At 68.7% G+C, this 55,510-nt stretch carries 52 protein-coding genes and 4 tRNA genes (1 of these 56 cut by a window edge); 35 read left to right on the top strand and 21 right to left on the bottom strand.

What is annotated here, in order from left to right:
* Positions 1–381, top strand: the final stretch of a protein-coding gene (locus tag ACFLIT_RS02030) for a hypothetical protein (protein WP_479909505.1). It extends 603 nt beyond the left edge of the window; the window shows 381 of its 984 coding nt (coding positions 604–984); its start codon lies off the left edge, out of view; its stop codon occupies positions 379–381.
* A 40-nt stretch (positions 382–421) separates the two neighbouring features.
* Here the strand turns inward: ACFLIT_RS02030 and ACFLIT_RS02035 are convergent, their stop codons facing one another.
* Entirely contained in the window at positions 422–643 is a 222-nt protein-coding gene (locus ACFLIT_RS02035) for a DUF2842 domain-containing protein (RefSeq protein WP_479909506.1), read from the bottom strand.
* A 2-nt stretch (positions 644–645) separates the two neighbouring features.
* Positions 646–894 (bottom strand): GlsB/YeaQ/YmgE family stress response membrane protein, encoded by a 249-nt coding sequence (locus tag ACFLIT_RS02040; RefSeq protein ID WP_479909507.1) that lies wholly within the window; start codon positions 892–894, stop codon positions 646–648.
* 168 nt (positions 895–1,062) lie between these two features.
* Between ACFLIT_RS02040 and ACFLIT_RS02045 the strand changes: the two genes are divergently transcribed.
* From ACFLIT_RS02045 to argC, 4 genes are all read left to right on the top strand, one after another.
* On the top strand, positions 1,063–2,094 hold the full coding sequence (locus tag ACFLIT_RS02045; RefSeq protein WP_479909508.1) for a COX15/CtaA family protein: 1,032 nt from the start codon (positions 1,063–1,065) through the stop codon (positions 2,092–2,094).
* A 168-nt stretch (positions 2,095–2,262) separates the two neighbouring features.
* Positions 2,263–2,736 (top strand): 50S ribosomal protein L13, encoded by a 474-nt coding sequence (rplM, locus tag ACFLIT_RS02050; protein WP_479909509.1) that lies wholly within the window; start codon positions 2,263–2,265, stop codon positions 2,734–2,736.
* Between the two features lie 2 nt (positions 2,737–2,738).
* Positions 2,739–3,215 carry a 30S ribosomal protein S9 gene (gene rpsI, locus ACFLIT_RS02055; protein WP_479909510.1) on the top strand — a complete coding sequence of 159 codons (477 nt, stop codon included), beginning with the start codon at positions 2,739–2,741 and terminating at the stop codon, positions 3,213–3,215.
* Between the two features lie 104 nt (positions 3,216–3,319).
* A complete protein-coding gene (gene argC, locus ACFLIT_RS02060; protein ID WP_479909511.1) occupies positions 3,320–4,258 on the top strand; it encodes an N-acetyl-gamma-glutamyl-phosphate reductase in 939 nt (312 codons plus the stop codon).
* A 40-nt stretch (positions 4,259–4,298) separates the two neighbouring features.
* Here argC and ACFLIT_RS02065 read toward each other — a convergent pair whose 3' ends face one another.
* Both ACFLIT_RS02065 and phaC read right to left on the bottom strand, forming a co-directional pair.
* Positions 4,299–6,440: a TonB-dependent receptor domain-containing protein gene (locus ACFLIT_RS02065; RefSeq protein ID WP_479909512.1), complete on the bottom strand. Its 2,142-nt coding sequence runs from the start codon at positions 6,438–6,440 to the stop codon at positions 4,299–4,301.
* Positions 6,441–6,609: 169 nt separating this feature from the next.
* Positions 6,610–8,688, bottom strand: a complete 2,079-nt coding sequence (gene phaC / locus ACFLIT_RS02070) for a class I poly(R)-hydroxyalkanoic acid synthase (protein ID WP_479909513.1) — start codon at positions 8,686–8,688, stop codon at positions 6,610–6,612.
* Between the two features lie 65 nt (positions 8,689–8,753).
* Between phaC and ACFLIT_RS02075 the strand changes: the two genes are divergently transcribed.
* From ACFLIT_RS02075 to ACFLIT_RS02105, 7 genes are all read left to right on the top strand, one after another.
* On the top strand, positions 8,754–9,182 hold the full coding sequence (locus ACFLIT_RS02075; protein WP_479909514.1) for a hypothetical protein: 429 nt from the start codon (positions 8,754–8,756) through the stop codon (positions 9,180–9,182).
* Between the two features lie 113 nt (positions 9,183–9,295).
* The gene (locus ACFLIT_RS02080; protein WP_479909515.1) at positions 9,296–10,516 is read left to right on the top strand and encodes an LL-diaminopimelate aminotransferase; all 1,221 of its coding nucleotides are present in this window, start codon (positions 9,296–9,298) and stop codon (positions 10,514–10,516) included.
* Positions 10,517–10,532: 16 nt separating this feature from the next.
* Entirely contained in the window at positions 10,533–11,822 is a 1,290-nt protein-coding gene (locus tag ACFLIT_RS02085) for a homoserine dehydrogenase (RefSeq protein ID WP_479909516.1), read from the top strand.
* 38 nt (positions 11,823–11,860) lie between these two features.
* Entirely contained in the window at positions 11,861–12,811 is a 951-nt protein-coding gene (gene glpX, locus ACFLIT_RS02090) for a class II fructose-bisphosphatase (protein ID WP_479909517.1), read from the top strand.
* A gap of 2 nt (positions 12,812–12,813) precedes the next feature.
* Positions 12,814–14,628: a single-stranded-DNA-specific exonuclease RecJ gene (gene recJ / locus ACFLIT_RS02095; protein WP_479909809.1), complete on the top strand. Its 1,815-nt coding sequence runs from the start codon at positions 12,814–12,816 to the stop codon at positions 14,626–14,628.
* Positions 14,629–14,702: 74 nt separating this feature from the next.
* A tRNA-Glu gene (locus tag ACFLIT_RS02100) sits at positions 14,703–14,777 on the top strand.
* A gap of 162 nt (positions 14,778–14,939) precedes the next feature.
* Positions 14,940–15,578, top strand: a complete 639-nt coding sequence (locus ACFLIT_RS02105; RefSeq protein ID WP_479909518.1) for a cold-shock protein — start codon at positions 14,940–14,942, stop codon at positions 15,576–15,578.
* A gap of 4 nt (positions 15,579–15,582) precedes the next feature.
* On the opposite strand, the gene ACFLIT_RS02110 is transcribed toward ACFLIT_RS02105, so the two are convergent.
* Positions 15,583–16,401, bottom strand: coding sequence for a glutaminyl-peptide cyclotransferase (locus ACFLIT_RS02110; RefSeq protein WP_479909519.1), 819 nt, complete (start codon positions 16,399–16,401; stop codon positions 15,583–15,585).
* A gap of 79 nt (positions 16,402–16,480) precedes the next feature.
* On the opposite strand from ACFLIT_RS02110, the gene ACFLIT_RS02115 reads away from it, so the two are divergent.
* The 4 genes from ACFLIT_RS02115 to ACFLIT_RS02130 all read left to right on the top strand — a co-directional run bounded on the left by ACFLIT_RS02115 (position 16,481) and on the right by ACFLIT_RS02130 (position 17,626).
* The gene (locus tag ACFLIT_RS02115) at positions 16,481–17,059 is read left to right on the top strand and encodes a DUF192 domain-containing protein (protein WP_479909520.1); all 579 of its coding nucleotides are present in this window, start codon (positions 16,481–16,483) and stop codon (positions 17,057–17,059) included.
* An 80-nt stretch (positions 17,060–17,139) separates the two neighbouring features.
* Positions 17,140–17,216 (top strand) — tRNA-Pro (locus ACFLIT_RS02120).
* A gap of 29 nt (positions 17,217–17,245) precedes the next feature.
* On the top strand, positions 17,246–17,551 hold the full coding sequence (locus tag ACFLIT_RS02125) for an ETC complex I subunit (protein ID WP_479909521.1): 306 nt from the start codon (positions 17,246–17,248) through the stop codon (positions 17,549–17,551).
* Positions 17,550–17,626: transfer RNA gene (locus tag ACFLIT_RS02130), tRNA-Arg, on the top strand. Before ACFLIT_RS02125 ends, ACFLIT_RS02130 begins: the two co-directional genes overlap by 2 nt.
* 4 nt (positions 17,627–17,630) lie before the next feature.
* On the opposite strand, the gene ACFLIT_RS02135 is transcribed toward ACFLIT_RS02130, so the two are convergent.
* Together ACFLIT_RS02135 and metC are read right to left on the bottom strand one after the other, a co-directional pair.
* Positions 17,631–18,080 carry a hypothetical protein gene (locus ACFLIT_RS02135; protein ID WP_479909522.1) on the bottom strand — a complete coding sequence of 150 codons (450 nt, stop codon included), beginning with the start codon at positions 18,078–18,080 and terminating at the stop codon, positions 17,631–17,633.
* The gene (gene metC / locus ACFLIT_RS02140; RefSeq protein WP_479909523.1) at positions 18,077–19,237 is read right to left on the bottom strand and encodes a cystathionine beta-lyase; all 1,161 of its coding nucleotides are present in this window, start codon (positions 19,235–19,237) and stop codon (positions 18,077–18,079) included. Before metC ends, ACFLIT_RS02135 begins: the two co-directional genes overlap by 4 nt.
* A gap of 23 nt (positions 19,238–19,260) precedes the next feature.
* On the opposite strand from metC, the gene ACFLIT_RS02145 reads away from it, so the two are divergent.
* Positions 19,261–20,385, top strand: coding sequence for an amino acid ABC transporter substrate-binding protein (locus tag ACFLIT_RS02145; protein WP_479909524.1), 1,125 nt, complete (start codon positions 19,261–19,263; stop codon positions 20,383–20,385).
* Positions 20,386–20,388: 3 nt separating this feature from the next.
* On the opposite strand, the gene sseA is transcribed toward ACFLIT_RS02145, so the two are convergent.
* The 3 genes from sseA to ACFLIT_RS02160 form a co-directional block, all read right to left on the bottom strand.
* Entirely contained in the window at positions 20,389–21,228 is an 840-nt protein-coding gene (sseA, locus tag ACFLIT_RS02150) for a 3-mercaptopyruvate sulfurtransferase (protein ID WP_479909525.1), read from the bottom strand.
* 12 nt (positions 21,229–21,240) lie between these two features.
* Positions 21,241–22,254, bottom strand: a complete 1,014-nt coding sequence (locus ACFLIT_RS02155; protein ID WP_479909526.1) for a cysteine synthase A — start codon at positions 22,252–22,254, stop codon at positions 21,241–21,243.
* 67 nt (positions 22,255–22,321) lie between these two features.
* Positions 22,322–23,545 carry a class I SAM-dependent methyltransferase gene (locus tag ACFLIT_RS02160; protein WP_479909527.1) on the bottom strand — a complete coding sequence of 408 codons (1,224 nt, stop codon included), beginning with the start codon at positions 23,543–23,545 and terminating at the stop codon, positions 22,322–22,324.
* A 183-nt stretch (positions 23,546–23,728) separates the two neighbouring features.
* Between ACFLIT_RS02160 and kdsA the strand changes: the two genes are divergently transcribed.
* The 4 genes from kdsA to ACFLIT_RS02180 are packed head-to-tail and all read left to right on the top strand — an operon-like array spanning position 23,729 to position 28,257.
* Positions 23,729–24,595 (top strand): 3-deoxy-8-phosphooctulonate synthase, encoded by an 867-nt coding sequence (gene kdsA, locus ACFLIT_RS02165; protein ID WP_479909528.1) that lies wholly within the window; start codon positions 23,729–23,731, stop codon positions 24,593–24,595.
* Between the two features lie 23 nt (positions 24,596–24,618).
* Positions 24,619–26,103: a D-glycero-beta-D-manno-heptose 1-phosphate adenylyltransferase gene (rfaE2, locus tag ACFLIT_RS02170; protein WP_479909529.1), complete on the top strand. Its 1,485-nt coding sequence runs from the start codon at positions 24,619–24,621 to the stop codon at positions 26,101–26,103.
* Positions 26,100–27,098 carry an ADP-glyceromanno-heptose 6-epimerase gene (gene rfaD / locus ACFLIT_RS02175; RefSeq protein WP_479909530.1) on the top strand — a complete coding sequence of 333 codons (999 nt, stop codon included), beginning with the start codon at positions 26,100–26,102 and terminating at the stop codon, positions 27,096–27,098. Before rfaE2 ends, rfaD begins: the two co-directional genes overlap by 4 nt.
* 1 nt (position 27,099) lies before the next feature.
* Complete coding sequence (locus tag ACFLIT_RS02180) at positions 27,100–28,257, top strand: DUF3089 domain-containing protein (RefSeq protein ID WP_479909531.1); 1,158 nt, start codon at positions 27,100–27,102, stop codon at positions 28,255–28,257.
* Here ACFLIT_RS02180 and recG read toward each other — a convergent pair.
* A complete protein-coding gene (recG, locus tag ACFLIT_RS02185) occupies positions 28,254–30,332 on the bottom strand; it encodes an ATP-dependent DNA helicase RecG (protein WP_479909532.1) in 2,079 nt (692 codons plus the stop codon). The genes ACFLIT_RS02180 and recG overlap by 4 nt on opposite strands.
* Positions 30,333–30,390: 58 nt before the next feature.
* Here recG and ACFLIT_RS02190 point away from each other — a divergent pair, with 58 nt between their 5' ends.
* Positions 30,391–30,675, top strand: coding sequence for an FAD assembly factor SdhE (locus ACFLIT_RS02190; protein WP_479909533.1), 285 nt, complete (start codon positions 30,391–30,393; stop codon positions 30,673–30,675).
* Positions 30,665–34,174 carry a transcription-repair coupling factor gene (mfd, locus tag ACFLIT_RS02195; RefSeq protein WP_479909534.1) on the top strand — a complete coding sequence of 1,170 codons (3,510 nt, stop codon included), beginning with the start codon at positions 30,665–30,667 and terminating at the stop codon, positions 34,172–34,174. The genes ACFLIT_RS02190 and mfd overlap by 11 nt, the downstream gene beginning before the upstream one ends.
* Here mfd and ACFLIT_RS02200 read toward each other — a convergent pair.
* Complete coding sequence (locus ACFLIT_RS02200) at positions 34,171–34,695, bottom strand: CcdC protein domain-containing protein (protein WP_479909535.1); 525 nt, start codon at positions 34,693–34,695, stop codon at positions 34,171–34,173. The genes mfd and ACFLIT_RS02200 overlap by 4 nt on opposite strands.
* A complete protein-coding gene (locus ACFLIT_RS02205) occupies positions 34,695–36,020 on the bottom strand; it encodes a diguanylate cyclase domain-containing protein (RefSeq protein ID WP_479909536.1) in 1,326 nt (441 codons plus the stop codon). Before ACFLIT_RS02205 ends, ACFLIT_RS02200 begins: the two co-directional genes overlap by 1 nt.
* Before the next feature lie 306 nt (positions 36,021–36,326).
* On the opposite strand from ACFLIT_RS02205, the gene ACFLIT_RS02210 reads away from it, so the two are divergent.
* On the top strand, positions 36,327–37,247 hold the full coding sequence (locus ACFLIT_RS02210; protein WP_479909537.1) for a YihY/virulence factor BrkB family protein: 921 nt from the start codon (positions 36,327–36,329) through the stop codon (positions 37,245–37,247).
* A 79-nt stretch (positions 37,248–37,326) separates the two neighbouring features.
* Here ACFLIT_RS02210 and ACFLIT_RS02215 read toward each other — a convergent pair whose 3' ends face one another.
* The 4 genes from ACFLIT_RS02215 to ACFLIT_RS02230 all read right to left on the bottom strand — a co-directional run bounded on the left by ACFLIT_RS02215 (position 37,327) and on the right by ACFLIT_RS02230 (position 42,099).
* Entirely contained in the window at positions 37,327–37,572 is a 246-nt protein-coding gene (locus ACFLIT_RS02215) for a sulfurtransferase TusA family protein (protein WP_479909538.1), read from the bottom strand.
* On the bottom strand, positions 37,569–38,831 hold the full coding sequence (locus tag ACFLIT_RS02220; protein WP_479909539.1) for a glycoside hydrolase family 130 protein: 1,263 nt from the start codon (positions 38,829–38,831) through the stop codon (positions 37,569–37,571). Before ACFLIT_RS02220 ends, ACFLIT_RS02215 begins: the two co-directional genes overlap by 4 nt.
* Positions 38,832–38,862: 31 nt before the next feature.
* On the bottom strand, positions 38,863–41,085 hold the full coding sequence (locus ACFLIT_RS02225) for a glycosyltransferase family 4 protein (protein WP_479909540.1): 2,223 nt from the start codon (positions 41,083–41,085) through the stop codon (positions 38,863–38,865).
* A gap of 237 nt (positions 41,086–41,322) precedes the next feature.
* Positions 41,323–42,099: a pseudouridine synthase gene (locus ACFLIT_RS02230; protein WP_479909541.1), complete on the bottom strand. Its 777-nt coding sequence runs from the start codon at positions 42,097–42,099 to the stop codon at positions 41,323–41,325.
* A 188-nt stretch (positions 42,100–42,287) separates the two neighbouring features.
* On the opposite strand from ACFLIT_RS02230, the gene ACFLIT_RS02235 reads away from it, so the two are divergent.
* Positions 42,288–44,624: a TonB-dependent receptor gene (locus ACFLIT_RS02235; protein ID WP_479909542.1), complete on the top strand. Its 2,337-nt coding sequence runs from the start codon at positions 42,288–42,290 to the stop codon at positions 44,622–44,624.
* Between the two features lie 85 nt (positions 44,625–44,709).
* Positions 44,710–46,185 carry a tetratricopeptide repeat protein gene (locus tag ACFLIT_RS02240; RefSeq protein WP_479909543.1) on the top strand — a complete coding sequence of 492 codons (1,476 nt, stop codon included), beginning with the start codon at positions 44,710–44,712 and terminating at the stop codon, positions 46,183–46,185.
* Between the two features lie 47 nt (positions 46,186–46,232).
* Here the strand turns inward: ACFLIT_RS02240 and ACFLIT_RS02245 are convergent, their stop codons facing one another.
* Positions 46,233–46,547, bottom strand: a complete 315-nt coding sequence (locus ACFLIT_RS02245) for a hypothetical protein (protein WP_479909544.1) — start codon at positions 46,545–46,547, stop codon at positions 46,233–46,235.
* Between the two features lie 147 nt (positions 46,548–46,694).
* On the opposite strand from ACFLIT_RS02245, the gene ACFLIT_RS02250 reads away from it, so the two are divergent.
* A complete protein-coding gene (locus tag ACFLIT_RS02250) occupies positions 46,695–46,970 on the top strand; it encodes a hypothetical protein (protein ID WP_479909545.1) in 276 nt (91 codons plus the stop codon).
* A gap of 114 nt (positions 46,971–47,084) precedes the next feature.
* On the opposite strand, the gene ACFLIT_RS02255 is transcribed toward ACFLIT_RS02250, so the two are convergent.
* A complete protein-coding gene (locus ACFLIT_RS02255; protein ID WP_479909546.1) occupies positions 47,085–48,221 on the bottom strand; it encodes a helix-turn-helix transcriptional regulator in 1,137 nt (378 codons plus the stop codon).
* A gap of 185 nt (positions 48,222–48,406) precedes the next feature.
* Between ACFLIT_RS02255 and ACFLIT_RS02260 the strand changes: the two genes are divergently transcribed.
* The 3 genes from ACFLIT_RS02260 (at position 48,407) to ACFLIT_RS02270 (ending at position 50,280) form a co-directional block, all read left to right on the top strand.
* Positions 48,407–48,925: a hypothetical protein gene (locus ACFLIT_RS02260; RefSeq protein ID WP_479909547.1), complete on the top strand. Its 519-nt coding sequence runs from the start codon at positions 48,407–48,409 to the stop codon at positions 48,923–48,925.
* Between the two features lie 105 nt (positions 48,926–49,030).
* Positions 49,031–49,438 carry a hypothetical protein gene (locus ACFLIT_RS02265; protein WP_479909548.1) on the top strand — a complete coding sequence of 136 codons (408 nt, stop codon included), beginning with the start codon at positions 49,031–49,033 and terminating at the stop codon, positions 49,436–49,438.
* Positions 49,439–49,458: 20 nt separating this feature from the next.
* Positions 49,459–50,280, top strand: coding sequence for a hypothetical protein (locus ACFLIT_RS02270; protein ID WP_479909549.1), 822 nt, complete (start codon positions 49,459–49,461; stop codon positions 50,278–50,280).
* Positions 50,281–50,353: 73 nt separating this feature from the next.
* Here the strand turns inward: ACFLIT_RS02270 and ACFLIT_RS02275 are convergent.
* Positions 50,354–50,443: transfer RNA gene (locus ACFLIT_RS02275), tRNA-Ser, on the bottom strand.
* A gap of 119 nt (positions 50,444–50,562) precedes the next feature.
* Here ACFLIT_RS02275 and ACFLIT_RS02280 point away from each other — a divergent pair.
* Genes ACFLIT_RS02280 through ACFLIT_RS02300 form a run of 5 tightly spaced genes read left to right on the top strand, consistent with a single transcriptional unit; the run spans position 50,563 to position 54,766 of the window.
* Entirely contained in the window at positions 50,563–51,486 is a 924-nt protein-coding gene (locus tag ACFLIT_RS02280; protein WP_479909550.1) for a septal ring lytic transglycosylase RlpA family protein, read from the top strand.
* 42 nt (positions 51,487–51,528) lie between these two features.
* Positions 51,529–52,164 (top strand): dTMP kinase, encoded by a 636-nt coding sequence (gene tmk / locus ACFLIT_RS02285; protein WP_479909551.1) that lies wholly within the window; start codon positions 51,529–51,531, stop codon positions 52,162–52,164.
* Complete coding sequence (locus tag ACFLIT_RS02290) at positions 52,164–53,171, top strand: DNA polymerase III subunit delta' (RefSeq protein ID WP_479909552.1); 1,008 nt, start codon at positions 52,164–52,166, stop codon at positions 53,169–53,171. The genes tmk and ACFLIT_RS02290 overlap by 1 nt, the downstream gene beginning before the upstream one ends.
* A gap of 9 nt (positions 53,172–53,180) precedes the next feature.
* Positions 53,181–53,960, top strand: a complete 780-nt coding sequence (locus ACFLIT_RS02295) for a TatD family hydrolase (protein ID WP_479909553.1) — start codon at positions 53,181–53,183, stop codon at positions 53,958–53,960.
* The gene (locus tag ACFLIT_RS02300; protein ID WP_479909554.1) at positions 53,957–54,766 is read left to right on the top strand and encodes an MBL fold metallo-hydrolase; all 810 of its coding nucleotides are present in this window, start codon (positions 53,957–53,959) and stop codon (positions 54,764–54,766) included. Before ACFLIT_RS02295 ends, ACFLIT_RS02300 begins: the two co-directional genes overlap by 4 nt.
* Positions 54,767–54,830: 64 nt before the next feature.
* Here the strand turns inward: ACFLIT_RS02300 and ACFLIT_RS02305 are convergent, their stop codons facing one another.
* The gene (locus tag ACFLIT_RS02305; RefSeq protein WP_479909555.1) at positions 54,831–55,412 is read right to left on the bottom strand and encodes a Pr6Pr family membrane protein; all 582 of its coding nucleotides are present in this window, start codon (positions 55,410–55,412) and stop codon (positions 54,831–54,833) included.
* Positions 55,413–55,510: the final 98 nt, after the last annotated feature.

The following is a 55,510-nucleotide window of genomic DNA, read 5'->3' on the forward strand; positions in this document are numbered from 1 at the left end:
CCGGTCACCACCGGCCTGGAGTTCATCTCGCCGGCCAACTTCATCGCCTTCCCGAATTTCTGGGGCTCGCCGCCGCGCGAGGCGGTGCTCGGCGCACGCCAGGGCGCGCTGTCGGAATCGGGCATCGGGGCGCGCGGCGGGCGTGAGCGCGCCAAGCAGGCCGACTATCAGATGATGGCCCAGAGCATCACCAAGTTCATGATCGATGTCGCGGACGCGGAAAACGTGCGCTTCACGACGATCGTGCCGTGCCTGCAGAGCCGCGAAGTCAACGAGCTGCGCGCCCAGTTGTCGGCGAACCGGATTCCCTGGCGCACCGACAATTGCGCGGCCTATCCGAGATCGTCCGGTCGCGGCGTCACCTACGCCACAGGACGCTAACGCGTAGGGCCGCCGAAGGGCGGCCCTTTTCGCTGGACGATCAGCGCAGCCGCTTGCGGTATTCGAACTTGCCGTTCTCCATCCAGGACAGCAGCGGCACGAGAGGCACGCCCCAGCCGACGCCGGCGATTACGAAGAACACGAACCGCACGAACCGGCTGTCGGGCAGGCGGTCGGCGATCATCAGCGCCACGCCGATGTAGAACGTGAGGAACACCAGCACGGCGAGGCCGCCGAGAAGCTGACGGGCGTTACGAGACATGATCAGCGCCGACGCAGAAGACTGAGGATGGAAAGCAGCAGGATCGCCCCCACGGTCGAGACGACGAGGCTGCCGACGAAGCCGCCCCAGCGCAGGCCGATCGCATGGGCGAGGAAGGCGCCGATGAACGAGCCTACGACGCCGACGATCAGGTTGGTGAACAACCCGTGCCGACGGTTCAACACCCGCTCCGCGATCCAGCCGGCCAGAATGCCGATGATGATCGCCGCGAAGATTCCGACCCCGTCCATTCGGCGCTCCGAGTTCCGACCAAGGAAAATGCGCCGCCGTGCGCCGCCGTTCCGCCTTCGCAATCGTTCATGGCGGATATGGCCGAGGTTGTCACTCGCGCGCCTGAAGGTTAGGCCTTGCCCCTTCGCTTGCCCCATTTGAGCCGCGATTGGTCGCGACATCCCCTCATGACTTCGTTTCTGCGTTCTGACCGTTCGCGCGCCGTCGCCATCTGGCTGCTGATCACGGCCGTGCTTGTCCTCGCCATGGTGATTGTCGGCGGCGCCACGCGCCTCACCGATTCCGGTCTGTCGATTACCCAGTGGAAGCCGGTCACCGGCGCGATCCCGCCGCTCGGCGACGCCGCCTGGGCCGCCGAGTTCGAGCGCTACAAGCAGATTCCGCAGTATCGCGAACTCAACGCGAACATGACGATCGAGGCCTTCAAGTCGATCTACTGGTGGGAATGGAGCCATCGCCTGCTCGGCCGCCTGATCGGCCTGGTCTTCGCCGTGCCCCTGGTGGTCTTCGCCATCCGCCGCGAGATTCCACGCCGCCTCGTCTGGCGTTGCGTCATGCTGCTCGTTCTCGGCGGCCTGCAGGGCCTCGTCGGCTGGTGGATGGTCGCCAGCGGCCTGTCGGAACGCGTTTCGGTAGCGCCCGAACGCCTGACCGCCCACCTCGGCCTCGCCCTGGCGCTGTTCGTGATGCTGATCTGGACGGCGCTGGACGCCTGGTCGGGCCAGCCGCGCATGGCGGAGCAGAGCAGGTGGCCTCGTGTCGGGCTCTTCTTCCTGATCGGCGTCTTCGTTCAGAGCCTGCTGGGCGCCCTGGTGGCGGGCAACGACGCCGGTCTTGTCTACAACGACTGGCCGCTGATGAACGGCGCCCTATTCCCGGCCGACTACGCGGGCGAGGGCTTGTGGGGCACCATCGCGCACAGCGTCGGGGCCGTGCAGCTGCATCACCGCCTGGGCGCCTACGCCCTGTTCGTGGCCGCCATCGCCCTGGCGATCGGGGCGTCGCGTGATCGGGGCCTAGCCAGCGAAACCCGCGTGATCGCCTTCGCCCTGGCGGCCGCCGTTCTGGCGCAGGCCGCCCTCGGAGTGGCCACCCTGATGGCGGTCGCGCCGCTGTGGCTCAGCATCCTGCACCAGCTCGGCGCGGCCCTGCTGCTGGCCCTGGCGACAGCCTTCGCCTGGCGCGCCCGTCGGATTTAGCGAACTTTCTTGCGGTATTAAAATACCGTATTGAAAAACATCAATGATTTCCAAGGCATGGGCCGGATAGGGCGACGATATCACCCTTGACCGGCGCCGGGGCAGGCTGTACATCGCCCGCCTCACGCCGAGGCCCGCGCCTCGGCCGCTTTTTACGGATCTGACCCCATGATGAAGACCACGGCTTCGCTGAAGCCCGCCGAGGTCGAGAAGAAGTGGATCGTGATCGACGCGAAGGACGCCGTCGTCGGCCGTCTCGCGACGTTCATCGCCATGCGTCTTCGCGGCAAGCACCGTCCCGACTACACCCCGCACGTCGACTGCGGCGACTTCGTCGTCGTCGTCAACGCCGACAAGGTGAAGTTCACCGGCCGCAAGCTCGAACAGAAGATCTACTACCGCCACACCGGTCACCCGGGTGGCGTGAAGTCGATCACTGCCGGCAAGCAGCTGGAAGGGCGTTTCCCCGAGCGCGTGCTCGAGAAGGCCGTCGAGCGCATGCTGCCGAAGGAGAGCCCGCTGGCTCGCAAGCAATTGACCCACCTGCGCATCTATAACGCCGGTGAGCACCCCCACGAGGCCCAGGCCCCGGAAACCATCGCGTTCGCCTCGCTGAACGCCAAGAACACCCGGAGCGCCTGAGCATGAGCGACACGCAAGGCTTCGAGGCTCTGCAAAGCCTCTCGTCGAACCCGGCGCCGGACGCCGCTTCGGCCGAACCCAAGATCGACAAGTTCGGCCGCGCCTATGCGACCGGCAAGCGTAAGAACGCCATCGCCAAGGTGTGGATCAAGCCGGGCAAGGGCGTGATCACCATCAACGGCCGCGACCAGGAAGTGTACTTCGCTCGCCCGGTGCTGCGCATGATGATCGCCCAGCCCTTCCAGGTGACCAACCGCGAAGGCCAGTTCGACGTCATCGTCTCGGTCGAAGGCTCGGGCCTGTCGGGCCAGGCCGGCGCCGTGCGTCACGGCATCTCCAAGGCTCTGACCTATTACGAGCCCGGCCTGCGCACGCAGCTGAAGCCGCACGGCTTCCTGACGCGCGACAGCCGTATCGTCGAGCGTAAGAAGTACGGTAAGGCCAAGGCCCGTCGTAGCTTCCAGTTCTCGAAGCGCTAAGCGCGAGACTTTCGCGTTTGGAAGAGGCGCTTCGGGCAACCGGAGCGCCTTTTTCTTTGTCTCTCGCCGAAGCGCGCCCTGCGCGTCTTTTTTTGGAGGATCCGATGGCCCCCAAGGTTTTCATCGATGGCGAGGCGGGCACCACGGGCCTGCAGATCCGCGAGCGGCTGGAAGGCCGCCGCGACCTCGAGCTGATCTCCATCGACCCGGCCCTGCGCAAGGACGCCGGCGAACGGGCGCGCCTGCTCAACGCCGCCGACGCCGTCATCCTCTGCCTGCCGGACGCCGCCTCCATGGAGGCCGTCTCCCTGATCGAGAACCCCGAGACCCGGGTCATCGACGCCTCGACCGCCTATCGCACGGCCGAGGGATGGGACTACGGCTTCGCCGAAATGACCAAGGGCCAGCGCGAGGCGATCGCCGGCTCCAAGCGGGTGTCGAACCCCGGCTGCTATCCGACCGGCGCGGTCGGCCTGCTGCGGCCGCTGGTCGAGGCCGGCATCGTGCCGTCCGAACTGCCGGTGTCGATCAACGCCGTCTCGGGCTACTCCGGCGGCGGCAAGGCGATGATCGCCGAGTTCGAGGAGGGCGGCACGACCGACAACTTCCGCCTCTACGGCCTCGGCCTGGAGCACAAGCACGTGCCGGAAATCCGCCGTCACGCCGGCCTGCTGACCCGCCCGATCTTCTCGCCGTCGGTCGGCCGCTACGCCCAGGGCATGCTGGTCGAAATCCCTCTGCACCTGTCGACGCTCGACACCCAGCCGACGCTGGGCGACCTGCAGGCCGCGCTGGCGGCCCACTATGAGGGCGAGCGCTTCGTCGAGGTGGCGTCGCGGGACGAGGCCGCGAGCCTGAAGGGGCTCGACCCCGAAGGCCTGAACGGCACCAATCGCCTGAAGCTCTTCGTCTTCGGCTCGGAGGACAACGGCCAGGCCCGCCTGGTGGCCCTGCTCGACAATCTCGGCAAGGGCGCCTCGGGCGCGGCGGTGCAGAACCTCAACATCATGCTGGGGCTCGATGAGGACGCCGGCCTGAACTGAAGGCGGCGGCTGGCGCTGAGGCGCCAGCCGCCCCGTCATCCTAGAAGTCGACCGTCATCTGCACCCAGAGCCGGCGCGGCTCCTGCGGGTTCACATAGGCCGAGGTGTAGGTCGTCACGCCGTTCTGCTGGTAGGGCAGGTACTCGGTGAAGTCCTTGTCGAAGATATTGTAGAGCACGGCATTCAGCTTCACGCGCGGATTGATCGTATAGCCCGCGCCGAGGTGGAACTGCTCGTAGCCCTTGAAGTCGCCGAGGGCGTTCTGCGCCGCGCCCACGCCACGGAAACGCCCCGAGCGCACGTCGGCGCGCAGCCAGGCATTGAAGCGGTCTGTCACGTTCCAACGCAGGTTGGCGTTCAGCATGTGGCGCGGCGTGTTGACCAGCGGCCGACCAGCTTCGGTCCCGCTCTTCTGCTCGCTCTCGGTGAAGGTGTAGTTGCCGCTGAGGGTGATCCCGTCATGCAGCCGCAGACGAGCCGCCAGTTCGACGCCACGGCTCACGGCTTCGTCGACGTTGACCGTCTGGCCGAAGTTCTCGGCGCGCGGGAACTCGCCGAGGTTCAGGCACCCCGGCCGGTCGCGCTGCACCGACCAGGTGCAGTTGGGGATCGGCGCGCCCGACGCGATCTTGTCCTCGAACTCATTGTTGAAGGCGGTGATATTGGCGCTGAACGCCCCGCCCGCGTCGTAGTAGAGGCCCGCTTCGGTCGTGGTGCTGGTCTCGGGCTTAAGGCCCGGCGTGCCGATCAGCGGAATGGTGCCCTGGCCCCCGAAGCCGACGATGCCGGAGGCGATCTGGTCGAGGCGCGGGGTCTTGAAGCCCCGGCTGACGCCGCCCTTCAGGGTGAAGGCGTCGCTGAAGCTCCATACGCCGTAGACGCGCGGCGACAGCTTGCCGCCGAAGGTCTCGTGGTCGTCGTAGCGCGCGCCCAGGGTCAGGGCGAAGGAGTCGACGGGGCGCCATTCGGTTTCGGCGAACGCGGCCAACTGCACGAACTCGTACTTGTCGACGGCCACGCCATCGATCATCTCGGCCTTCCAGTACTGACCGCCTACCGTGGTCGTGAAGTCGCCAAGCGGGACCACCGCCCGGCTATCCAGGATGGTGTTGGTCGCTTCCAGGTCGCGGGCCGCGCCGGGGGTCTTGCCGGGCGTTCCCGGCGGGATGGTGCGCCCCAGGGTCTCGGTGGTGTTGCGGGTCAGGGTGGTGTCGACGTTGGCGAAGCCGGCGCGCCAACTGTGGGCCAGAACATAGTTCTCGCGGTTGAACTTCATCTCCGGGCCATAGCCGCCCTGAACCGTGCCGGTGCCCAGTTGGGAGTCGGAGTTGTCGTACCGCTGACGATTGATCTCGACCTCGGCCCAGAGGTCATGGTCGGCATGCGGCGTGTAGGTCAGCCGCCCGCCCAAGGTATAGATTTCCGACTCGACGGGGCTCGGGCCGCGCTTGCTGATCTCCACCTCGTTGCCGGCGGCGTCGCTGTAGGAGAGGTTGGAGGCCTCCCGCTTGGTCAGGGCTCCGCGGAGGGTCAGGCCCAGACGATCTTCGACCAGCGGCCCCTGGGCGTAGAGGTTGGCGGCGTGCAGGGCGCCGAAGGCGTCGTTGGTCTGCAGGGTGGTTTCGACGGTCGCCGTGCCGGCCCACTCGGTTCCCACCTTGCGGGTGATGATGTTGACCACCCCGCCCATGGCGTCCGACCCGTAGAGCGTCGACATCGGCCCGCGAACGATCTCGATGCGGTCGATGGCGGAGTAGGGCGGCAGGAAGCTGGTCGAGGTCTCGCCAAAGCCGTTGGGCGTCACATTGCCCGGTGCGTTCTGGCGGCGGCCGTCGACGAGCACCAGTGTGTAGTCGCTGGGCATGCCCCGGATCGAGATGTTGAGGCCGCCCGTCTTGCCCTGGGCCTGGCCGACGTCGACGCCTTCCACGTCCGACAGGGCCTCGGCCAGGCTGCCGAACCGCTTTTCCTCCAGTTGCTCGCGGCCGATCACGCTGATGCTGGCGGGGGCGTCGACGACCTTCTGCTCCCGGCCGGCGGCGGTGACCACCACCTCCGTCAGCTCGGTGGCGACCGCCGCGGCGTTGCTGGCGGCCACGGCCTGGGCCTGGGCGGAACCGGCGGCGAGAGCGAGCGAGACCAGGCTGGCCCCGGCGAGAAGACGATGAGGGAAGGTAGACAAGATGAACGCCCCAATCAGAATGCGAATGAATTGCAAAACTGAGGGGCGGGTAGGAGCGGTCACATGGGCGCGTCAATCGTCGCCGGCGCAGACCGGACGCGGGGCAATCATTTGTCGTGGAGGGTAGGCGACGCCGCAACGAAGCGGCGCCGTTGGGAAGCGAACGGCGTTAGCTCTTGACCTTCACATAGCCGCCCGGCGCGTTCTCCCGGGGCTTCAGCCGCCCTTTGGCCGGATCTCGCGCAGGGACCTGCTTGCCGGATTTCGCGGCCAGCCATTCCTTCCAGTGCGGCCACCAGGACCCCGGATGCTCGACGGCGCCGGACTGCCAGCCCTCCACCGAGCCTGGGAGGTGCTCGTTGGTCCAGTACTGGTACTTCTGGGCCGCCGGCGCATTGATCACGCCCGCGATATGCCCCGAGCCGGCCATGATGAAATTCACCGGCCCGCCGAACAGCCGCGCGCCGCGATAGACGCTGCGGTAGGGCGCGATGTGATCTTCTTTCGAGGACTGGGCGTAGATCGGCGTCTTGACCTTCGAGAGGTCGAGCTTCACCCCGTCCAGTTCCAGCTCGCCCTTCGCCAGGGCGTTCAGCCGGTAGAAGTTGCGCAGATAGAAGAGATGCAGCGCCTTCGGCATCCGCGTCTGGTCGCTGTTCCAGAACAGGAGATCGAAGGGGCGGGGCTCCTTGCCCATCAGGTAGTTGCTGACGAAGAACGACCAGATCAGGTCGTTCGACCGCAGCATGTTGAAGGTGTCGGCCATCGATTGGCTGGGCAGGAAGCCGCCCGCCTGATCCATCCGCGTCTCGAGATCGGCCAGCCACTCGTCGTTGGTGAACAGCAGAAGGTCGCCGGCCTCGGAGAAGTCCTGCTGGGCGGCGAAGAAGGTCGCGGAGGCGACGCGCTTGTCGCCCTTGGCCGCCATGTGCGCGAGGCTGCACGACAGCAGGGTGCCGGCGATGCAGTAGCCGACCGTGTTCACGGTCTTGGTCCCGCACTGGAGCATCGCCTGCTCGGTGGCGGCGTAGACGCCCTCGATCATGTAGTCTTCGAAGGTCTTGCCGGCGAGCCGGGCGTCGGGGTTCACCCACGAGGCGACGAACACCGTGAAGCCCTGGCCCGTCAGCCAGCGGATCAGCGAGTTCTCCGGCCGCAGATCCATGATGTAGTATTTGTTGATCCACGGCGGGAAGATCACCAGCGGGATCTCGTAGACCGTTTCGGTGGTCGGCTCGAACTGCAGCAACTGCAGCAGGTCGTTCTGGAACACCACCTTGCCCGGAGCGGTGGCGACGTTCTCGCCCACCTTGAACTTGGCCAGATCCGTCTGGCTGATCGCCAGTTGGCCGCCGCCGCGCTCAAGGTCGGCGGCGAAGTTCTCCATGCCGCGCACCAGGCTCTCGCCGTTGGTTTCCATCGCCTCGCGCAGGGCGGCCGGGTTCGAGAGCAGGAAGTTCGACGGCGAGAAAGCGTCGGTGAGCATCTTCATGAACATCTCGACCCGCCGCTTCGACAGCTGATCGACCTGGTCGACGTCGGCGACGAGTTCGTTCAGCCAATTGGCGGTCAGCAGGTAGGACTGCTTCATCACGTCGAAGACGGCGTGCTTGGACCATTCGGCGTCGGCGAAGCGTCGGTCGCCGCGGGCCGGCTCGACCACCGGCGGGGCGTCCTCGCCCTGCAGACGGCGGCTGGCCGACTGCCAGAGGTCGAGATAGCGGCTGAACAGCTCGGCCTGGGCGCGCATCACCCGGTCCGGCTGGCCGGCGAGGCGACCCATCACCTCGGTGAGAGCCGGGCCGACATGGAAGGGATCGGGGCTCAGGGCGGCCGGGCGGTCGGCCTGGCGCAGGGCGGCCTCGGCGATGGCGCCCTGGGCGGTCACCGCGGCGCGGGCGAGGTTGGCCGACAGGGTCTCGAACGCCGCGCGCTGCTCGGGCGAGATGAAGGCGTCGATATGCGGGATCGCCGAGGCGAAGGCCGGCGATTCGCGGTGCGGCGGCTGGGGCGGGGAGGGCGCCTCGACCTTCGGAGTCGCGGCCTCGACCTTCGGCGCCGCGGGCGGCGTCTTGACGGCCTTGGGGTTGGCGCGGGGCTTGGCGAGCTTCGCCGGTTCGGCCGCCGGCGGTTGCGCTTTGGATTTCTTGGTTTTCGCCTTGTCGGGCTTGTCCGCCTTGACGACCTTCACCTTGGCGGCGGCGCTCTTACCGGCGGCGCGCGGCTTGGCGACAGGCTTGTCCGTCATGCGTCTATCCCTTTGCGTGGCGCCGCTCTTTCGTCGGACGCGATCATCGCATAAGACCAAGGGAAATGAACGACGGCATGCGAAAATTCGGGCTTCTGGCGGCGGTGTGCGGCATCGCCTTGCCGCTGTGCGCCTGCCTGAGCGACCCGACCACGGGCGCCACGCCGATTTCGCAGGCCATGGCCGCCGCCGTGGCGGTTCCGGCGCCGGAGCCGAGCTTCGAAAACATTCCCCAGGCGCCGACCGATGTGCGCAAGCCGGAAGCCTGGCGGACCGCCGTGGGCGAGGAAGAGCGGATTCGCGAGCAGATTCTTCGCGACAGCGCGCCGGAGACCTTCGCCCTGAAGGGCGACACCGAGGCCTTCGCCGAGCGCAATCGCAATGAAGCCCTGCGCAATGCCCCCGCGGCTCCGACCGCCGCCGACCGCGCGGCCACCGAGGCCTACGCCGCCCGCGCACGCCAGCAGGCTAGCCCGCCTTCGTCGACCCGCTAGACGGGCCTGGCGGAGGCAAAACTCACCTGCAGCCGCTTGGCTACGCCCCCCGCCGGGGCTATCCATGCCTCCGTCCGCTCTTTCGGCGCTATGAGCGCCAGGTCCTTGATCTCATGACCCCCGATTTCCACCGCATTCGGCGTCTGCCGCCCTACGTCTTTGAAGAAGTGAACCGCATCAAGGCGCGCCTGCGCGCCCAGGGTACGGACATTATCGACTTCGGCATGGGCAATCCCGACATGCCGACCCCCAAGCACATCGTCGACAAGCTGATCGAAACGGCCCGCGACCCGAAGTCCGGCCGCTATTCGGCCTCCAAGGGCATCATCGGCCTGCGCCGCGCCATGGCCGGCTACTACGACCGCCGCTTCGGCGTGAAGCTGAACCCCGACACCGAGGTGATCGCCACCCTCGGCTCCAAGGAAGGCTTCGCCAACCTGGCCCAGGCCCTCACCGCGCCGGGCGACACGGTGATCTGCCCGAACCCGGCCTATCCGATCCACGCCTACGGTTTCATCATGGCCGGCGGGGTGCTGCGTCACGTGCCGGCCCTGTCGCCCGAGGAGTATCTGTCGGGCATCTCCAAGGCGATGAAGCACTCGGCGCCGCCGCCGTCCGTGCTGATCGTCAGCTACCCCTCGAACCCGCAGGCCCAGTGGGTCGACCTCGACTTCTATAAGGAGGTCATCTCCCTGGCGAAGAAGCACGAGCTGCTCGTGCTGTCCGACATCGCCTATTCGGAGATCTACTTCGACAACAATCCGCCGCCGTCGATCCTGCAGGTCGAGGGCGCCAAGGACATCGCCGTCGAGGTCAACAGCCTGTCGAAGACCTACGCCATGGCCGGCTGGCGCGTCGGCATGGTGGTGGGCAACGCCCGCATCTGCGCGGCCCTGGCCCGCGTGAAATCCTACCTCGACTATGGCGCCTTCACGCCCATCCAGGTGGCGGCGGCCGCGGCCCTCAACGGCCCGCAGGACTGCGTCGACGAGATCCGCGCCATCTATAAAGGCCGCCGCGACACCCTGGTGTCGTCGATGGCCCGCGCCGGCTGGACCATTCCGCCGCCGCCGGCCTCGATGTTCGCCTGGGCCCCGATTCCCGAGCCGTTCCGCGAGGCGGGCTCGATGCTGTTCTCCAAGCTGCTGATCGAGGAGGCCGGCGTCGCCGTCGCCCCCGGCGTCGGCTTCGGCGAGTACGGCGAGGGCTATGTCCGCATCGGCCTCGTGGAGAACGAACACCGCATCCGTCAGGCCGCGCGCAACGTGAAGAAGTTCCTGGCCAACGCGGACGAGATCCTGGGCCGGGCGCACAACGCCCTCGCGGCTCAATAGAGTTCTGGAAGAGATTATGGCTCAGAAAACCTGGCGCGTCGGCGTCGCGGGGCTCGGCACCGTCGGCGGCGGCCTCCTGCAGTTCCTGGCCGAGCGGCCGGACTTCGCCCCGGCCGAAGGGCGCGTGGAAGTGGTGGCGGTCTCGGCGCGCTCGCGCTCGCGGCCGCGCACCGTCGATATCTCGAACCTCGCCTGGTACGACGATCCCGTCGCCCTGGCTTCGGCGCCGGACGTCGACATCTTCGTCGAGCTGATCGGCGGCTCGGACGGCCCGGCCAAGGCCGCGGTCGAAACCGCCCTGCGGCTCGGCAAGCCGGTGGTCACCGCCAACAAGGCCCTGCTCGCCGAGCACGGCGCCGAACTGGCGGCCATCGCCGAGAGCAGCGGGGCGATGCTGCTCTATGAAGCCGCCGTCATGGGCGGCGCCCCGGCCGTGAAGATGCTGCGCGAGGCCATGGTCGGCGACGAGGTGGCCAGCGTCTCGGGCATCCTCAACGGCACCTGCAACTACATCCTCACCGAGATGGAGGCCGGCGGCCGCGCCTTCGCCGACGTGCTGAGCGAGGCCCAACGCCTGGGCTACGCCGAGGCCGACCCGACCATGGACGTCGGCGGCTTCGACGCCGCCCACAAGGTGACCCTGCTGGCCGCCCTGGCCTTCGGTTGCGCGCCCAGCTACGCCGCCGCCCACGTGCAGGGCATCGACCAGATCGAACTGCTCGACATCAAGCTCGCCAAGGAGCTCGGCTATCGCATCAAGCTGGTCGCCCAGGCCTCGCGCGGGCCGGACGGCGTGCTGGTCCGCGTAGGCCCCGTGCTGGCGCCGCTCGACCATCCGCTGGCCCAGGCCAACGGCGCGCTCAACGCCCTGTTCATCGAGGGAACGCGCATCGGCCGCATCTTCCTGCAGGGGCCGGGCGCCGGCGCGGGTCCGACCGCCGCCGCCGTCGCCGCCGACATCGCCGACGTCATGGCTGGAGGCGTGCGTCCGGTATTCCAGGCGCCGGCCGAGACCCTGCGACCGTTCGCGGCCCTCGATCCCAGCCGCAGCGTCGGCAAGGCCTACATCCGCCTGCTGGTGAAGGACGAGCCCGGCGTCATCGCCGTGATCGCCGAAACCCTGGCCGAGTGCGGAGTGTCGATCGACAGCTTCCTGCAGAAACCGGCGCCGGACGCGGGCGGCGTGCCGATTGTGCTCACCACCCATGCGACGCCGGAATCGGTCGTCACCGACGCCATAAACCGGATGGAAAAATTGCCGGCTGTGCTAGAGCGTCCTCGCCTGCTGCGCATAGCGCGCATCTGAGACTCGCTCGAAGGTCGAGCGAACGCCGGAGAAGCCTGATGACCACCCCTTCGCTCGATCGCGCCCTGGTCCTCGACGCGGTGCGCGTCACCGAAGCGGCGGCGATCGCCTCCTGGAAGATGGTCGGACGCGGCGACGAGAAGGCGGCCGACCAGGCCGCCGTCGACGCCATGCGCAACGCGCTGAACGAGCTCAACATCGACGGCGAGATCGTCATCGGCGAGGGCGAGCGCGACGAAGCCCCGATGCTCTACATCGGTGAGAAGGTCGGCCAGGGCGGCCCGGCGATCGACATCGCCCTCGACCCGCTGGAAGGCACCACGCTGACCGCCAAGGCCATGGCCAACGCCTGCGCCGTGATGGCCTGGGCGCCCAAGGGCAGCCTGCTCAACGCCCCCGACACCTACATGGACAAGATCGCCTGCGGCCCCGGCCTGCCGGCGGGCGTCATCGATCTCGACAAGTCGCCGGCCGACAACGTGAGGGCCATCGCCAAGGCCAAAGGCGTCGACGCCTCCGAGATCACGGTCTGCGTGCTCGACCGTCCGCGTCACGCCGAGATCATCGCCTCGATCCGCTCGGTCGGCGCGCGCGTCTATCTGATCACCGACGGCGACGTGGCCGGCGTGATCAACACCGCCGATCCCGAAACCGGCGTCGATCTCTACATCGGCTCCGGCGGCGCGCCCGAGGGCGTGCTGGCCTGCGCGGCCCTGAAGTGCGTCGGCGGCCAGTTCCAGGGCCGCCTGGTGTTCCGCAACAACGACGAGCGCGCCCGCGCCGCCCGCTGGGGCATCACCGAGCTCGACAAGAAGTACACCCTCGACGAGATCGTCCGGGCCGACGCCATCTTCGCCGCCACCGGCGTGACCAGCGGCGCCCTGCTGGACGGCGTGGTCTACAAGGACGGCCACGTCCACACCCACACCCTGGTGATGAACTCGTCGACCCGCACGGTCCGCGACGTGCGGATGAAGCGGAAGATTTGACGATGCCCGAGGGCTCGGGCCCCGCGCCCGCGGCCTTTCTGGATGTCGAGCGCTCGCTGACCGGCCGGGCCTGGCGCCGCCGGGCGGCCGATGAATCCGCGGCGCGCGATCACCAGCTCCGACTCGGCCTCTCTGAACCCCTGGCCTGGGCCTTGGCGGCGCGCGGCGTCGATGGGGCGCGGGCCGACGACTTCCTGTCGCCGACGCTCAAAGCGCTGTTTCCCGATCCCTCCAGCTTCATGGACATGGATCGCGCCGCCAGCCTGCTGGTCGACGCGGTGGAGCAGGGCAGGCCCACCGCCGTTTTCGCCGACTACGACGTCGACGGCGCCTCCAGCGCCGCCCAGCTTGTCCGCTGGTTCCGCACCATGGGGCGCGAGCTTGCGATCTACGTCCCCGACCGTATCGCCGAGGGCTATGGACCCAGTCCGGCCGCGTTCCGCCGCCTGAAGGACCAGGGCGCGGAACTGGTGGTCACCGTCGACTGCGGGGCCGCCGCGCACGACGCCATCGCCGCCGCCGGCGAGATCGGCCTCGAGGTCGTGGTCATCGACCACCACCTGATGCGCGAGGGCGCGGCCCCGGCCGCCGCCGCCGTGGTCAACCCGAACCGGCCCGGCTGCGGGTCGGGGCAGGGGGTTCTGGCCGCCGCCGGGGTCACCTTTGTGCTGCTGGCCGCCCTCAATCGCGAGGCGCGCCGACGGGGCCTGTTCGCCGACCGGGCCGAGCCGGACCTGCGCCAATGGCTCGATCTCGCCGCCATGGGCGCCATCTGCGACGTGACCCAGCTGGTGGGCTTCAACCGCGCCCTGGCCTCGCTCGGGCTCAAGACCATGTCGAGCTGGCGCAACCCGGGCCTGGCGGCCCTGCTGGAGGCCTCAGGCGGGGAGCAGAAGCCCGCCAGCAGCTTCCATGCCGGCTTCATCCTCGGCCCGCGCATCAACGCCGGCGGCCGCATCGGCCGCGCCGACCTCGGGGCGCGCCTGCTGTCCACCGACGATCCGGCGGAAGCCCGCGCCCTGGCCGCCGAGCTCCACGCCCTGAACGCCGAGCGCAAGGCGGTCGAGGCCGCCGTCGTCGACGCCGCCGTCGCCTCGCTCGAGCGCGAGAGCAACTTCGATCCCGAATCGCCGGTGATCGTCGTGGCGGGCGACGACTGGCACCCCGGCGTCATCGGCATCGTCGCCGGACGCCTGCGCGAGCGCTATCGCAAGCCCGCCCTGGTCATCGGCGTCGACCGGGCCGCCGACGTCGGGCGGGGGTCGGGCCGCTCACAGCCCGGAATCAATCTCGGTCGCGCCGTGCAGGCCGCTTTCGACGAGGGCCTGCTGATGGCCGGCGGCGGCCACGCCATGGCCGCCGGCCTGACGATTCGCCCATCGGCCATCCCCGAGCTTCGCGCCTTCCTCACCGAGCGCCTGGCCGGCGAGAGCGAGGCGGCCGGGCCGGAGATGGTCGAGATCGACGCCCTGGTGCAGCCGGGCGGCTGCGACCGCGCCCTTTGGACCGACTTCCAGCGCCTGGCCCCGTTCGGCCCCGGCAATCCGGAGCCGCTGTTCGCCATCTCCGACGTGCGGGTCGAACGCCCGATGGCCATGAACGGCGGCCATGTTCGCGTCACCCTGGCCGGACCGACCGGGCGGGGCCTCAAGGCCGTGGCCTGGCGGGCGGGGGACAGCGAGCTTGGAAAGCGCCTGCTGGCGGGCGGCGGCGGCCTGCATGTGGTCGGGCGCCTGCGGCCGGACGACTGGCAGGGGCGCGAGGGCGTGGAGCTGGAAATCGAGGACGCCGCCGACCCGCGGATGCGTCCCGTCTAGAAACTTCTTTTCCTTACGAACGGCCGCTTGCGCGCCCGGACGAAGGTGGATATATCGCCGTCTCCCGCGCACGCGGTCCCTTCGTCTATCGGTTAGGACGTCAGATTTTCAATCTGAAGAGAGGGGTTCGACTCCCCTAGGGACTGCCAGCGCGGGCTTCCCCACATCGCCTAAACGGTGCGCAGGTGTGTCGCCCGCATAACAGAATTTCGCTTTTATAGCGAATCGCCTGTTGACGACTATTGAGTTGCGAGAACACTGTAACCCGAAACTCGTCCATTTAAGGACTAAGGGCGGGATACAGGGGCGGCATGAGTTACGATTACGAAGACGGCGGTCATGATCCGCAGGTCCGCATCAGCGGCCGCGTGAAGTGGTTCGACGCCGGTAAGGGCTACGGCTTCATCGTGCCCGACGATCCCTCCCAGACCAGTATGAAAGACGTGTTGCTGCACGTCACCTCGCTTCGGAACTGCGGCCGCGAGTCAGCCCTCGAAGGTTCGATCATCGTCTGCGACGTCGTGCGTCGTCAGAAGGGCTGGCAGGTTTCCGAGGTGGTGAACCTCGACGAGTCGTCCGCCACGCCGGTCAGCGATCGCCCGCGCCGCGCCTATGACGACGGCGGCCGCGGCGGCTTCTCGCGCGACGGCTACGGCGGTCAGCGCCGCGAGGGCTACGGCTCCGGCCGTGAAGGCGGCTTCGGGGCCCGTCCGCCCCGCCGCCCGGTCGAACCCAACGGTCCGCCCGAGCGCTGCAAGGTGAAGTGGTTCAACCGCACCAAGGGCTACGGTTTCGTGGTGCGCGACAACGAGCCCGGCGACATCTTCGTGCATATCGAGACCCTGCGCCGCAGCGGCCTTGAGGACCTGCAGCCCGGCGAAGACGTCATCGTCCGCTTCGCCGAGGGCCCCAAGGGTCTGGTCGTCGCCGAAATCTCCAACAACGGCTGAGCCGTCAGGGGATTTCGACCAGCTCGATCTGGTAGATCTTGCTCCACTGCTTGCCGGTGACGAGCAGGCGGTCGGCCTGGGCGTCGTAGGCGATGCCGTTCAGCACGTCCTCTGAGCCGTTGCGGTCCTGATCCAGCGGCAGGCCGCGCAGGCTGATACGCCCGACCACCTGGCCGGTCTTCGGATCGATGCGCACGATCACGTCGGTCTGCCAGATGTTGGCGAAGATCTCGCCCTTCACCCACTCGACCTCGTTGATCTCCCGCACCGGCTGCCCACGGAAGGTCACCTTGATCCGCCCGGTCTCCTTCAGGGTGTCGGGATCGAGGAAGCGGATCTGGTCAGTGCCGTCGCTCATGATCAGGCGACGGTCATCCTTGGTCAGGGCCCAGCCTTCGCCGGGATATTTGAAGCTGCCCCGGGGCTGGAAATCAGTCGCGTCGTAGATGAAGCCGATCTGGTGTTGCCAAGTCAGCTGCACCACCTTGCCCTTCCAGGTGACGATGCCTTCGCCGAAGTAGGGGGCCGCGAGCTCGCGCTGCAGCAGCACCTTGCCCGTCTCCAGCTCGCTCTTGCGCATGGAGGAGCGGCCGACCAGGCCGGTGCTCTCGTAGAGCGCGCCGTCTTCGTAAAGCAGCCCCTCGGTGAAGGCCGAGGGATCGTGGGGAAAGCTGCGGACGATCCGCGCCGTATAGAGACGGTCAGGGACGGTCGCGGAGGCGCTTGCCTCAGGAGGAGGCGGCGTCGGCGCCTGGGCGAGCGCCGGCGCCGCGAGGGCGGCCAAGGCGAGCAGGGAAACGGCAATGCGGCGCGCCTCGATCATCGGTTCAGCTTAACGGCCCGATTGGGGCCTTAAAGCGGCCGCCATTTCCAAGGCGGGCGGGGCGGAGTAAGCACGCGACATGAAAACGACCGCCCTGTGGACCGCCTTCGCCCTGGTGCTGGCCGCCTGTTCGGACGCCTCGTCCAAGAACCCCGCGCCGCCGCCCGCGCCCAGCCAAGCGCCCTCGGCCATTGCCCCAGCCGCCGCGTCCGCGAGCGCGGCCGTGACGGCCGCCCCGGCCCCCGCCGAGTGCAACACCCTGCGCAATCCGCATTCCGGCGCGCTGGAGCCGCTGGAGGTCGTCACCGGCTCCGGCGTGGTCAAGTTCCAGGTCGAGATCGCCGACACCGACGCCGAACGCCAGTACGGGCTGATGTGCCGCACCAGCGTCGCCGCCGACCGGGGCATGCTGTTCGAGTTCGAGGCCTCGCGCCCGCAAGCCTTTTGGATGCACAACACCCTCGTGCCGCTGGACATCGTCTACATCGGCCAGGACGGAAGGGTCGTCTCGATCGGCCGCAACGCCCGTCCGCTCGACGATAGTCCGGTCCCATCGGGCGGCCCGGCCATCGGGGTGCTGGAACTGGCCGGCGGCCGGGCCGCCGAAATCGGCCTCTTGCCCGGCGATCAGATCAGGCATCCTTTCTTCAAGCCCTGATCTTCAAGCCCAAATCTTCAGGCGCTCAGCAATTGCCCGGCGGAAGAAACGCCTGTAGCTACCGGGCGTCGCGAAAGCTTCGGGGTGTAGCGCAGCCTGGTAGCGCATCTGCTTTGGGAGCAGAGGGTCGGAGGTTCGAATCCTCTCGCCCCGACCATCGCGACGACGAGACGTTAAGAGGCCGCCATGCTCGCTCGCATCTTCCGCCCCGCCAAGACCGCCATGCAGTCGGGCAAGGCCAAGACCAAGGACTGGGTGCTCGAGTTCGAGCCGGCGGCCGCGCGCAAGGCCGACCCGCTCATGGGCTGGACCCAGTCGAGCGACATGAACGGCCAGGTCCGCCTCGACTTCGAAACTCGCGACGAGGCCATCGCCTACGCCCAACACCGCGGCATCCCGTTCCAGGTGTTCGAGCCCAAGACGCCGAAACGCATCATCAAGGCCTATGCGGACAACTTCGCCGCCGGCCGCAAGATTCCGTGGACCCACTGACCCCGTAGCTCAGCTGGATAGAGCATCCGCCTTCTAAGCGGACGGTCGCAGGTTCGAATCCTGCCGGGGTCGCCAGCGGTCAGGCGCGCGGCCGCTTCCAAATTCGCGCCAGGACGGCGGCGAACGCCGCCGCGGCTCCCTTGCGCGTCGTCGCCGGCGAAGCGTCGCCATCGGTAACGGGGGCTGAGTCCAGGGCGAGTCGCCAGGCCTGGCGCGCATCGTCAAACACCGCGGTCGTTTCCTTGCCCGGCGTGAACGCGATGCGGAGGTCAGCGGCGAGCGCCGCCAGGTCGCGCTCTTCGTCGGGGCTGAACCGGCCTTCAGCGAGCGATTCATGAATCCGGGCCGCAAGGAGGTACTGGGCGACCTCCTCGTAGATCGCGCGCGCTCGATCTTCCGCCAGGCCGCTGGCCGAGACCGAATCCCGCAGCGCCATCCACTCGCGTTCGGAAAGCCAGGCGTCGCTCAGCGCGCCTTCAACCTGGCGGCGGAAGAGGTCCTCGGCCGCCTTGTCGCTCGCGGCAGTCAACGCCGCGCCTGACCGTAGGCCGCCAAGCCGAGAGCCAGATCGGCGATGAGGTCGTCCGGAGATTCCAGGCCGATGTGCAGCCGCACCAGCGGACCGGCGAGGTCCGGCTTGAACTTGCGGTTCGAGAACTGGGGATCGCAGTGGATCGCCAGGCTTTCGAAGCCGCCCCACGAGAAGCCGAGGCCGAACACCCTCAGGGCGTCGAGCAGCGCCTCCACCGCCGTCTGCGGCCCCGGCGTCAGTTCGAAGGCGAACAGGCCGTTGGCGCCGCTGAAATCCCGCTTCCACAGCGAGTGTCCCAGCGCGTCGGGCAGGGCGGGGTGCAGCACGCGCGCCACCTGCGGCTGCTCCTTGAGCCAACGGGCGACCGTCAGGGCCGAAGCCTCATGCTGCCTCAGCCGCGTCTCCAGCGTCCGCAGGCCCCGCAGCGCCTGGTAGGCGTCGTCGGGCGACACCGCCCAGCCGATGTCATGCCCGGCCATTTCCAGCGCCTTGCCGAGCTTGGGATCGCGGGTCGCCGCCGAGCCCAGGAAGACGTCGGCGTGGCCGCAGACGTATTTTGTCAGCGCCTGGGCCGAGACATCGACGCCGTGGGCCAGGGGCTTGAACAGCAGGCCCGCGCCATAGGTGTTGTCCATCAAGGTCAGCACCCCGCGCTCGCGGCAGACGGCGGCGATGCCGGGCACGTCCTGGATCTCGAAGCTCAGCGAGCCTGGCGACTCGAGAACCACCGCCCGCGTCCGCTCGCCGATCAGGGCGGCGACGCCCGCCGCATCCAGTTTCGGATCGTAGAGCCGGGTCGTGACGCCGAACCGCGCCAGCACGTTGTCGCAGAATCGTTTGGTCGGCCGATAGGCGCAGTCGACCAGCAGCACCTCGTCCCCGGCCTTCAGCAGGGCCAGCAGGGCGCCGGTCATGGCCGCCAGACCGGAAGGGTAGAGCGAAACCCGCTCCGCGCCCTCCAGCGCCGCCAGCCCCTCGCAGAGCGCGGCGTGCGAGGCCAGGCCGGAGCGGCCATAGCTCAGCTCCGAGCCGTCATACAGCGCGCGGGCGCTGGGCAGCAGCACGGTCGATCCGCGCTGCACGGGCGGGCCGACGGTGCGCGCCAGGCGTTGCGGCGTGCGCCCTTCGTGGATAAGCCGGGTCTGTTCGTCCATTCGCGGACCCTGTCTGCTTCGGCATGGCCGATCAAGGAGCGATGCGGGTGTTCCTGCGCAACTGCCGTCGTGTCGTCATCGCCGCCGGGCTGGTCCTGGCGATGACGGCGTGCGGCCGACCGGCTCCGACCGACGCCGGCGGCGCTCCGCCTGCCGGCAGCTCTCCCGTCACGACCGCCGCCGCGCAGGGCGCCACGCTGAAGGCCGTGCGGGCGAGGGGCGTTCTGCTCTGCGGCGTGAACCCGGGCCTCGCCGGCTTCGCCTTCCGCGACAACCGCGGCGAATGGCGTGGTTTCGACGTCGATTTCTGCCGCGCCGTGGCCGCGGTGGCCCTCGGTTCGTCGCAGAAGGTGCGGTTCGTGCCGCTGGACAACACCGCCCGCCTCACCGCGCTCAAGGCCGGGCGCGTCGACCTCCTGGTCCGCAACACCTCGTGGACTTTCAGCCGCGATGTCGGCGACGCCGTCGAGTTCGCCGGCGTCAGCTACTACGACGGGCAGGGCTTCATGGCCCCGCGCTCGCTGAACCTGCAGAGCGCCCAGGAGCTCGGCGGCGCCAAGATCTGCGTCCAGGCCGGCTCCACCAGCCAGTTGAATCTCGCCGACTTTTTCCGCAGCCGCGGCCTGAACTACACCCCGGTGGTCGTCGCCGACGAGACCAAGGCGCGCGAAGTCTACCAAACCGAAGGCTGCGACGCCTTCACGGCCGACGTCTCCACCCTGGCCTCGTCCCGCTCGTTGCTGAACAGCCCGGACGCCCACGTCATCCTGCCCGACGTGATCTCCAAGGAGCCGCTGAGCCCCGTCGTCCGCCAGGGCGACCCGGCCTGGACCGACCTCGTGCGCTGGACGCTCAACGCCCTGGTGCTCGCCGAGGAGCTGAACATCTACGCCGCCAACGCCGAGGCCATGCGGCGCGAGTCCGCCAATCCCGAGGCGCGACGCCTGCTGGGGGCCGAGCCCGGCGTCGGCGCGCCGCTGGGTCTCGACGACGCCTGGGCCGAGCGCGCGATCCGCCAGGTCGGCAACTACGGCGAGATCTTCGACCGCAACATCGGCGCCCGCTCGCCGCTGAAGCTGGATCGCGGCCTCAACGCCCGCTGGGACGCCGCCAAGCCGGGCCTGCTCTACGCGCCGCCGCTGCGGTGAGCCTCAGGCCGCGCCGGTCGCCACCGGCGTATCCTCGCGCCCGCCCCATTCGGTCCACGAGCCGTCATAGACCGCGCCTTCGCCGCCCAGGCGGGCAAGGGCGAGCGACACCACCGCGGCGGTGATGCCCGAACCGCAGGAGGTGATCACCGGCGCGGCCGGGTCCACTCCAGCGGTCTGAAACACCGCCTTCAACTCGTCGGCGGACTTCAGGGTCTGGTCGGCGTTCAGCAGACTGCCCATCGGCGTGGTGCGCGCGCCCGGCATGTGGCCGCCGCGCAGGCCTTCGCGGGGCTCCGGCGTCTCACCGGTGAACCGCCCGGCCGGACGGGCGTCGGCCACCTGGCCGCCGGCTTCGAGCGCCGCCCGCACATCGTCGATCGAGCGCACGAGGTGCGGATGGAAGGTCGGATGAAACACCGCCGGCGTCGGCTTCGCGGGCCCGCTCTCGACCGGCCGCCCCTCGGCGCGCCACTTGGGCAAACCACCGTCCAGCACGAACACCTGCTCGTGGCCCATCACCCGGAAGGTCCACCACAGCCGGCCCGCCGAGCGCAGGCCGATCTGGTCGTAGACGACGACGGTGCTGTCGTTGCCGACGCCCAGCGCCCCGACCGCCTCGGCGAACTCATGCGGCGTCGGCAGCATGTGCGGCAGGTCGGTGGAATGATCGGCCACGGCGTCGATGTCGAAGGCGACCGCGCCCGGAATGTGCGCCTGTTCGAACGCCGTCCCGGCGTCGGTGTTCTCGTGCGGGAAGAACCAGCTGGCGTCGATCACCCGCAGGGTCTCGCCGCCCAGGCGCTCGGCCAGCCATTCGGTGGAGACCATCGGGTCTGACATGGTCCGGTCCTTCTACATCCAGGGCGGGGCGGGGAGGCCGCGCTCTTCCAGGAAGGCGCGGTTGAAGATCTTCGACTGATAGCGGGCGCCGTGATCGCAGAGAATGGTCACGATCGTGTGGCCCGGCCCCATTTCCTTGGCCATGGCGATGGCCCCAGCGACGTTGATGCCCGTCGAGCCGCCCATCACCAGCCCTTCGTGCTGCACGAGGTCGTAGATGGTCAGCAGCATGGTCTCGTCGTCGATCCGGAAGGGATGGTCGATGGTCAGGCCTTCCAGGTTGGCGGTGATCCGGCCCTGGCCGATGCCCTCGCTGATCGAATTGCCTTCCGACTTCAGCTCGCCCGCCGAGTACCAGCTGTACAGCGCCGCGCCGTACGGGTCGGCCAGGCCGATCTTGACGCCCGGCTTGCGCTCGCGCAGGGCCATGGCGACCCCGGCGAGCGTGCCGCCCGAACCGACCGCGCAGATGAAGCCGTCGACCTTGCCGCCTGTCTGTTCGAAGATTTCCGGCCCGGTGCTTTCGTAGTGGGCGTTGCGGTTGGCGACGTTGTCGAACTGGTTCGCCCAGATTGCGCCGCCCGGCTCGGTCTTGGCCAGCTCCTCGGCCAGCCGGCCGGAATAGCGCACGTAGTTGTCGGGGTTGGAGTAGGGGACGGCGTCCACCTCCACGAGCTCGGCGCCGAGCATGCGGATGGCGTCCTTCTTCTCCTGGCTCTGGGTGCGCGGGATGACGATGGTGGTCTTGTAGCCCAGGGCGTCGGCGACCATGGCCAGGCCGATGCCGGTGTTGCCGGCGGTGCCTTCGACGATTCGCCCGCCCGGACGCAGCAGCCCCTTGGCCTCCGCGTCGCGGATGATCCCCAGCGCGGCCCGGTCCTTCACCGACTGGCCGGGGTTCATGAACTCCGCCTTGCCGAGGATTTCGCATCCCGTCGCCTCGCTGGCGCGGTTCAGCCGGATCAGCGGCGTGTTTCCGATGGCGTCTAGGACACCAGACGCAATCGAGGGGGCGCGAACGGTCATGGGGACTCTCAGCAGCGTGGCGTGCTTCTAGATCGCGCCGCCGCCGTGGTTCGCAAGTCAGAAATGTTCAGGCCTTCGCCAAGCCGAGCTGAATCACGTCGGTGCGACCCGTGCGGAAGCCGGCCTCGCAATAGCTGAGATAGAAGCGCCACAGCCGGCGGAAGCGCTCGTCGAAGCCCATGCCCTTGATGTTGCTCCAGGCGGATTCGAACCGTTGAGCCCATTCGACCAGGGTGTCGGCGTAGTTCTGCCCGAAGCGGGTGATGTCGCGCCATTCCAGACCGGCCCGGGCCGTCTCCTCGCGTAGACGCGCTTCGCTCGGCAGCATGCCGCCGGGAAAGACGTACTTCTGGATGAAGTCCGGCCGCCGCCGATAGCCGTCGAACAGCTCGTCGCGGATGGTGATGATCTGCAGCCCGGCGCGGCCGCCGGGCGTCAGCACTTCGCGCACCTTATTGAAATAGGTCGGCCAGTATTCCTCGCCCACCGCCTCGAACATCTCGATCGAGGCCACGCGGTCGAACTGTCCGTCGATGTCGCGATAGTCGATCAGGCGGATGTCGGCTTTTTCCGCCAGCCCCTGGTCGAACAGTCGCTTCCTTGCAAAATCGTACTGCTCCTTGGAGATGGTCACGCCGGTGACCTTGGCGCCCACCTCCTTGGCGGCGAACTCGGCGAACCCGCCCCAGCCGCAGCCGATCTCCAGCACCGATTGATCCGGCTTCAGGTCGATGGTGCGGGCCAGGGCCGCATACTTCGCCCGCTGCGCCTCGGGCAACGATTGCCCCGGCCGCTCGTAGCGCGCCGAGGAATAGGTCATCGTCGGGTCCAGCCACTGCGAATAGAAGGCGTTCCCCAGGTCGTAGTGGGCGTGGATGTTCTTCTTCGACCCGGACCGCGTGTTGCGGTGAAGAAAGTGGTTCACGGTGCTGAACATGCGGCTGACCAGGCCGCCGCCCGCCAGGCGCTGGACGTGGTCGTAGTTCAGCGAGAAGCCCTCCAGCACGGCCGAGAGGTCGGGCGTCTCCCATTCGTCGGCCATGTAGCCCTCGGCGAAGCCGATGTCGCCGCCGGCCAGGGCGCGTCGCACGAAGCGGTAGTCGTGAATGATGATGTGGCCGTATGGCCCCGGCCGCTCGCCGCCGATGCTGATGTCGCGCCCGCTGGGCAGGGTGAAGAGCAGCGTGCCGTGCTTCCACCCTCGGGCGGCCATCTCGACCACCTTGCGAAAAAGAGGCGGCGCCTGCTTCAGGTCCGCGTCATTCCAAGCGACTGAAGGACGATGCACCATGGCCTTGCTCCTTACCCCGCACGGCCAAGATAAGGCCTGATCCCCATACGCCCAAGAGGCCGATCCGGATGCGCCTTCAAGCATGCGCCCTTGCTCGCGCGCGCGGCGCGCGCCACACCCTTGCTCGCGCGCGCGGCGCGCGCCACATCTGCCCCCTGCGAAGCATCGCAAAGGATCGCCCGAGTGACCGAAACCCTGAAACCCAACGCCGTCGTCGAGATCGCCAACGCCAAAGGCGGCGCCGTGCGCATCGGCGGCAAGGAACGCCTGGCGATGATCGCTGGTCCCTGCCAGCTGGAAAGCCGCCAGCACGCGCTGGAGACGGCCCATGCCCTGCGCGAGATCGCCCAGCGCCTCGGCATCGGCCTGATCTACAAGACGTCCTTCGACAAGGCGAACCGGACCAGCGCCAACGCGGCGCGCGGCATCGGCCTGGAGGGCGCCTTGCCGATCTTCGCCGAAATCCGCGACACCGTCGGCCTACCGGTGATCACCGACGTACACGAGATCGAGCAATGCGCCGTCGCCGCCCAGGCGGTCGACATGCTGCAGATTCCCGCCTTCCTCTGCCGTCAGACCGATCTGCTGATCGCCGCCGCCCAAACGGGCAAGGCGGTCAATGTGAAGAAGGGCCAGTTCCTCGCGCCCTGGGACATGAAGAACGTCATCGCCAAGGTGGTCGGCGCCGGCAATCCCAACGTCCTGGCCTGCGAACGCGGCGTGTCGTTCGGCTACAACACCCTGGTCTCGGACATGCGCGCCCTGCCGGAAATGGCCAAGATCGGCTGCCCGGTGGTGTTCGACGCCACCCACTCGGTGCAGCAGCCGGGCGGGCAGGGCACATCCAGCGGCGGGCAGCGCGAGTTCGTGCCGGTGCTGGCCCGCGCCGCCGTCGCCGTCGGCGTCTCGGCGGTGTTCATGGAAACCCATCCCGACCCGGACCACGCGCCGTCGGACGGACCCAACATGGTGCCGCTCAGCCAGTTCGAAGGCCTCGTCGGCGAACTGCTCGAATACGACGCCCTGGCCAAGCGCCGGTTGGCCGCCTGAGTCCCCGGGTCTAGAACCGCCCCATGGACCTTTCGGCCCTTCAACAGCTCCTGGCGTCCGTCGTCGGTGTCCGCGTCGCCTGCATCGGCGACGTCATGCTCGACCGCTTCGTCTACGGCGAGGTCAACCGCACCTCGCCCGAGGCGCCGGTGCCCGTCCTGGCGCGCGGTCGCGAGGCGGCGATGCTCGGCGGCGCCGGCAACGTGGCGCGCAACGTGGCCGCCCTCGGGGGCCTCGCCGCCCTGGCCGGCGTGCTCGGAAAGGACGCCGCCGCCGACGAGGTGCTCGGCATGGTCGGCCGGCAACCCGGCCTCGAGGGGCATCTGATCTCGGCGGACGATCGCCCGACCACGGTCAAGACCCGCTACGTCGCCGCCGGCCAGCAGTTGCTGCGCGTCGATTCCGAGGACGCCTCGGCGGTGTCCAAGGCCGTCGAGTCCCGCCTCGCCACCGCCGTGCGCTACGCGGCCGAAGGGGCGGGGGCCATCCTGCTGTCGGACTACGGCAAGGGCGCCATCGGCCAGACGATCATCGACGCCTGCCTGACCGTGGCCAACGCCTCCGGCGCCATCCTGATCGTCGACTCCAAGGCCCGCCACCTGGCGCGCTACGGCGCCGTCGGCATCATCAAGCCCAACGCCGCCGAACTGGCCGCCGCCGCCGACCTGCCGGCCGACACCGACGCCGAGGTCGAGGCCGCCCTCGCGCGCGCCCTGGCGCTCTCGCGCTGCAAGGCCATCCTGGTCACCCGCGCCGCCCGCGGCATGTCCCTGGCCGAGCGGGGCAAGCCGGTGCGTCACTTCCCGGGCGCGCCTCGCGAGGTGTTCGACGTCTCGGGCGCCGGCGATACGGCCCTGGCCGCCATCGGCCTCGCCCTGGCCGCCAAGGCGCCGATCGAGCGCGCCATCGAATTCGCCATCCTGGCCAGCGGCGTCGCCGTCGAAAAGGCGGGCACCGCCACGGTCTCGCCCGAGGAACTGGTCGAAGCCGCCATCAGCGCCCACCTCGCGCCCGCCGAGGCCAAGGTCGTGACGCCCGCCCGCATGGCCGAAGTGGCGCAGCGCTGGCGCGCCCAGGGCCTGCGCGTCGGTTTCACCAACGGCTGCTTCGACATCCTGCACAAGGGCCACGTCAGCTACCTCGCCCAGGCCCGCGCCTGGTGCGACCGCCTGATCGTCGGCGTGAACAGCGACCGTTCGGTGCGGGAGCTGAAAGGCGAGGGGCGTCCGGTCAACGACCTGGAGTCCCGCGCGGTGGTCCTCGCCGGCCTCGCCCACGTCGATCTGGTGGCGTCGTTCGACGAGGACACGCCGCTGACGCTGATCAACGCGGCCCGTCCCGACGTCCTGATCAAGGGCGCCGACTACGAAGTCGAGGAAATCGTCGGCGCCAGGGAGGTGCTCGGCTGGGGCGGCGAGGTGAAGCGGGCGACGATCATCGAGGGGTTCTCGACCACCGCCGCCATCGCCCGCCTGAAGGACAACATGCCGACGGAGAAGGCCTCTTGAAGCGTCGCGTGATCTTCGTCACCGGGGCGGCCGGCTTCATCGGCTCCAACATCGTCGCGCGCCTGTCGCGCAACCCCGACTACGACGTGGTCGCCTGCGATCGCCTGCGCGGGGTCGAGACCGGCAAGTGGCGCAACCTCGCCAAGTCGCCGATCGCCGACTTCGTCTCGCCCGACGGCATGTTCGACTGGCTGGAGCGCAACGCCCACCAGGTCTGCGCCGTGGTCCACATGGGCGCGGTGTCGTCCACCATGGAGCTGGACGCCGACCACATCGTCCACTCCAACTTCACCCTGTCGCGCGATCTGCACCGCTGGTGCGCCGAGCATCAGCGCCGGCTGATCTACGCCTCCTCGGCGGCCACCTACGGCGCGGCCGAAACCTTCGCCGACGCCGACGACATCGACAGCCTCACGAGCCTGCGGCCGCTGAACACCTACGGCTGGTCCAAGGCCTTGTTCGACCTCTACGCCGCCCGCCAGGCCGCCGCCAACGCCGCCCCGCCGCAGTGGGTGGGCCTGAAGTTCTTCAATGTCTACGGCCCGAACGAGGGCCACAAGGGCCGCATGATGTCGGTCGCCGCCCAGATCTATCCGAAGATCGCGGCCGGCGAGGGCGTCAGCCTGTTCGCCTCGCACAATCCCGCCTATCCCGACGGCGGCCAGCTGCGCGACTTCGTCTATGTCCGCGACGTGGTCGACGTCGTCGAGTGGCTGCTGCAGCACGACCGGGTCAACGGCGTCTTCAATCTCGGCTCCGGCCGGGCGCGCAGCTTCAAGGATCTCGCCGAGGCGGTTTTCAAAGCGCTCGATCGTCCGGCTGACATCAGTTACCGCCCGATGCCGGAAGAGATCCGCGACAAGTATCAATACTTCACCCAGGCCGACATGAGTCGACTGAAATCCGTGGGTTACGACAGACAATTCACGTCGTTGGAAGCCGGCGTCTCGGACTACGTCGGCCGCTATCTGTCCAAACCGGACCCCTACATCTGAGATGGCGGTCGAAGCCGCCAAGTTGCAGCGCTGCGTCGGCATCGGGGCGCTCATCCTGGTGGCGCTCATGGCCGTGGCCGGCGCCATCTGGCGCGACGACATCCTGCGCACCGCCCTCGACCCGAAGGTGCCGTTCCAGACCTACGACCCGCCGCCCGCGCCCAACTACGAACAGGCCGACGCCTGGGCCCTCCGTCCGGGCGATCCGCTGAAGATCGCGGCGGGGGCGCCGCCGGCCGACGTCTTCTTCATCCACCCGACCACCTACGACGGCGGCCCGCACTGGAACGCCCCGCTGCACACGCGCAACGCCGAACGGCTGCTGTCGCAGGTCATGCTGCCCAACTACGCCGGGCCGTACTTCCGCACCGGACGACTGTTCGCGCCGCGCTACCGCCAGGCCAGCCTCTACACCCTGCTGACCCTGCGCGATGACGCCCGCGAGGCGCGCCGCTTCGCCTACGGCGACATCCGCGCCGCCTTCCGCCTCTATGTGGAACGCTACAACCACGACCGGCCGTTCATCCTGGTCGGGGTGGAGCAGGGCGGTTCGCTGGCCGCCCGCCTGCTACGCGAGGAAATCGCCGCCGATCCGGCGCTCGCCGGTCGCCTGGCCGCGACCTACCTGATCCAGACCACCGTCCCAGCCGCCGATTACGCGGCCGGCGCGGCGTTCCCCGCCTGCGAGCGCCGCAACCAGGCCCATTGCGTGGTCGCCTGGGCCCAGGCGAGCGAGGGAGACGTGGAGCGGGCCCAGTCGCTGCGCGACCGCGCCATGGCGTTCGACGGCGCCGGCCAGCTCGTCGACTTCGACGGCCGCCAGGCCCTGTGCGTCAATCCGCTGACCGGATCGGCGCAGCCCGGCCGCGCCGCCGCCCGTCTGAACCTCGGGGCCGCCAACGCCACGGGCCTGGAATGGGGCGCGCGCCCGGCCTTCCTGCAGCGCCAGGTCTCGGCCGAGTGCGACAAGGGCGTCCTGATCGTCAGCAAGCCGAAGTCGCAGTCGCTGCGCCCCGCTCGCACCTGGGCGGAATCCCGCCGCGCGCCGGGTTACAACCTGTTCTACGCCGACCTCGAGGCCGACTCCCAGGCCCGCGTGGCCGCGCTGATGAACCGCCCCGAGTTCCCGCGCCCCGCGCCGAGCCAGCCCGCCAGCTAGCCTGCCTCGCGCTCGCTGCCGGGCTTCCAGTCGAACAGCGCCTTCAGAACCTGCAGCGCCTTGCCGCGCGGGCTTTGGAACGCCGCGTCGCGGTTCAGCACCAGCCGCGCGTCGTCGGCCGCCACGGCGATCAGGTCGCGATGCGCCACGGGGTCCGCGAAGCGATAGGCCGGAAACCCGCTCTGGCGCAGGCCCAGCGGATCGCCGCCGCCGCGCAGCTCCAGGTCCTTCTCGGCGATCAGGAAGCCGTCGTCGGCCTTGCGCAGGATATCGAGCCGCGCCTGCGCCACCTGCGACAGCGGCGGGTCGTACAGCAGCACGCAGGCGCTCTCCCGCGCCCCGCGCCCCACGCGCCCGCGCAGCTGGTGCAACTGGGCCAGGCCGAAGCGTTCGGAATGCTCGATCACCATGATCGAGGCGTTGGGTACGTTCACGCCCACCTCAACTACCGTGGTGGCGGTCAGCACGCTCAGCTTGCCCGCCGCGAAATCGGCCATCACCGCATCCTTGGCGGCGCCGGTCATCTTGCCGTGGATCAGGCCGACGCTCGGCCCCAGCCAGCGCCGCAGGTCCTCGACCCGCTGCTCGGCCGCCATCAGGTCCACCGCCTCGCTCTCGGCCACCAGCGGGCAGATCCAGAAGGCCTGCGCCCCGCCGGCGATCGCCTTGCGCAGCCGGTCGACCACCTCGGCCATTCGGGGGATCGGCACGGCCGCCGTCGCCACGGGCGTGCGCCCCGGCGGTTTCTCGGCCAGGCGCGAGACGTCGAGGTCGCCATAGAGCGTCAGCTCCAGCGTCCGAGGGATCGGCGTCGCCGACATCGCCAGCAGGTGCACGCCTTCGCCCTTCTCCTGCAGGCGGCGACGCTCATTGACCCCGAAGCGGTGCTGCTCGTCGACCACGGTCAGGGCCAGGGCGCGATAGATCACGTCGGTCTGGAACACCGCATGGGTGCCGACGACCACCGCCGCCCGACCGTCGGCGATCATCCGCAGGGTCTCCGCCCGGCCCGCGCCCTTGTCGCGCCCGGTCAGCAGCACGGCGGTGATCCCCTGGCCGGCCAGAGGTCCGGAGATGGTCTCGAAATGCTGCCGCGCCAGAATCTCGGTCGGCGCCATCAGCACCGACTGCATGCCGCCCGCCGCCGCGTCGGCCATGGCCAGCAGGGCGACCACCGTCTTGCCGGAGCCGACGTCGCCCTGCAGCAGCCGCGCCATCCGCTCGCCGCTGGCCAGGTCGCCCCGCACCTCGGCCAGCGCCATCTGCTGGGCGCCGGTCAGGCGGAAGGGCAGGGCCGCCTCGATGGCGTCGGCCGTCGCCGAGGCGACGATCTCGCGCCCCGGCTCGGCCCGGCGATGCAGCCGCCGCTCGGCCAGGGCCAGCTGGTGCGCCAGCAGTTCGTCATAGGCCAGCCGCCGCCGGGCGCGCGACAGCGGCGAGAGATCGCCCTCGGTCCGTGGCGCGTGCAGCGCCGTCATCGCCGCGCGCCAGCCGGGCAGGGCCTCGCGCTGCAGCCAGGCCGCGTCCTGCCACTCCGGCAGTTCCCCGGCCCGCGCCAGGGCCTCCTGGGCGAACTTCCGCACCGTGCGCGACGGCAGGCCCGCCGTCGCCGGATAGACCGGCTCGACCTCGGGGATTTCGCCGGCCCGTTCGACGGGCAACAGATAGTCCGGGTGGGCGATCTGCAGCTCGGACCCATATTTGTCCCGCTCGACCTTGCCGCTGACCACGCGGCGCGAGCCTGGCGGGTTCTGCCGCTCCAGGTGGTCGCCGAACACCTTGAAGAACACCAGGGTGATGAAGCCCGAGCCGTCGAAGCAGCGGATGCGATAGGGCAGGTTGGCCCGCGCCGGCTTCAGGTGGGCGTCGATGCTCACCGAGAAGGTCTGCACCTCGCCCTCGACGGCCGCCGCGACGGTCGTCGTCCGACGCTGGATCAGGCTCTGCGGCGAAAGGAACAGCACGTCGCGCACCAGCGGCCCCGCCAGCTTGTCCAGCAGCGGCGCAAGGCGCGGCCCGACGCCCTTCAGCGAGCTGGAGGGGGCGAACAGCGGAAAGAGAATCTCCGGGCGCATCGAAGTGAGCATAGCGCGCTGGCGCGAGCGCGGCCCGACCTCTATATCGACCGCTCGCATGGACGACGCAGAGCGTAACAAGCTGCGGTTCCGCGCCTGGCGGCGGGGCTTTCGTGAAGCGGACCTCATTCTGGGGCCGTTCGCGGATCGTCATGTCCCGACGATGAACTCCGAAGAGTTGGCGACGTTCGAGACCCTGCTCGATCAGCTCGACCACGATCTCTACGCCTGGATCGTGGGCCGCGCGCCGACCCCACCTGAGTTCGATCACGAGATCATGCGCAAGATCAAAGATTTCCGCTACGAAGCTCTCGATCAGCGAGGCGAAAACCTTGGCGCTTGATGCAGAGCCTCGCGGCCCGTCGCCGGCCGACGCCAAGCGCATCGCCAAGCAGGACGGCCGCCTCGACCTGATCGGCGCGCCGGAAGGCTTCGACGCCCTGGTGATGGCCGACATCGCCCGGGCGCGGGGCGGCCTTTCGGTGTTCGTCGCCCGCGACGGCGGCCGCGCCCAGGCCTTCATCGACGCCCTGAAGTTCTTCGCGCCCGAGGTCGAGACGGCGCTGTTCCCCTCGTGGGACTGCTTGCCCTACGACCGCATCGGCCCATCCTCGGCGGTTTCGGCCCAGCGCATGGCCACCCTGGCGAAGCTGGCCTCCGGCGCGTTCGGCGCCTCCAAGCCCGCGATCCTCGTGACCCCGGCTCCCGCCGCCCTGCAGCGCGTGCCGCAGAAGGGCGTGGTCAATCGCGCGTCCTATTCCGCCAAGGTCGGCGCCCGCGTCGTCATCGCCGACCTTGAGCGTTATTTCGCGGTCAACGGCTACCAGCGGGCCTCGACGGTGTCCGAGCGCGGCGAATTCGCCATTCGCGGTGGGGTGATCGACGTCTTCCCGCCGGGCGCCGAGGAGCCGGTGCGCCTCGACCTGTTCGGGGATGCGCTGGAATCGATCCGCGGTTTCGATCCCGAGACCCAGCGCTCGACCAAGCAGCTGCGCGAGGTCGATCTGCTGCCGGTGTCCGAGGCCCTGCTTGACGCCGACGCCGTGGCGCGCTTCCGCAAGGGCTATGTCGCCGCCTTCGGCGCCCCGGGCGACGACCCGCTCTACGACACCATCAGCGAGGGCGGCCGCCGCGCCGGGCTCGAGCACTGGCTGCCGCTGTTCTACGATGGCATGGCGACCCTGTTCGACTATCTGCCGGACGCCGCCCTGGTCGCCATCGACCACCTGGCCGCCGAGGCCCGTGACGAGCGCCTGGCGATGATCGCCGACGCCTACGACGCCCGCGCCACCGCCGACCGCAAGTCGTCCTACCGCCCGCTGGAGCCGAATGCGCTCTACATGGACGCCGCCGAGTGGGAGCGGCGCGTCAGCCACCGCCCCAACCGCCGCTTCACGCCCTTTCAGGTCGACGCCGGCGAGCAGGTGGTCGACATGGGCGCGCGCCTCGGCCGCCAGTTCGCCGCCGAACGCGCGCAGGACAGCGTCAACCTGTTCGAAGCCACCGCCGACCACGCCAAGGCCTTGGCCGCCAAGGGCAAGCGCGTGCTGTTCGCCTCCTGGTCCGAAGGCTCGTCGGAACGTCTCGGGGCCATGCTGGCCGACCACGGCCTGAAGAACGTAGCCTTCGCGCCCTACTGGCAGGCGGCCAAGGCGGCGGACCCGAAGAAGCCGCAGCGCGTGGTGCTGCCGCTCGACGCCGGCTTCGAGACCGAAAACCTCGCGGTCATCTCCGAGACCGACATTCTCGGCGACCGCCTGGCGCGTCCCCGACGCAAGCGCCGCGCCGCCAACTTCCTGGCCGAGGCCTCGGCCCTGACCGCCGGCGACCTCGTCGTTCACATCGACCACGGCATCGGCCGCTACGAAGGGCTCAAGACCCTCGACGTGCAGGGCGCGCCGCACGACTGCCTGGAGATCTTCTACGCCGGCGAGAGCAAGCTCTACCTGCCGGTCGAGAACATCGACCTACTCACCCGCTATGGCGCGGAAGGCGAGGGGGTGCAGCTCGACAAGCTGGGCGGGGCCGCCTGGCAGGCCCGCAAGGCCCGCGCCAAGCAGCGCCTGCGCGAGATGGCCGAGGGCCTCATCGCCATCGCCGCCGCCCGCGCCGTGCGCAACGTCGACGACATCGAGCCGCCGTCCGGCGTGTTCGACGAGTTCTGCGCCCGCTTCCCCTACGAGGAGACGGAAGATCAGCTGAACGCCATCGCCGACGTGCTGGGCGACCTGGCGCAGGGCAAGCCGATGGATCGCCTGATCTGCGGCGACGTCGGCTTCGGCAAGACCGAGGTCGCCCTGCGCGCCGCCTTCGTGGTGGCCATGAGCGGCAAGCAGGTCGCCGTCGTCTGCCCGACGACCCTGCTGGCGCGCCAGCACTACAAGACCTTCGTCGAGCGCTTCCAAGGCTGGCCGGTGAAGATCCGCCGCCTGTCGCGCCTCGCTCCCGCCAAGGAAGCCTCCGAAACCCGCGCCGGCCTCGCCGCCGGCGAGTTCGAGATCGTGGTCGGCACCCACGCGGTGCTTTCCAAGCAGGTCTCGTTCAAGAACCTCGGCCTGGTCATCGTCGACGAGGAGCAGCACTTCGGCGTGAAGGCCAAGGAGGCGCTGAAGAACCTGCGCGCCGACGTCCACATGCTGACGCTGACGGCGACGCCGATCCCGCGCACCCTGCAGATGGCGCTCAGCGGCATCCGCGAGATGTCGATCATCGCCACGCCGCCGGTCGACCGGCTGGCGGTGCGCACCTACATCAGCCCGTTCGATCCGGTGACCCTGCGCGAGGCCCTGCTGCGCGAGAAGTATCGCGGCGGCCAGGCCTACTACGTCGCCCCGCGCATCAAGGACCTGCCCGATCTCGCGCAATTCCTTCGCGAATCCGTCCCGGAAGTGAAGTTCGTCATCGGCCATGGCCAGATGGGCGCCACCGAACTCGAGGAGGTGATGACCGCCTTCTACGAGGGGCAGTACGACGTGCTGCTGTCGACCACCATCGTCGAGAGCGGCCTCGACATCCCCAGCGCCAACACCCTGATCGTGCACCGCGCCGACATGTTCGGCCTGGCCCAGCTCTATCAGATCCGCGGCCGCGTCGGCCGTTCCAAGGCCCGCGCCTACGCCTACCTGACCACCCCGGCCGAGCGACAGATCACGCTTTCGGCCGAGAAGCGCCTGAAGGTGCTGCAGTCGCTCGACAGCCTGGGCGCCGGCTTCCAGCTGGCCAGCCACGATCTCGACCAGCGCGGCGGCGGCAACCTGCTCGGCGACGAGCAGAGCGGCCACATCCGCGAGATCGGCGTCGAGCTCTATCAGCAGATGCTGGAAGACGCCGTCGCCGACCTCAAGGCCTCGGGCGAGGGGCTGTTCGACGACCGGGGCTGGTCGCCCCAGATCAACACCGGCGCCGCCGTGCTGATCCCGGAAGACTATGTGCCGGACCTCAACGTCCGCCTGTCGCTCTATCGCCGCCTGTCGGAAGCCGAGAAGCAGGCCGACCGCGAAGCCCTGGCCGCCGAACTGATCGACCGCTTCGGCCCCTTGCCGCCGGAAGCCGACAGCCTGCTCAAGGTCGTGGCCATCAAGGGCCTCTGCCGCGAGGCCAACGTCGCCAAGATCGATGTCGGCCCCAAGGGCGCGGTGGCCAGCTTCCGCAACGACACCTTCGCTGACGTTCCCGGCCTGGTCGGCCTCGTCCAGAAGAACCCGGCCGTCTTCAAGCTGCGGCCCGACCACAAGTTCGTGGTCAAGGGCGAGTGGGAAACCCCGCGCGAGCGCCTCGACGCCGCCGAGCGCATCCTGGTGCAGCTGGCCCGCCTGGCGCGGGCGGTGGCGGAAAAAGGCTAGGCGACTGGCGTCAGCGCCCGCGCCTCGGCCAGCAGCCGACGCGCCCGGATCCACACCTCCAGCCGCTGCACCGCCACCAGACCGACCGCGAAGGCCAGGAAGGCGTCGGTGATCAGGGCGGCGTTGATGTGCAGCGTCGAGGCCTCCGCCGCCAGCAGATAGCGCAGGCCGACACGGACGAGCAGCACCGCGACCAGCAGATAGAGTGCCGCCGGCGAGGCTCGGCTGGTCAGGGCGTGGGTCTCGGGATTGACCGTCACCGTCGTCAGCCGTCCGCGCCAGAAGCCGATCGCCGCCCCCACCGCGAAGGCGGGGATCAGCCACGCCCAATCGAATCCGGCCAGCCGGGACTGAGCGATCACCAGCCCCGCCACCGCCAGCAGCAGCACCGGCGTCAGCCACAGCCATTCGACGCGGAGCCGCCGGTCGCGGCTCATGCCGCGCAGTCGGAAGACGAGCACCAGCAGGATGATGGGGATGGCGATCCAGGCCATGTTGGGCGGAGCGCCGGTGGTGGGCATCAGACCGCTTCGCGCCGCAAGGCCTGGGCGGCGGCCCGCTCCAGGGCGCGGCCGGCGTCCTCTCCCCCCTCGACGGGCGAAACCCCGATATCGAACTCGACGGTGAAGGGCGTCCGCCCCTCGCCGGCGTCGAAGGCGGTGCAGGCGATCACCGCGGCGATCCGCTCGGCGGCCGAGCGGGCCTGGGTGGCCGAGGTGGCGGGCAGGGCGAGGGCGAAGACTTCCGGGCCCAGGCGCGCGGCCGTGTCCTCCACGCGCACCAGGCGGCCGATCATCGAGCCGATCTGCGGGATCGCGCGGTCCAGCCAGCCCCCGGCGCGGGCCTTCACGACGTCGGCGCGATTCGAAACCTTCAACACGCAGACCGACAGCGGCCGGTTGCGGCTGATCGAAGCCTTCGCCAGGCGCGCGAGATGCCCGGCGAAGAGATCGCGGGTGAACAGGCCGGTCGCCGCATCCATCAGGCCGCTGCTGCGCGCCTTCTCCAGGGCGGCGCGGATCGACTCGCCGCGCCTATGGCTGCGAGCCAGCTCGACCACGCGCTTGGCGGTCTCGGCCTCGGCCGTCTGCGGCGAGGCGACGTCCGAAACCCCGCGATGATAGGCCTCGGAGGTCGTCACGTAGCTTTCTTCGGGCAGGTAGAGCAGGGCGGGGATGTGGAACAGGCGGGTGTTGCGCCGCATGCCCGCGGCGATGCTCAGCGCCTCCTGCGGGTTCTCGCCGGCCCACAGGACCACGGCGTCGAACGGCCGCTCGTGCAGGTAGTCGAAGGCCGTGTAGGCGGTGAAGGCGCCGACCACGTCGGCCCCGCTGCGCGCCAGCACGTTCGACAGGGCTAGGAACTGCGGCGCCGGCTCGCCGATGGCCAGCACGCGGAAGGCGGCCGAGGTCGGCTCGGGCAGATCGAGGCGGCGCCCCCGCTCGGCGAACGTCTCCAGCCGCAGCTCGAACTCTTCCTCGGCGATGGCCATGCGCACCAGCGACTCGAGACGCATCACCGCCTGGGCCGGATGCAGCGGCGGGGCCAGGGTCAGGTCGAAGCCCTCATCCTGCAGGCTGGGATCGGGCTCGCCGATCGCCATCACCGGCAACCGGCGCGGCGCGCACGCCGCCTTCAGGCGACGCGCCAGCGACAGCGCCTCATGTCCGCCCGAGGCGATGTCGACGATCGCCGCCTCGATGTTCAGGTCCGCGAGGGCGGCGATGGCGGCATAGGGGCCGCGCGCCGTGATGGTGCGCCAGCCCAACCGGTCGAGCCCCTCCGCCAACGGCCCAACCAGGCCGTCGTCGCGGGCGATAATCAGAATCCGGGCATTTACCGACAAAGACGCGCCCCTTCACCGTCCCGAAGACCGGGCCGGATTCGCATGTCGCCAGCATAAGCACGCCGCGCGTTCCGGCGATAGAAGCGGATAGCGCGCAGGTGACAGGACTGTTCAGCCCGGGTTCAGCCGTCGGGCGCGATGCTCGTTTCATCGCCTGCGGTCGCTTCATCCCGTCCCTCGACGCGGCCTCGGACGGACCAGGACGGGCCATGCCGTTCTGGCGGCGCGTCGTCCCTCGTGGGCGGCGCGCCGGCCTTGTTCGCCGCGACTTGCGCCGGACGGGGGGCGCGGGCAGGTTCCGCGCCGATGCGATCCATTTTCGACAACCTCGACCTCGACGTGACCCACTGGGTCGCCGCGGTCCTGCGCGTGACCGGCAAGGCCTTCGGGCGCCTGTGGGGTCGCGACGTGATGCTCTACGTCGGCGGCGTCTCGTTCTTCGCCCTGCTGGCCGTGTTCCCGGGCCTGGCGATCATGATCGGCCTCTACAGCCTGTTCGTCGATCCCGCCCAGGCGGCCAGCCAGGCCGACGCCCTGTCCCACATCATGCCGCCCGAGGCCCGCACCCTGTTCGCGGGCGAACTGAGTCGGCTCGGCGGGGCCGAGGCCGGCGCCATATCCACCCAGAGCGGCGTCGCCCTGGTCATCGGCGCCTACGCCTCGCATCGCGGCTTCAAGGCCCTGCTGGCCGGCCTGTCGTTCATCCATGAGGAAGACCGCCAGCGCGGCTTCGTCGGTTTCAACGTGATGGCGCTGCTGGTGCTGGTCGCCGCCTTCGTGCTGTTCGGCGTCGCCTCGGCCACCTTCCTGGGGATGCGCGTCGTCGCCGAAACCCTGCATCTGACGCCGCTCGCCGGCCTTTCCTGGATCTACAGCGAATGGACCTGGGGCAGCGTCGCCGTGATTTTCGGCATGACCCTCATCTATCGCTACGCCATGTCGCGAGACCCGGTGGGCTGGCGGGCCTCCATCGCCGGCGGCGTCGCGGCCGCCATCATGTCCCTGGCCGCCTCCTGGCTCAGCGCCATCTATGTCGAGCAGATCGCCAAGCTCGGCGCCACCTACGGCTCGGTGGCCGCGGTGATCATCTTCCTGATCTGGCTGTCGTGGACGGTGAACTGCATCTTCTTCGGAGGCGCCCTGGCCACCGAGGCCGAGATCGAGATCAAGGCCGCCGAGGTCAGAATCGCCGAACGCGAGGCCGCCGCGGCGGCGACGCTTCACTAAAGTCGACGAATACCCCTCCCGGCCGTCACAGCCGGCGCAGGGCCGGCTATGATGGTCAGGTGGGGAAACAGCCCCCAAGCTAGGGCTTGGCGATCAGGAAGCTCAACGTCGGGCCGTCCTCGCCGCGTTCCAGCACCGTCAGCCCGGCCTCGTTGGCGAAGTGCGGCACGTCGATCCGGGCCAGGGGATCGTCCGCCAGAAGACGCAGGCGCGCGCCCGGCTTCGCCGCCTCGGCCGCCCGGCGCAGGCGCAGGGTCGGCACCGGGCAGCGGTGGCCGCGCGCGTCGACGAGGATCTCGCCGAAAATCTGGTTTGAGTCGCTCACTGCATCTCGGCGATCAGTTCGTCGATATCGACCCAGGCGAAGGCCACCGAACTGTCGGCCACCCCATAGGGCATGAACAGGCGCTCACCATGGGCCATGCCGCCGCAGGTATAGACCACATTGGGCACATAGCCCTCGCGGTCCTCGTCGGCCGGCGAGATCAGGGGCGCGGTCAGGCGGCCGATGATCTTTTGCGGATTGTCCTTGTCGAGCAGCACCGCCCCGATGGCGTACTTGCGCATGGCTCCGACGCCGTGGGTGAGCAGCAGCCAGCCTTCGTCCACCTCGATGGGGGCTCCGCAATTGCCGATCTGCACCAGTTCCCACGGGTATTTCGGCCCCATGAAGAAGTCGCCGCCTTCCCAGGTGAGCAGATCGTCCGAGGTCATGTAGAACAGGTTCTCCCCGTCCTGCCGGCCGATCATGGCGTACTTGCCGTTCACCCGGCGGGGAAACAGGCCCATGCCCTTGTTGCGCGCCGCCGAGCCGCTGATCGGGATCAGGTCGAAGCTGCGGAAGTCCTTGGTGACCATCATCTCGGAGGCGATCGCCGAACCGGAATAGGCCGTGTAGGTGCCGTAGTAGGTGACCTCGCCGTCGTCCTCGGTGAACCGCACGAGGCGCAGGTCCTCCAGCCCGTTCCGCTGCTGGGCGGTGAACGGGAAGATCACCGTGCCGGAAAGGGAGGCTTCCGGATGCCGATGCGCCGTCACCGGCCCGCCGGCCGGCGGCGGATCGTGCATCTGGGCCGCCATGGCGAACGGCGGCTCGGGCATCAGGTCGAGACGGCCATCGGGCGCCAGGATGCCCTCGCGGAAGGCGATCGACGAGATGTGGCCTTCGCCCACGGCCCGCAGCGACATGGCGATGCGCACATGGCCGGCGGTCAGGCCCGACTGGTCCGGGTGCGGCACCACGCTGGGGTTCATCAGGGCGGCGGCGGCGTAGGAGTATTCATGGCAGAAGTAGGCGCCGATCAGCTCCTTCTGGGCCTCGCGCAGCTTTCCGTTCAAGCCGAGCTCGGCCTTGATGTGCCGATAGCGCTCCAGATAGATGCTGCGCGTCTGCCAGTGACGCGTCTCGAAGTCACGGTTCACCAGGGCGAGCTCGGCCTGGCAGGTGCGACTGTCCATCTGCATCACGGCGTCGACGATACGGGCGGCGCGGGCCGACCCCGCAGGCCCAAGGTGGAACGGTCGAATCACGACCCGCGACGCGTCCGGGGCCAGCCGGATCGGCGTGTGATGCAATCTAGGCATGCGCTTCCGTGGTCAGCCTGGGGAGGGCCTATCAGCGGCGCGCCGCGGCAGGTGCGGCGACGCCGGCTGAGCGGGCAAGAGCGTGCATAACGCAAGTCGCCGTCTGAAACGAGAGCAGCGATTCCGCGCCTTGGTTAAGGTTGGCGCGCTCCGGCGTCAGACCGTCGTAGCAGCCGCCTTCCTCGGCCTGGATCATGCGGACGCCCAGGTCGTTATCGCCGAGATACCAGGCGTAAGCGCGCCGCGCCTCGTCCAGCCAGCGGGGATTCTGCGTCACGGCATAGGCGGCCTCGCAGGCTTCCACCGTGGCGGTGGCTTCCAGCGGCTGCTGATCGAAAGGCTCCGGGATCGCGTAGTGCGCGCCGAAGCTTTCCGTCCCGATCGGTCGGAAACAGCCCGAGGGCGCGGTCTGCATCTGGCAGAGCCACTCCAGAGCGTCGAGGCCGGCCCGTTCCATGCGGGCGTCCTGCAGGATGGCCGAGGCGCGCAGCAGGGCCTCCGGCAGGCGGGCGTTGTCGTAGCAGAGGAAGGGCTCGAACCAGAGCCAGCTGGCGCTGCGCTCGGCGCGCAAGGCGTCCATCAGCCGCGCGGTCAGTTCGCGCAACCGCGTTTGCACCGCTTCCGAGCCCGGCATGGCGCGGGTCAGCTCGCATAGACCCAGAATCAGGAAGGCGTTGGTCCGCAGGAACGGGAAGTCGCCGACGCGGGGCAGGGCGGCCTGGGCGATCTTGAGACCGAACACCCGCAGATCGTCCCGCAGGGCGTTGGCGGCCGTATAGCAGGCGGCCCAGAAGCTGCGGCCGAAGCTGTCATCCGAGCCCACGTCCTCCAGCCAGCGTCGGTCGTAGCCCATGAAGTTGCGGAACCGACCGACATCGTCGTTCCAGGCGTGGTGCAGGAACGACGCGTAGGCGTGGGTCAGGCGGGGCGGGGCCTCGAACCCGGCGCGCTCCAGTCGCAGCATCAGCATCAGGGCGCGGGCGTTGTCGTCCACGCAATAGCCGTGGTTGCGATCCGGCACGCTGATCAGCCCGTGCTGCAGGATGCCGACGCCGTCGCTCATCCGCTCGACGCCGCCCAGCGCCGGCTCGGGCAACTCCATGTTCGACGGGCTGTGCAGGCCGACTAGGGTGTCGCTGCGCACGGCGCGGAACAGACCCATGAAGCTCTCGGCCAAGCGGCTCCAGATCATTTCGCGACCGGCGGCATAGGCCTTGTCGCGGGTGGCGGCCATGCGCTCGGGGTCGTTCATCAGCCCGAGCACCGCCTCGGCCATGGCGGCCGGATCGTTGAACGGCGTCAGCACGCCGCGCCCTTCGGCGAGCAGTTCGGCGGCGTGCCAGTAAGGCGTCGAGACCACCGGCTTGCCCAGCGCCACCGCGTAGGACAGCGTGCCGGAGGTGATCTGCGCCTCGTTGGGATAGGGCGTCACATAGACATCGGCCGCGGCCAGGTATTCCAGCAGCTTCGGCGTATCGACATAGGCGTTCACGAAGCGCACCGCCTCGCCGACGCCCAGGCTCCCGGCCAGTTCGGCCAGGCTTTCGCGATAGCGCTCGCCCTCGCGCGCCACCAGGTGGGGGTGGGTCGCGCCGAGGATCAGATAGAGGGCGTTCGGGCGCTCGGCGACAATGCGGGGCAGGGCGCGGATCATCGTTTCGATGCCCTTGCCCGGCGACAGCAGGCCGAAGGTCATCAGCACCTCGCGGCCCTCCAACCCGAACTGCGGCTTGGCCTCGTCGGTCGGTACGAGCGGGCGGTCCGGAACGCCGTGGGCGACCACGGCGATCTTTCCGGCCGGGGCGCCGTAGACATCGCGCAGGATGTCGCGACCCTTGCGGGTCATCACGATCACGCGCGACGAACGCTCGATGATGCGGTTCATCACCCGCCGCTGATCCGAATCCGGCTCGGTCAGCACGGTGTGCAGCGAGGTGACCACCGGCGCCCGCAAGCCGTCGAGCAGGGTCAGCAAATAGTCGCCGGCCGGGCCGCCGTAGATGCCGTACTCGTGCTGAATGCAGACCACCTCGGCGCCCGAGGCGTTGATGCGGCGCGCGGCGTCCGCGTAATCCATCAGGGCGCCGGCCCGCAGCTCGAACTTCACCTCGTCTGGATAGTCGTAGCGCGAGCCCGTGTCGGTCATCGCATACACGTCACAGGCGAGTTCCGGATAGGCCGTGGTCAGCGCCTCGTAGACGTCGCCGGTGAAGGTGGCGATGCCGCAACGGCGAGGCGGAAAGTTGCCGACCATCGCCATTCGTCCGACGGGGCGCGCCGAGATGGAAGGCTCACGTCGATTACGAAGGCTGGGGGTCAGCTCGAGCATCATTACACCTAAATCTTGCCCTCCGTTCCGGGGGCGTTCGGGTGTTGCAACGCACCAATGCCGGGATGGATGCCTGCGAAAATCCCAAGAACAACGGTCGATGAAGCTCAACCGCATATGGTGTTGAATTCGCGTGTCAAGCGAACAGGCGGCGCCCGAAAATCATGCGCCCTCGCCGCCGGCGGCAAGCAGCGCGGCCCGCTCATCCGCGGTCAACGGTCGCCAGCGCCCCTCCGGCATGTCTCCGAGATCGAGCGGACCGACGCGCACGCGAAAGAGGTCGACCACCTTCAGCTCGACCAACTCGCACATTCGCCGGATCTGCCGGTTGCGGCCTTCATGCAGCACGAACTTCAACCGCTGATCGCTGATGACCTCCACCTCCGCCGGCTTCAGGCGCCGCCCGTCAAGCTCCAGGCCGTAGCGCAGCAGCTCGAGCTTGGCGGGGGTGATCTCGCCCATCACCGCCACCCGGTACTCCTTGTCCAGCACCGAGGCGGGTCCGATCACCGCCTTGGCCAGCACCCCGTCGTCGGACATCAGCAGAAGACCGCGTGAGTCCCGGTCGAGCCGCCCCAGCGGCGCCGGCTTGGCCTCGGCGGGCAGGGGATCGCCGTTGGCGTTCCAGCGCGCCGTCTCGCCGAGCAGCTGGGCCGCCTCGGTCTGTCCCCGCTCGGGATTGGCCGACACCACGCCCCGCGGCTTGTGCAGGATCACCGACACCGCTGAGGCGATCGTCGCCTCCGCCTCGTCGGAGAGGGTCAGGATCTGGCCGGGGAGGATCTTGCGGCCGACGTCCTCCACCCGCTCGCCGTCGATGCTCACCAGCCCCCGCGCGATCAGCGCCTCGGCCTCCCGCCGCGAACAGACTCCGCTCTGCGCCAGCCAGCGGTTCACGCGCTGGGGCTCGGTCTCTTCGTAACGTCGGGTGAAGGCCATGACGCGGGCTTGTGCGGGACGCGCCAAGGCGGCGCAAGGCCCCGGATGCATATCAATATGACGAGGGATCATGCCGCTCTGAGCGAGTTTGAAGCAAATACGACGAACCTCGGGGGTGACGGCGATTTGCGCCTGCGACGGTTGCCGTTCGCATCGATCCTGTCCCCGCAACTGAGAGGGGATAGCTCATGCACACTCGCAACCCGGCCCGCGCCCGCCTGCTCGCCGCCACCGCTCTGACCGGCCTCAGCCTGCTGTGGACGGGCGCCGCATCGGCCCAGGAAGCCTCCAGCAGCGTGGAGGAGCTGGTGGTCACCGCCGCCCGCCTGTCGGAGGCCAGTGTCGCCATCGGCACCGACGAAGCCACGGCGACGGTCTCGATCACCAAGGAGGCGCTGCTTTCGGCCCCTGCCGGGGTCACCGGCCTGAAGATGCTGGAGAGCCTGCCGGGCTTCAACGTCCAGGCCAACGACGCCCTGGGCATGTACGAATTCGGCAATTCGGTCTCGGTGCGGGCCTTCAACTTCCAGCAGATCGGCTTCCTGCTCGACTCCATCCCCATGGGGCGCAGCGACCAGTTCGGCGGCAGCCCGATCTACCGCTACGTCGACAACGAGAACCTCGACCGGGTCACCGCCTCGGCCGGGTCCGGCGACGTCGCCTTGCCCAGCTATTCGTCGCTGGGCCCCATCGTCGACTACATCACCGCCCGGCCCTCCGCCGAGCGCGGCGGCGCCTTCAGCCAGACCTTCGGCAGCGACGGCCTGCGGCGCACCTTCCTGCGGCTGGAACTCGGTCAGGTCGGCGGTTTGACCGGCTATGTCAGCGGCTCGGTGATCGACGGCGACCTGTGGCGCGGCCCCGGCACGATCGAGCGCGAACACTATGAGGGCAAGCTGCGCTACGCGTTCGGCGGCGGCGCCGACCTGGTCTTTCAGACCGTGCACAACAACTACTTCGACTACGACAGCCCCTCGATCACCAAGGCGCAGTACGCCGGCACGGTTGCGGACCCCTTCGGCCGCAGGGGCCGCAACTTCGCCTACCTCGGCGTTGTGCCCACCCCAACTCCGTTTGGGACCGACCCGACCCTGGGCAGCCTGCCGGCGGTGCAGGATGGGCCCGTCTATTCGAACGGCAATTACAGTCAGTACTACAAGTTCGCGGTGAACCATCGGATGGATCACCTCTACGGCCTGACCCTGAACGTCCCGATCGGCGAGGACATCAAGCTCGGCGCCACCGCCTACTACGAAGACAAGGGCGGCTACGGCGTGTCGCCGGAGGCCTACGCCACCTCGCTGCAGAACTACCGGAACGAGGCCGCGATCATCCCCGGTCTCGTCGCGCCCCGGGGCATCCAGTACGGCCTCTCAGGCATCGACGGCGTGCGGAAGGGCGTCACCACCCGCGGCGAATGGATCGTCGGCGCCAATCGCCTGGAGGCCGGGGTCTGGGTGGAGAAGGACGACTACCACCGCACCCAGGCGCGCTACAACGTGCAGGACGGCCACCCCGACGGCGCTCCGCTGTTCAACGAGCCCGTCCACCTCCAGCGCAACTACGTCTCGACGCGCGACACGGTGGAATTCTTCCTGAAGGACACCATCAGCCTGCTGGACGACGCCCTGAAGATCGAACTCGGCTTCAAGTCGCTGGACATCGACTACCAGATCAGCGGCAAGCGCCTGCCGGCCGACTACATCAACCTGCGCGCGCCCAGCATCTCCACCAACTGGAGCGACAGCTTCCTGCCGCAGGTGGGCGCCGTCTGGTCGATCGGCCGCGACCAGATCTTCACTTCCTATTCCGAGAACATGGCCCTGCCGCGCGGCGCCGACGACATCTTCTCCGCCGCCAGCCCCACCGTGCCCGCGCCTCAGGCCGAGACCGCCAAGAACCTGGAGCTGGGCTACCGCGCCAACCGTCCGACCTTCAACGCCTCGCTCGTGGTCTACAAGACGACCTTCGAGAACCGGCTGCAGTCCTTCGCCCAGATCGTGCCCGGCAGCACGACGACCGAGACCTTTTTCGCCAACGTCGGCGGAGTCGAGGCCCACGGCGTCGAATTCAGCGGCCAGTGGAAGCCGGAAGCCTTGGGCGGAAAAATCTATTTCAACGGCAACCTGTCGTACAACAAGTCGGAGTTCCAGGATAACTTCGCCGCGTTCCTGATCGCCGGAAACAGCGTGCCGGACTTCCCGGAATACGTCTTCCAGGGCGGGGTGACCTTCGAGCCGGTCGAGGGCGTGGTGATGAACCTCTCGGCCCGCCGCATCACCGACCGCTTCACCAATTTCGTGAACAATGAGACGACCGACGGCTACACCCTCTGGAACGCCTATGTGGACCTCGGCGACGGCTTCTCGGCCGGCCCGTTGAAATCGATCAAGGCGCGGGTGAACATCGATAACCTTCTCGACGAGGATTACCTCGGCACGATCTCCACCACGACCAACAGCCCCGCCACCTTCCGTCCGGGCTCGCACCGGACCGTGCAGGTCACCTTCTCGACGGCGTTCTGAGGCGGGGAGGGCGCGCGGCCCGCCGGACCGCGCGCCCCTCCGGGTTGCTATTTGCGGCCCAACGCAGATGGGTTAGAGGCCGGACATGGCCAAGACCCCCGGAAAACTCAGCGAAACCCAGGTCGCGGTGCTCGCCAGGGCGACCGCGACCCGCGAAGCCATCCAGGCGGCGACACGTCGGGGCGACAGCGAAACGGCGCTTCGCGGCTATCAGGACCTGCGGCGCAGCGGCCAACTCACCGCCGAGGAATGGCTGCGGCTGGGCGACCTGCTGGACGGGCGAGGCGCGCTGGCGGAGGCCGTGACGGCCTATCGGACGGCCGTGTCGATGAATCGCCGTCTGACCGAGGCGCGACACAAGGCGGCTTATGGCTTGGTGAGGATGGAGCGCACGGAGGATGCGCTCGCCGAGTACGCCAAGGGCGTGCAGATCGATCCGATGTCCGCCAACCTGTGGACCGACTACGGCGTCACCCTGGCGGCCCAGCGCAAGGAGGCGGCGGCGAATGAAGCCTTCAGCCGCGCCCTGGCGATCAATCCGAACCTCATTCAGGCGCTGGTCGGCCGCGCCAACGTCAAGGCGGCGCTCGGACGCCACGACGAAGCGCATCCCGACTTCGAGAAGGCCTTCAAGCTCCAGCCCAACAACCCGCTGCCGCGCTTCAACTACGCGGGGTCATGCCTGCGTCGGGGAGATTGGCTGGAAGGCTTCAAGCACTACGAAGCCCGCTGGGGCGTCAACAACATCGTCGATCCCATTCACCGGATCCCCGGCGTCTGGCTCGGCGAGGGCGATATCGCCGGCAAGACGATCTGGGTCGAGGGCGAGCAAGGCTTCGGCGACATGCTGATGTTCTGCCGCTTCGTCCCAAAGCTCGCCGATCTGGGCGCCAAGGTCATCGTCAACGCGCCGTACGCCCTGAAGGACATCCTCCAGAGCCTCGACCCACGGATCACGGTCTTGGCGATGGAAGACAACCCGCCGGTGCGGGCGGATCGCTACATCCCGATGGCCAGCCTGGCCCTGGCCTTCAAGGCGACGCCGGACAACCTGCCCGCCGCGCCCTATCTGCGTCCTGTCCCCGCGGAAGGCCGCCTCGTCGCGCCGCCTCGGTCCGAGCGTCGGCGTATCGGCGTCGTCTGGTCCGGCGGCACGCCCTTCGGCCTCAGCGGGGTTCGCGCCATCCCCTTGCAAGACCTGCTGAAGGCGGTCGTCGGCGCCGGCGAGATCATCGTGCTGCAGAAGGAGGCGACCAAGGCCGAACGCGCGCTGCTCGCCAAACATGACGTCGCCTTCTTCGGCGACGATCTGAAGAATTTCGCCGACACCGCCGAACTGGCGGTCAGCTGCGACCTTGTGGTCAGCTGCGATACCGGCGTGGCCCACCTGGTGGCGGGGTTGGGCGTGCCGCTGTGGTTGCTGCTGCCCTTCTTCTCGGGCTGGTGGGCGGCGTCGGGCGACCAGACTCCCTGGTATCCGGAGGTTCGCCTCTGGCGGCAGCACAAGCCGGAAGACTGGCCTGGAATCCTCGCGGATCTGAAGCAAGCCCTGGCGGACTGATCTATCCGGCCGGACCACGCGTGCGGTCCGGCCGTGATCCGATGTCGTTACTTGCGGCCCAACAGCCCCGAGGCGAGGCCGCCGAGCAGGTCGGCGGCGCCGCCCTGGTCCTTCAGCAGGTCGGCGAAGCGAGCGAGCGAGCCTTCGCCGCCGATGTGGCCGATGATCTCCTGGATCTTGTCGATCGGCAGGCCGGTGTTGGCCGCCGCGGCCTCGGCCGTGTCGCCCGGCTCGTGGTGCGCCACACCCAGCGCCTGCACGGCCTGTTCGACGTGTTCCGGCGAGATGCCGATCTTCTGAGCCAGGTTCTCGATATCCACGTTCCCGGCCAGTTGGCCGAGCAGTCCATTGATCAGGTTCATGGCGAACTCCGTTGGAGACAGCTAAGCCTAGAGCCCAGCTTGAGACCCTTTTACGACGGAGCCGCGACCTGCGCGAGATTGCAGGCCGCCCAACCGAACGATGACAAAACATGTATGCGGGATTACGCTCCGTTACCGGAGGCAGCCATGTTCGAGCCCACGTTCGCGTTTTATCTGGCGGTGCTGGTGCCCGCGATCTCCCTGCCCTGGGGGCGCATCAACATGGAGCTGTTCGATTTCCTGCCGATGCCGGCGCGGGCTTTCGCGGCCTACGGCATGGCGGGCGTTGCGCACGTGTGCGTTCTGTCGCTCTGGACCACCGCCGGCGACCCGGTCGCCTATCTCGGCGCGACGGTGGTGGGCGCCTGGACCGCCTGGCTTTGCCGTATCGAAGTTCAGCTGACCGAAGGTCACGCCCGATGAGGATGGGCGATACGCCTACTCTATAGCGCTACGATAGGTGCGTTAGGTGATCTGGGCCGAGATTGACGCAGCCCGTGCGGGGGGCGTTCGTGGCTCCTGACGTCAAACTGGGAACTAGACGGTCGAAAAACTGCGGGCCAACAGAGCGGCGGCCTCTGCTTGTCTGTGTGTACCCGTCTTGGCGAGAATACGCTTGAGATGGCTGCGCACGGTCGCAAGCCCGACGCCCATGCCAGCCGCGATATTCTCAAGCGAGGCTCCGCGCCCGAGGGCGGCTGCAACTGCGCCCTCGGTGCGGGTAAGGCCGAATAGTTCGCACAACCGTGCCGCCACGATCGGCGCTTCGGGGTCACGAATAAACACCAGCACGGAAGGCTGCTGCTCACCAAAGGCCGAGACAGTTGGGCGCAAGGGCGTCACCTCGAGCGCCAACGGCATGCGGTGGAGGCGCGGGATAGCCAGCGTCGCACCAGATTTGGCGATCCTGCCCCGCGCGGTGTCCATCGCCCCGCGTACCAACGCCAGCAGCTTGTCATGAAGGGCTGGCAAACGCAGCGCCAGCCGTCCGCGAATTACCGCCAGTTCCACGTTCTCGCGCAAAAGGCGCTCCGCCATGTGGCTCGCGTGAATGACGCGGCAAGAACCATCCATCATCAGGACGCCGGTATCCAAGCGGTCGAGCGCCTGCAAGGTTGTGGCGTGTAAATGGGATACCGCCGCGAAGCGCTGCCCGAGACGAAGCGCTCGCTGCAAGTGCGGCAGCACCAGCGCAGCCTGTTGCCGCTCCAGCCCTGTATAGCTTCCAGCTTCGCGTGGACGGTGGATACCCAACACCCCAATAGCCCCGTCCGCCGCCGGAAACACCGCTCCGAGCATATGATAGATGCCAAGGCGTCGGAGCCATTCCTGATAAAAGCCGCTTCGCTCTTGCTCCTCGCGCGTCACCAGATCTTCATCGGTGACCACCCGAGACATGCCATAGGCGACACTGCGCCCCACCCATAAATCCCTGCGATGCCAGCCGTCCGCCCATGCCTGGTCCCGCTCGGACACCATGAGGTTGTCCGTGCATTCCAGCAGGTTCACCCGCGCGCCGTCGCCGTGGAGTTTAAGAACTGCGCTGGTCGAGCCGAAGGTTTCCGCGATACGGGTAGCGGCGCCTGACCACAGGGCGTTATCTATGGCCGCATCATAAAGATGCGAAATCAAGCCCGAGACGCGGGATGATTCATAGAGTTCTTGCGACGGCATGGCCGTGTAACGCCCCCTCATTCATCCGACGCCTCCGGCGCCGCCCGCGAATAACCCCTGTCGAACAATATGGCGGGTTGGCGGCTCCGCCGTCCCGCCGTGCCTGATTTCTCCCCTATTTAGGGGACGAACGCCCGCTCGCCGCACCTTAACCATGCTGGGAAGGATTTTCACGCGGATAAGTCATGAGCAGAGCGCGCTCCCTCGCTGGGTTGCTACCGATCGTAGTCGGGCTTGCCGCTTGCGGACAGAACGCCGCGACGGCGGAGAAGGCCGCCGCCGAAGCCAATGGCGTCACCGCAAACCAAGCTGCACCCGCCGCACCGGCCGTGGCGCAACCGGCCACGGTTTCGGCGCTGCCGCTCAAACGCGGCTATTACGTTGAGAGCGATACGCCGTGTGGCCAAGCCTCCAACGCCACCACGACGCTGCTGCGCCGGAACGGCATCGGCGGCTCTCGCGACTTCTGCGAGTTCAAGAAAATCGAGCAGACGGGCGCTAACACCTACCGCGTGACGGAAGCCTGTGCGGATTTACAGGATAGCGCCCCGCCGGAATTCGCCGTCGCCACTTACACGCTCAAGGGCGATACGGCTTTCACCTCAAAAAGCGAACACGGCTGGCAGCGCAGCACCCGCTACTGCGCCCAGTCGAGCATGCCGCCCGATTGGCGCGCCAACGACATCAGCGACGTAACAGGCTGACACCGTCGCGTGGTCGCCCCCTTGCAGCCGTCCGCGGGAGACCGTGCGGGAGCGAAAGCTCGCGAAGCCTTCCAGCCACAAAGGAACGACATGGGACTTGTAACATTGAGTGGGCCCGTCAGCGGCATCCGGCACTCAACGGAGACCCGCGGCACGGTGGGCCGCAACGGCGGCTCGGTGAGGACCGGCCAAGTCATCGCCTTCCGGGTCGGCGAGCGGTCGGCGCAGATCAAGCTGGCCGACGTGCCCGACATCCGCGATGGAGACAGCGTCACCCTCGCCGGGCGTGAGAAGAACGGTGTATTCAAGGCGCTAGCTTTGCGCAACGACAAGACACGCGCCGTCTACAGCATCCCGACCACGGTCGGGTATCTGATGGGCGCGACGTTCATCGTGCTGGGCGTCATGACGCTGATCTTCATGATCGGGATTCTCTTCATCGGCGTCGGCCTGTGGACCCTCTACGAGGCCTACACCTACACGCGCGCGGCCCAGATGCTGCGGAACGGTTGATCTGAGCTTCAGGAGCGATCATGCGAGCGACAACGAAGCTGTTGGCGGTGGGCGCGCTTCTCAGCGTCTCCGCGTCAGCCCAGGCCCAGAACGCGCCGACCGACAAGATGGAAGTGGCCGGACTCCGACTTGGCATGACGGAGGCTGAAGCGATCCAAGCGATCAGGGCTTTCGACGCCAAGGCCCAACTGACCAACCGGCGCCTCTCGCATTATGCCTATTCCGATGGGGTGACAGGTCACCAGACTCCAGCATTTCTGAGCGAACTGGAGTTCCGCACGGCGGATTCACGGTTCAGAATTTGGTTCGCGAGCCCACCTGGCGAGTCCCGCGTCTACGCCATTCATCGCTACGCCCAAGGCGTTCCGACCCCACCGGCCCGCGCCCAATTCGTCTCTGCGCTGGCGGCGAAATACGGCTCCCCTCAACTTCATTACGACCCGAGCCGGGGGACCAATATCGCGCAATGGAACGAGCCGGGCAAACCGGACTGCGCCGTCAGCACTCAAGCGGCGGGCCGGATCGCGGTGGACGGCGGCAACGAGACCCTGCTCCCGCCCAACGCCGCGGGCGTGCTCGAGGGACTGGCGCGCCAGCAGCATCCCAATCTGCGCCGCACGATGGGGGCGTCCATCGACGTAGCACGCTGCGGCCGCGTGCTGCGCTACACCTGGGGCGGGCCTGCGAACAACCCCGCTTTTCCGATCGCCGATTTCTACGTTTGGCTGATCGACCAGGGCAGCATGGTTGCGAACGAACGGCGGTCCACGCAATGGGTCAAGCAATTGGAAGCCGAGGCCGTTCGCACGCGACAGGGGCAGGGTGTGACGCCCAAGCTCTAGGTAGTATCGCCGTCAGGCCTGCTAAACCAAGGCCGACCCGCGCCGCCGTCCGTCGGGCTCGCGATTCTAGAGATGGCGGACAGGGTGGGATTCGAACCCACGGTAGGCTTCCACCTACGGCGGTTTTCAAGACCGCTGCCTTAAACCGCTCGGCCACCTGTCCCTGCGCGGAGCAGGCCTCTTAGCAGGGTGGGGCAGGGGGGCGCCACCCATTGGCGGTAGCCTTAACAAGTCCTGAACCTGCGTCGGTCATCCTGGCCTCGGATTGGCGCGGAGGATGGCATGCGACAGGCGGCGCGCTGGATGCGAAGCGCGGCGGTGGTGGTTATGGCCACGGCGGGGCTGGCGGCCTGCGCCACGCCGATGGCGACGCGCCTTCCGGGCTCGGGCGTTCAGGCCTCGCGGCCGCCAGGCGGCGGCGCTTCCGGAGCCCGCGTGCCGGGCACCATGCGGCCCTATCAGATCCGCGGGAAATGGTACTATCCGGCCGAGGACCCCGACTACAACGAGGTCGGCATGGGCTCCTGGTACGGCGAGCAGTTCCACAACCGCACCACCTCCAACGGCGAGATTTTCGACATGGACCGCATCTCGGCGGCCCATAAGACCCTGCCGCTGCCGAGCCTCGTCGAGGTGACCAACCTCGAAAACGGCCGCAGGCTGGTGATCCGCGTCAACGATCGCGGCCCCTTCGTCGACGGCCGCATCATCGACCTGTCGCGCGCGGGGGCCGAGGCTCTCGGCTATCGCCAGTCGGGCGTGGCCAAGGTGCGGGTGCGCTACATCGGGCCCGCGCCCAAGTCGCCCTTCGACGGCCAGCGCATCGCCGAAGCCAGGCCCGCGCCCCTGTCGCCGCCGACCGCGCCGCCACCCTACATTCCGCCGCCCGCTTCGACGCCGACCTACGTCGCCATGGCCCAGATTCCGCCGGCCGCCGCCGCGCCGCCCATAGCCGGCCCCGCCACGCGCTTCCCCCTGGCCGACGCCGGCGTCTACCGCGTGCAGGCCGGCGCCTTCGCCAACCGCGACAACGCCGAACGGGCGGTGGCCATGCTCGGCCAGGCGGTGATCGAGCCGACGACGCGGGACGGGGTCGAAATCTATCGCGTGATCCTGGGCCCCGCGGCCGACGAGCCGGCGGCCTGGGCGCTGCGCGACCTGGCGGCGTCGCAGGGCTTCGCCGACGCTCGGGTGCTTCGCCCCTAGTTCCCGCGTGACAAGCGGCCCGATCCATCGGATTTGAGGGCCGTGGCGCGCGGACGGTTCATCACATTCGAAGGCGGGGAGGGGGCCGGCAAGTCCACCCAGATCCGTCGGCTGGCCGAACGCCTGAAAGAGGCCGGCCACGACGTCGTGGTCACCCGCGAGCCCGGCGGCAGCCCCGGCGCCGAGACCATCCGCGACCTGCTGGTCAATGGCGCGACCGACCGCTGGTCGCCCGCCACCGAGGCGCTGCTGATGTACGCCGCCCGGCGCGACCACCTGGAACGCACCATCCGCCCTGCGCTCGAACGCGGCGCGACCGTGCTCTGCGACCGCTTCGCCGACTCGACGCGCGCCTACCAGGGCGCGGGCGGCGAGCTGTCCCTCGAAGCGATCGCGGCCCTCGAAGGCTTCGCCCTCGACGCCGCCGACTGGCCGAACCTTACCCTGATCTTCGACCTGCCGGTCGCCGACGGCCTCAAGCGGGCCGCCTCGCGCGGCGGCGGCGAGGCGCGGTTCGAGGCCAAGGGCCTGGCCTTCCACGAACGGCTGCGGGCCGGCTTCCTCGCCATCGCCGAGCGCGAGCCCCGACGCTGCGCCGTCATCGACGCCGCCGCCGACATGGACGCCGTCGCCGAGGCCGTCTGGTCCGCCGTCAGCACGCGGCTGCGAGTCGCCTGATGGCTTTCAACCCCGCCGACCTGCCGCACCCGCGCGACACCTTCAGCCTGGAGGGGGTAGAGGCCGCCGACGCCGCCTTCCTCGAAGCCCTGACGCGCGGCCGCCTGCACCATGCCTGGCTGCTCACCGGCCCCGAGGGCGTGGGCAAGGCGAGCTTCGCCTACCGCGCCGCCCGCCGTCTGCTGGGCGCCCGGCCGGACCCGGCCTACGGCGCGCTCGGCGTGTCGCCCCACGATCCTGTCAGTCGTCAGGTCGCCTCGCGCGCCCACCCGGACCTCATGGTGCTGGAGCGGATCGGCGAGGACGGCAAGCCCCGCAAGGTCATTCCGGTCGACGAGGCGCGCCGCCTGCCGGAGTTCTTCTCCAAGGCGCCGGGCTCGGCCCCCTATCGGGTGGCGATCATCGACGCGGCCGACGACCTGAACGTCAATTCGGCCAACGCCGTCCTGAAAACTCTTGAGGAGCCGCCCGAGCGCGGCGTGCTGTTCCTCATCTCCCATGCGCCGGGCGGCCTGCTGCCCACCATCCGCTCGCGCTGTCGGCGGCTGCCCATCGCCCCGCTCGACGAGGCCCGCGCCGCCGAGCGCACGGCCGCCATCGCCGGCGTCTCCGACGAGGACGCCGCGGCCCTGGCGCACATGGCCCGCGGGGCCATCGGCCAGGCCCTGAAGCTCTCGGCCTCAGGCGCGCTCGAGGCCGACCGCGAGGCCCGCGAAATCCTCCGCGCCCTGCCAGGCAGCGATCCAGCCGCCCTTCTGGCCCTGGCCGACAGCTTCCGGGGCGGGGAGGGCATGGCCCGCTTCACCCTGCTGTTCGAACGCCTGGCCGATCAGGTCCACGCCATGGCCATGCGCGACGCCGCCGAGGGCAGGGCGCGGGGCCTGGATCGCTGGGCCGAGGCCTGGGCGCTCCTGCGCCGCATCCCCGAGGAAGCCGAGGCCCTGAACCTCGACCGCACCGACAGCCTGTTCACCGCCGTGCGCGAACTGCGCCGCGCCGCGTCCTGAGTTTCCGCCATGTTGATCGACAGCCACGTGAACCTGCACGCGCCGCAGTTCGCCGAGGACCAGGCCAACGTCATCGATCGCGCCCGGGCCGCCGGCGTCGGCCTGATGGTCACCATCTGCGACAAGGTCTCGTCCTTCGAGGCCGTCCACGCCATCGCCATGGCTCACGGCGACATCTGGGCGACGGTCGGCACGCATCCGCACGAGGCCAAGGAAAACCCGGATCTTACGGCTGAAACCTTGGTCACGCTGGCCGCCCGGCCGAAGGTGGTCGGCATCGGCGAATGCGGCCTCGACTTCCACTACGACCTCAGCCCGCGCGAGGTGCAGGCTCGAGTTTTCCGCGCCCATGCCGCCGCTGCCCGCCAGACCGGCCTGCCGCTGGTCGTCCACACCCGCGAGGCGGACGAAGCCATGGGCGACATTCTGGAAGACGAGATGGGCCGGGGCGCGTTTCCGCTGCTCATGCATTGCTATACCAGCGGTCCGGAACTGGCGGCGCGGGCCGCGGCGCTGGGGGCCTATTTCTCGGTCTCCGGCATCGCCACCTTCAAGGCCGCCGAGGAGGTGAGGGCGGTGATCGCCGACATGCCGGCCGACCGGATCATCCTGGAGACCGACTGCCCCTATCTGGCGCCCGTGCCGATGCGCGGGCGGCGCAACGAGCCCGCCTACCTGCCGCACATAATGGCCAAGCTGGCGGAAATCCGCGGCTGGACGCTGGCCGAGACCGAGGCGCGCACGGAAGACGCCTTCTTCCGGCTTTTCCGCACGATTCCAAGATCATGAGCGGGATTCTGGAAGTCACCATCCTTGGCTGCGGCTCATCCGGCGGCGTTCCGCGAGCCGATGGCGACTGGGGCGATTGCGATGCCGGCGAACCGAAGAACCGTCGCTCGCGCTGTTCGGTGCTCCTGCGTCGAAAATCCGCGAATAAGTCGCCAGAAACTACAGTTATTATAGATACTTCTCCTGATTTTCGAATCCAGGCCGTGGCGGCCGGCATGACCCGGCTCGACGCGGTGCTCTACACCCACGACCACGCCGATCAGAGCCATGGCATCGATGACATCCGGGCCTTCTTCATCAAGCAGGGCGCGCGCATCCCGACCTATATGGACGCCGCCTCGGCCGCCAACCTGAACCGTCGCTTCGACTACGTCTTCCAGGCCCAGGGCGGCTATCCGGCCATCGCCGACCTGCGGGCGCTGCCGCCGCATCACACTGACTGGACGGTCGGCGGGCCGTCCGGCGACATTCCGGTGCGCACCTTCGATCAGGAGCACGGCGACATCCGATCGGTCGGCTATCGCGTCGGCCGCCTCGCATATTCGCCAGACGTGAACGGACTGCCGGAGGCCAGCTTCGCCGAGCTGGAAGACCTCGATGTCTGGATCGTCGACGCGCTGCGCTTCAAACCGCATCCGACGCACGCCCATGTCGAGCGCACCCTGGACTGGATCGCCCGCGTGAAGCCACGCCGCGCCATTCTGACAAACCTGCACATCGACATCGATTTCAATGCCTTGAGCGCGGAACTTCCAGCGGGCGTGGAGCTGGCGTTTGACGGTCTCCGGCTTGAACTGCCGCTCTAATCGCCACACTTATTTCCGATAATATTCCTTAGGCGCAAAATGTATCAACGCGAGTGCGCCGCCCTCAACGCCGTTTCCGACGGCCCAGAAGACCGTCCAGCGTCACGAACGCGCAGGCGCCGACCAGATAGCCGACAGCAATCACCGCGCAGGTCGTCGCCACCCTCGCCAAGCCCCGCTCGTCGATGTTGAGGAACGGATAGGCATAGACGCCGTCGACGGCGCCGCGCGCGATCGCGTAGATCACGTAGCCCAGCGGCAGCGCGCACCAAATCAGCGTGTCGCGGTATCGCAGCCCGCCCTTCGGCGCGCACAGCAGCCACCACGCCGGCGCCAGCACCGGGCTCACATAATGCAGCAGGAAATCCGCCAAGGCCTGGCCGCCGCTCAGCTCCAGCAGCCCACGCAGCAGCAGCATGTAGACCACGCCCACCAGGCCGATGGAGATCACGGCGCCGCCCAGCAGCCAGGGCCGCTTCGGCGCTCCATTCGTTAACGCGCGCTCGGCGAACACCCCGGCGACGATGAGATTGGCGATGATCGTAAAGTACCGCAGCAGAACCCAGACGGCGCCGCCGATCGAACCGACGTTGGCCAGGGTCGACCGAAACTGAATGGCGACGCCCGCGAAGGCGACCAGCGCCACCACGGCGGCGAACGCCCTGCCCCTGCCCCCTCTTCCTGCCGCTCGCGCCATGGCTACAGCGCCTGAAACATCGTCATCGCATCAACATAGCCGTGCGT

The organism is Caulobacter sp. HJHS_5 (assembly GCF_056683955.1).

Bases quoted from the DNA above. Each gene is read 5' to 3' on its own strand.
- ACFLIT_RS02035 (WP_479909506.1), bottom strand. From the start codon at position 643: ATGTCTCGTAACGCCCGTCAGCTTCTCGGCGGCCTCGCCGTGCTGGTG.
- ACFLIT_RS02040 (WP_479909507.1), bottom strand. From the start codon at position 894: ATGGACGGGGTCGGAATCTTCGCGGCGATCATCATCGGCATTCTGGCC.
- ACFLIT_RS02045 (WP_479909508.1), top strand. From the start codon at position 1,063: ATGACTTCGTTTCTGCGTTCTGACCGTTCGCGCGCCGTCGCCATCTGG.
- rplM (WP_479909509.1), top strand. From the start codon at position 2,263: ATGATGAAGACCACGGCTTCGCTGAAGCCCGCCGAGGTCGAGAAGAAG.
- rpsI (WP_479909510.1), top strand. From the start codon at position 2,739: ATGAGCGACACGCAAGGCTTCGAGGCTCTGCAAAGCCTCTCGTCGAAC.
- argC (WP_479909511.1), top strand. From the start codon at position 3,320: ATGGCCCCCAAGGTTTTCATCGATGGCGAGGCGGGCACCACGGGCCTG.
- phaC (WP_479909513.1), bottom strand. From the start codon at position 8,688: ATGACGGACAAGCCTGTCGCCAAGCCGCGCGCCGCCGGTAAGAGCGCC.
- ACFLIT_RS02075 (WP_479909514.1), top strand. From the start codon at position 8,754: ATGAACGACGGCATGCGAAAATTCGGGCTTCTGGCGGCGGTGTGCGGC.
- ACFLIT_RS02080 (WP_479909515.1), top strand. From the start codon at position 9,296: ATGACCCCCGATTTCCACCGCATTCGGCGTCTGCCGCCCTACGTCTTT.
- ACFLIT_RS02085 (WP_479909516.1), top strand. From the start codon at position 10,533: ATGGCTCAGAAAACCTGGCGCGTCGGCGTCGCGGGGCTCGGCACCGTC.
- glpX (WP_479909517.1), top strand. From the start codon at position 11,861: ATGACCACCCCTTCGCTCGATCGCGCCCTGGTCCTCGACGCGGTGCGC.
- recJ (WP_479909809.1), top strand. From the start codon at position 12,814: ATGCCCGAGGGCTCGGGCCCCGCGCCCGCGGCCTTTCTGGATGTCGAG.
- ACFLIT_RS02105 (WP_479909518.1), top strand. From the start codon at position 14,940: ATGAGTTACGATTACGAAGACGGCGGTCATGATCCGCAGGTCCGCATC.
- ACFLIT_RS02110 (WP_479909519.1), bottom strand. From the start codon at position 16,401: ATGATCGAGGCGCGCCGCATTGCCGTTTCCCTGCTCGCCTTGGCCGCC.
- ACFLIT_RS02115 (WP_479909520.1), top strand. From the start codon at position 16,481: ATGAAAACGACCGCCCTGTGGACCGCCTTCGCCCTGGTGCTGGCCGCC.
- ACFLIT_RS02125 (WP_479909521.1), top strand. From the start codon at position 17,246: ATGCTCGCTCGCATCTTCCGCCCCGCCAAGACCGCCATGCAGTCGGGC.
- metC (WP_479909523.1), bottom strand. From the start codon at position 19,237: ATGGACGAACAGACCCGGCTTATCCACGAAGGGCGCACGCCGCAACGC.
- ACFLIT_RS02145 (WP_479909524.1), top strand. From the start codon at position 19,261: ATGGCCGATCAAGGAGCGATGCGGGTGTTCCTGCGCAACTGCCGTCGT.
- sseA (WP_479909525.1), bottom strand. From the start codon at position 21,228: ATGTCAGACCCGATGGTCTCCACCGAATGGCTGGCCGAGCGCCTGGGC.
- ACFLIT_RS02155 (WP_479909526.1), bottom strand. From the start codon at position 22,254: ATGACCGTTCGCGCCCCCTCGATTGCGTCTGGTGTCCTAGACGCCATC.
- ACFLIT_RS02160 (WP_479909527.1), bottom strand. From the start codon at position 23,545: ATGGTGCATCGTCCTTCAGTCGCTTGGAATGACGCGGACCTGAAGCAG.
- rfaE2 (WP_479909529.1), top strand. From the start codon at position 24,619: ATGGACCTTTCGGCCCTTCAACAGCTCCTGGCGTCCGTCGTCGGTGTC.
- ACFLIT_RS02180 (WP_479909531.1), top strand. From the start codon at position 27,100: ATGGCGGTCGAAGCCGCCAAGTTGCAGCGCTGCGTCGGCATCGGGGCG.
- recG (WP_479909532.1), bottom strand. From the start codon at position 30,332: ATGCGCCCGGAGATTCTCTTTCCGCTGTTCGCCCCCTCCAGCTCGCTG.
- ACFLIT_RS02190 (WP_479909533.1), top strand. From the start codon at position 30,391: ATGGACGACGCAGAGCGTAACAAGCTGCGGTTCCGCGCCTGGCGGCGG.
- ACFLIT_RS02200 (WP_479909535.1), bottom strand. From the start codon at position 34,695: ATGCCCACCACCGGCGCTCCGCCCAACATGGCCTGGATCGCCATCCCC.
- ACFLIT_RS02210 (WP_479909537.1), top strand. From the start codon at position 36,327: ATGCGATCCATTTTCGACAACCTCGACCTCGACGTGACCCACTGGGTC.
- ACFLIT_RS02220 (WP_479909539.1), bottom strand. From the start codon at position 38,831: ATGCCTAGATTGCATCACACGCCGATCCGGCTGGCCCCGGACGCGTCG.
- ACFLIT_RS02225 (WP_479909540.1), bottom strand. From the start codon at position 41,085: ATGGTCGGCAACTTTCCGCCTCGCCGTTGCGGCATCGCCACCTTCACC.
- ACFLIT_RS02230 (WP_479909541.1), bottom strand. From the start codon at position 42,099: ATGGCCTTCACCCGACGTTACGAAGAGACCGAGCCCCAGCGCGTGAAC.
- ACFLIT_RS02235 (WP_479909542.1), top strand. From the start codon at position 42,288: ATGCACACTCGCAACCCGGCCCGCGCCCGCCTGCTCGCCGCCACCGCT.
- ACFLIT_RS02240 (WP_479909543.1), top strand. From the start codon at position 44,710: ATGGCCAAGACCCCCGGAAAACTCAGCGAAACCCAGGTCGCGGTGCTC.
- ACFLIT_RS02245 (WP_479909544.1), bottom strand. From the start codon at position 46,547: ATGAACCTGATCAATGGACTGCTCGGCCAACTGGCCGGGAACGTGGAT.
- ACFLIT_RS02250 (WP_479909545.1), top strand. From the start codon at position 46,695: ATGTTCGAGCCCACGTTCGCGTTTTATCTGGCGGTGCTGGTGCCCGCG.
- ACFLIT_RS02255 (WP_479909546.1), bottom strand. From the start codon at position 48,221: ATGCCGTCGCAAGAACTCTATGAATCATCCCGCGTCTCGGGCTTGATT.
- ACFLIT_RS02260 (WP_479909547.1), top strand. From the start codon at position 48,407: ATGAGCAGAGCGCGCTCCCTCGCTGGGTTGCTACCGATCGTAGTCGGG.
- ACFLIT_RS02270 (WP_479909549.1), top strand. From the start codon at position 49,459: ATGCGAGCGACAACGAAGCTGTTGGCGGTGGGCGCGCTTCTCAGCGTC.
- ACFLIT_RS02280 (WP_479909550.1), top strand. From the start codon at position 50,563: ATGCGACAGGCGGCGCGCTGGATGCGAAGCGCGGCGGTGGTGGTTATG.
- ACFLIT_RS02290 (WP_479909552.1), top strand. From the start codon at position 52,164: ATGGCTTTCAACCCCGCCGACCTGCCGCACCCGCGCGACACCTTCAGC.
- ACFLIT_RS02295 (WP_479909553.1), top strand. From the start codon at position 53,181: ATGTTGATCGACAGCCACGTGAACCTGCACGCGCCGCAGTTCGCCGAG.
- ACFLIT_RS02300 (WP_479909554.1), top strand. From the start codon at position 53,957: ATGAGCGGGATTCTGGAAGTCACCATCCTTGGCTGCGGCTCATCCGGC.